Origin of the sequence: Bartonella doshiae NCTC 12862 = ATCC 700133 (genome assembly GCF_000278155.1) — a bacterium.
Classification (GTDB): Bacteria; Pseudomonadota; Alphaproteobacteria; order Rhizobiales; family Rhizobiaceae; genus Bartonella; species Bartonella doshiae.
On the sequence record NZ_JH725094.1, the window covers coordinates 1 to 41339 of the forward strand.

The following is a 41339-nucleotide window of genomic DNA, read 5'->3' on the forward strand; positions in this document are numbered from 1 at the left end:
GCATCACTTCCAGGAATAAAAGAGCCTTTTCCTAAACCTTGACCAACAAGATCACGCATTTGTTTTTCAATCAGCTGCTTTTCAAAATACGCATCCCCTAAGAAAAAAATCTCCCGATCAGGATTGTAGCCAATTCTGTTCAAATAATAAGCTGAGCCATAAAACTTGCCAACATCGAGGAATTCTGCCCGCGTTTCATAAAGAAAATTTTGTTTCGGCAGCGTGCCACCAACCCCACCCGATTGGGGTTTTGGTAAAGGCAACGAACTCCCATCCGAAACACCAGCTGTACCAGCTATAGAGATGTTTGGTGTAAATAAAGCACCAGCACCGGTTAAACCGCTTAATGCCTCCAGTGGATTACCTCCAGCCGCTTTGGCTTCAAAATGCGCATCCCCCGTAATCGAGCCTTCCGCTGCCGTGTTGTCGAGTTGATCAACCACCAAATTCAATGTGCCCGCCGCTTGGACAAGACCAGAAACGCTCTCCAAAGCTTCTGAGCGGATATGACGATCCTTGCCATTGGCTATGTCTAAAGAAACATCGCGGCTTCCATCAGCTTTATAGCCATAACAACTGTCTGTGTTTGCATGACAAACCATATAGGTGTTTTTATAAGCCGTTGCTCCTAAATTGGTTAGCACGCCGGCATGGATATCAGCGTTTCCTTCCGCTCTCATAATGCTATAGTTATTCTCAATGGTATCAGCGTTAATGATGAGATTGCCGTGAGATTGTATCATTCCCTGAACAGACGGTTTATGCGAAAATGCTTCAGTGACTGTTTTCTCTGTCATATATGCAGAATCATTCCACTGATACCCTTGTATGACAAATTCAAAACCATCTATACTCAGCCCGGAATGAATTTTTGCAGTTTTCCAAGTAAATGCCTTGTAGATTGTTCTATCTTCCAAAGTTATCTTGCCATAGGTTCCCTCTTTGTCAGGCCAAAGCTTTATTATCTCAAACATACCCCAGGATTCTTCTTTATTCTCATGTATAGCGCTCCATAAATCATCTCTTGTGTCATAATACAAAAAACCGTCTTCACCAGGATAAAAACTATGTGCAAGAGCCTCAGAGCCTTCTGGTTTTTCGAATGCGATGGCGACTTCTTCCGTTTTTTCTGTGATGACAGGCGTGCTATCAGCTTCGTTTTTCAGGGTGTTGGTTTGGATATTTAAGCTTCCACCAGCTTGAATCAAGCCTGCTTTATTAACAAGAGAAAAGCTTTTCCCGGTACCTTCTGCATTGGTAAAAGATAAATCACCCTCTGCTACAATGGCACCAAAATCATTGAGCAAAGCCCCATCGACTTTGAAGGCTCCACTCCCCCCAGCATAGATTAAACCCGTTTTGCTGTTCCTTGCATCACCCCTCACGCTAAAGGCTAAATTCTGTCCCGATGCCAATTGACCACTATTTTCAAGCTCCCCTGTTTTGATGGTAAAATCTCTGGCTGCTAAAACAGATGTAGCCTCATCCACCATAACGCCTGGAGCAACAAAAAGAATATCTCCAGTCCCCCCCTGATCTGTCACGGCTTGTAGCCTTGCATGGACAATCTCAAGAGCTTTGGTACTGTTAAAATCTAAACCGCCATAAGTCAGCGTGCTCCCCGAAACATCAATATGATCCCCCTTTAAATACAGCGTTTGCGGTGTGTAAATATGAGAACGATTATTGCTTAAATCGAGAGCGTTTGCCGTTAACCTCACATCCCCCTTAGCAGACAGCTCATTCTCAACACTGATCCCTCCTGATACCGATGTCAATGTTGCTGTGCCAGAGCCGATAACCTGACCATAATAAATGTCTTGGCCAGCAGAAAGTTCAATATTTTCACTACTAACAATCTGCCCAACCTTTACACCCCTTTGTGCCGTGAGAGAAAGGGAACCTTTGTCATGCAAAGAAAGAGCGCCTGTAGCTCTTGCACTCGATTGAGCAAAATCAACACCCGTAATAAGTGTTCCTGCATCCAGATTCTCAACCTTTAAAACAGTATCACCACCCGTCATCAGTGAAGCAAAATCGACTACCCCTCCATCAATCACTGCTTTGCCATAGGCTACAAGTTGATCAAAATGAACCGCAGCATTTGTTTCTGGTTGTGCATGAATGGCAACATTTTGATGCGACAGAATTGTTTGAGAAACTGAAAGCCCGTTATGAGAAACCAGGGTGATATCTCCTGCTCCATAAACACTTTCAGCGAAAATCGCACCTTGACTGCTCTGGAGAGCAACATCCCCTTGGGAGCCAAGAACAACAACACCAGCAGTACCCGTTGCCGCCATATCAACCCCACCAGCTAAAAGCTGCGCCTGGATATCACCTCCGGCATGTGCCTTGAGGTTCCTTTGCGCTAAAACAATCCCCTCAAGCCTCAAGTCTCCGCCCGCTTCAAGAGCCATATCAGCACCTGACCCTAGCCCTGAAACTTGGAGAAAATGGCGCGAAGATAGCTCCATATTGCCCCCCGATGTTGCTTTTCCTGCAATCAATAAAAGCCCATCCTGCGCATCTACGCTCAAATGACCATCCGCACCAACCGTCTCTAACGTGACATCCTTTTTTGCTGCAATCTCAATATGCTTTTTCGACGTAATGTGCTTTGCTAATACGCTCTGGCTTTTCGATTTGAGGACAACACCATCATGACCAAAGACATCCTTCAACGAGAGTTTCCCATCCGCAGAAAGATGTAACTGCCCCGCATTGGCCGCCATATCATGACGCATGCGAACCCCAACACCTTTTTCTGTCGCCACAAGTTTTATTCTGTCCGCCTGTAGAGCCCCTAACGCAGAACCATCTATCGCATATTCCGGTTTGCCGGTAATATCGGTCAGTTCCTTCATCTGCCGAGATGCGTAATCAAAGTGACCCGTGCCTGCTGTCACTCCAATCTCCCTCCCCGCAACAGCTCCTTCAAAATGCACTGTGCGTGAGACAATATCGACAATATCAACAGCACCTTGACCAGAGAAAAAATTCGCTCCCTTTGCTCCAAAGGTGATATCCCCACCTCGCACCTCAAAGCCTTTCAGAAAACCGCTCCCATCAATTTCTGGTACACCTGTGGTTAAGGTCGCATGGGGCGTATTGATAAAACCACAACCATCACAACTTATCCCATTGGGATTGGCTATAATCACATCTGCTTGATGCCCAAAAACCTCCGCTGGACCTTTCAACGCACTGCGCTTGCCACTGGTTACTTCATTTAAAATCACTTTTGCTGAACCCGTAACACGCAAATGCGGATTGCCCGGCATAATGCCACCCAACTGCGATTGTCCCACTTCTTGCGCATGATTGTTTAAAATGACACCTGGATTTCCAATATTGAAATCGTAATATTTATTGTGTGATAAGCCTTTGCCATTGGGTGTAACAATATCAATCGAGGAAACCCCATTGGGTGCTGCCACAATATCAGGACGATGAGCGGCACCTGCGTTAGGATCAACAACAATTTGCGCCTGTAACATTGCTGGCTGTAAAAGAAAAGGGAAACCAATCCCACCTACCAAAACCTTTTTAAGCATAGTACTCGATACTAAAACTTCAAACAAAATTGCCATTTTCGCTTTCATATCATATGACACTTCTTCCCCTCCTATCTATGCTTAAAGACTCATTGTTAATGTCATAAAAAATGTTCCTGGCTTCTTGTGCTTAAATGTGCTCCAAAAAATATATGATGAATTGCAAGCTGTACCTTTCCCTCCCAAAATGGTCTCTAATTTTCTTCAAAAGAGAGAGAAACTTTGCCAAGCGTTAAAGCACGTAAATGCTCACGCACAAAATCATCTATTGGTATTTTTGGATATAAAAGTGCTGAAGAGTGCGCATAAACAGTTATGCCAGAAAACATGCCAAACAACACTAAAATGGCTAGAAAAATTCTCAAAAGAGAACTTCGGCGTAAAAATACAGAAAACAATACAGATTGCCCCCCACTTTGCATCATTCAAAAAGCATTATTTAAAAACGCTTCATGAACCTCTGATAACACCGCTCAAAACAGCCCCTATCCTATGACGCTTTTAACAAAAGCACATGCCTCTGTAACCAAAGAAAAGTAACACCCAAAAACTGCTTTATTTTAGTTGCTGAAGATCTCTCTCACCCATATTTATACCATCAAAGCTGTAACCAAAATTGTTTGGAAAGTCAATGCTTAATGCCTCAACATCCCAACAATAAACTCACTCTCTAGCCCCTCTAAACCCTCAAAACGACACAAATATAAACGAGACATCACGCTATCCAAGCGCATCCTTTGATAAAATCATAGTAGCAAACAATAAAGCAATCTCTCTTAAAAACTTTCTACTCAAATACACAAAACTCTTTTTAATGGCATTCTCATAAAGCAACTTTTCTCCAAAGAAAATGATCTGAATTGCTTCAGAAAAAGAGTCTTGTCAGTTCTTTTAAAACAAAATTATATTTTAGAAAGTGACAAAACGCTTCAAAATAATTATTCTGATATTTTAAAACACGTATCAAATTTGTCTTGATTGACACGTGAAATCAATAGCAAATTCCACTATTTTGCTGATCTGACCTCATGTCATGAGCTGCTGATAAGCAGCTTTTATAAAATTTATTTTTAAGCACTTTATGGGTCTTAGCATCCTTTTCTTATTTTACTATTGCTATTTATTTTAAATAGATCTAGCAGATTTTATTTAAAGTTTTTTGACACCGATAGATCAACGCTTATAAAGCGGTGGGGTTTTATTATAAATGCTTCAATCTCATAACAAACCACTGACATTACGCTCTCTGTTACAATCCTACCGTGATCATACAGAAGGTGCGCGCGATAGAGGAACTTCTTTTGAAAAGTTTGTAATTGCTTATTTGACGCAAGACCCTCTGCAATGCCAAGAATATGAAAAGGTTCAGACCTATAGAGATTGGGCACGGGAACACGGTTGGGATGGTACTGATATCGGCATTGATCTGGTTGCTAAAATCCGTGATGAAGAAGGATATGCCGCTATTCAATGTAAGTTTTATAGTGCAAATCATCAGATCAAGAAAGAAGATATTGATAGCTTTATTGCCGCCTCGGGAAAAAAGATCTTCACACGCCGTATTCTGGTTGATAGCACCGAAGGTAATTGGAGTAACAATGCCGATCTCACCTGTGAAGGACAAGGAGTCCGCATTCAACGGATTAATCTTTTTGATCTGGAAAACAGTCAAATAGATTGGGCAACCTTTGAAAGCAAAGGGGAAGCTACTCTTAAGAAAAAAGAACCGAAAAAGCTTTTAGATCATCAACAAGAAGCGCTTAAAGCTGTTTGTGACGGTTTACAAGAAGCAGACCGCGGCAAGCTGATTATGGCGTGTGGAACGGGAAAGACCTTTACCAGTCTGAAGATAGCAGAAGCTCTTGCTGGTCAAGGTAAACGTGTTTTATTTCTTGTCCCCTCTCTTTCTCTCATGTCACAAACAATAAGAGAATGGACAGCAGATACAGAGATACCCTTGCGTTCCTTTGCGGTGTGTTCTGATACACAAGTTGGCAAGCGTCGTAAAGCCCAAGATGATGCTGCCGAACTCGATGTCTCGGATCTCGCTCTACCAGCAACAACAGATACTCAAAAGCTTGGAGAAAAAGCCAATAAGACTTCTCCTGATGCAATGACAGTGGTTTTTGCTACTTACCATTCGATCCAAGTGATTTCGGATGCGCAAAAGAAATATGCTTTACCAGAATTTGATCTGATCATTTGTGATGAAGCACACCGTACCACTGGAGCTGTGTTAGGAACAGACAAGAGTGAATCGGAGTTTATCAAGGTTCATGATAACAGCCTTATTCGGGGCAAGAAACGTCTGTATATGACAGCAACGCCTCGTATCTTTAGTGACAATGCTAAAAAACAAGCTAATGAGATTGATGCTGTTCTGGCTTCTATGGATGATGAAGAGCTTTATGGCAAAATCCTTTATTCTTATAGTTTCTCCCATGCTGTAAAGAATGGACTTTTAACGCCTTACAAGATTATCGTTTTAGGTGTTGATGAAGGAGAAGTGAGTAAATCTATCCAGCATCTGCAGCACCAAGAGATAAAATTGAGAAAACACACGATTTAGCAGAGCAATATTGCTACTCTTCAAAACATGCAAATATTTTCCTTTCCTCAAAAGCTAATAGGCATATTCTAAAAATAGAGGTTCCACAGTTCCACCCCAAATAGAGTAATAAAAAGACAAAAATTTATCAGCATCTGTTTGACCCATGGCGATCACTTCTTCTAGAGAATCCAGAAAATTTGTCTCATCAAAACCATCCGCAGCACATTGTCGGCGATTTTGTAAGCCCTTGCGTGAAATAGCAACAGCCTGACGGGCTATTTCTAAAATTATAGTTTGACGAAAAGGTGTTCTTAATCCTTCTTTTGGAACACGTCTGCGCATATCCAAAACCTCTTCAAAACACCAATCTTTTGTCAAAGCCTCTGCTTCATTAAGCGCTTCGCTATCATAAAGAAGCCCAACCCAAAAAGCCGACAACGCACATATACGCTTCCAAGAACCACAATCAGCACCTCTCATTTCTAAAAATCGTTTTAAGCGTACTTCGGGAAACAACGTCGATAGATGATTAATCCAATCTCCCATATTGGGCATTGCATTTGTAATCTGCTCTTTTAATGCTCCATTCATAAACTGACGAAAAGTTATATGTGTACAATCATAATAACGACCGTCACGCACAACGAAATACATTGGTACATCAAGTGCCCATTCAACATAATCGGCAAAACCAAAATGCTCAGAAAATACAAAGGGAAGAACTCCAGACCTCTGATTATCAGTGTCACACCAAATTTCAGAGCGCCAAGATAAAAAGCCATTCGGACTGCCTTCCGTGAAAGGTGAACTGGCAAATAATGCTGTTGCAATAGATTGTAACTTCATTGATACTTGCATTTTGCGCCGCATATCAGTTTCAGATGAAAAATCAAGATTAACCTGAATGGTCGATGTGCGATACATCATATCAAGACCACTATGACCAACTTTTGGCATATAATCGGCCATAATCTGATAACGTGATTTAGGCATTCGGGGAGTTTCCTCCAAAGTCCACTTTGGACTAGCTCCCATCCCGAGAAAACTAATCCCCAATGGCCCTGAAATCTTCTTGAGAAGTTCTAAATGTTCTATCAGCTCATAATAAGTATGGCAAATTGTTTTCAGCGGTGCACCAGACAATTCAAATTGTCCTCCAGGCTCCAAAGAAATAGCTCCTTGACCAACTGCTCCAACGAGCCCGATAATATTCCCTTCATCTAGAATAGGCTTCCATCCTAAAGCTTCTTGCATTCCTTCTAGAAGTGCACGAATTCCCCTTGTTCCTTCATAGGGAACGGGACGAAAGCCATCTCTATAAAACGGAAATTTTTCATGTTCTGTACCAATACGCCAATCATTCTTCGCCTTACACCCCCCTTGGAAATAGCTAACCAAAGAATCTAAGTTAGGAATTTCACTTTCATCAGTTATATCAAGCGCCATAACTTATTGTACCCCATCATCAGTTCCATTATTTCAAATGAATCATTTAGAATGATTTCACAAACTTCTCAATCAGTTGACCAATAATCCCCCACGGTAGCATTAATAAGAGCCAAAGCAGCAACAGCTGCAGTGTCAGCGCGCAAAACACGCGGTCCTAACGATATCGGAATTACCATAGGATGTTTTTTTAAAAAGCTCCGCTCCTCTTCACTAAACCCACCCTCTGGTCCAATAAGAACACCCACCCCTGTCATTTCGTGCTTTTTTAAAAGATGTAATGGATTATGCAATTTATGCGCTTCATCACAAAAAAACAAAGGTCGCATCTCATCCCAACGTGCTAAAAGTTCTGCTAACGAAACAGCTGGTATACATTCAGGCAAAGATAAAATGCCACACTGTTCAGAAGCTTCAATAACATTAGCCTCCATACGCGCCATATTGATACGCGTAACCTGTGTGTGATGCGTTATAACAGGCTGCAAAATTGATGCCCCCATCTCAACAGCTTTTTGCACCATATAATCCAAACGAGCATTTTTGAGTGGAGCAAAACAGTAAATGAGATTTGAATGCGTTGTTTGCAATCTTTCTTGATGGGTAAGTTGAACCACAACAAATCTCTTCCCAACAAAGATAAGTTTCCCAAGCCACTCACCATCCTGTCCATTAAAAAGTAAAATTTCATCTCCCTCCCGCATACGCAAAACGCGTATAAGATAAGAAGCTTGCGCCTTCTCTATCTTTATCTCCTTATTCATAGCAAATGGCTGTTTAATAAAAAGTCTTTTAAGTTTATAATTTATGCGCATAAAAAATTGTGCCAAAGCTTACGATAATAAAAAAATATATAACAAAAAGCTAAAATCATATCTATAGAACTATAGAATTTTTTGAGCTTTATAAAATAATAATGGGAACAAATGGAACATTAAGTGATTCTGTTTATCTACAAGTTTATAATAACACAACTATTCACCATTGCATTCAGTAACTGATCGCATAATTGGAGAAAAATATGTCTGCTAAAAAAGCCACAGTGATTACAATTACTACTCTCTTAGCCTTTATTCTGATCACTATAGGAATCGGTTCTGTTGTAGCAGATGGAAAGAACGTAACCGTGAAAGACGGCTATGGCATCTCTTCTGAGATACAATAAGCACAATACCAGAATATTCTTAAAGCTTTATACTAAAACAATATTTTTCAATAACTTTCTAAAAGCCCTGCGAGTAATAAAGGGGAAAGATCAATTTGCACCACCGCTCTCTTTTTACCCAAAAATTGCCATAATCTTGGCCTGATGAGCTAAGAGAGAAGATAAAAGGCTGAGCAAGGCTATTTGCAAGACATTGGATATCTCTGCATAAAGTTTCTGAATTGTTACTTTTCCGTAATTGCCCCTGCAATGTAAATTCGTTCTACCAATCTTGAATATTAGCAGATGAAATTGCACCCCAAAGAGATACATTCCAATCCGCCACACACATCAATGATTGTACCACTGTCATGATATTATCTGAAAATTTTGTTTGGATATCCCAACGCTCAAATGTTGTTGAAAGAGTATTGTCATTTACTAAATGGAATTGTTCATTTTTTAAAAGCAATGCATGCAATTTACTCACATCATACCCTAACAATCGACCAGAAGACATGTTCAATGCTACTTCCTCCTGCATTTTCTTAAAGATTTCTGACCAAGAACTAGCAAGCGTTTGTACTGTCATGGTAAAGTCTACCTTGCTCTGTACAAATGGAATGATTTTTAAAGCTTCTAAGGCTACTTTTGTATCAATGGAGGTCCCTGAAATTTGCCCTTCAATACACATTTTATGACCAACTTGTGCAATTTGAATATTACTTTGAAGCGATCCATCAAAAACGTGCGCATGTCCAAGATCAAAAATGCCATGCCCATCTCTTATTTGTATTGCAGCAGCCAAATCTTTGAGCTCAAGATTCCCTATTTTTGCTTGTGGTACAGAAAGCTGTACATCAACTCCAATGTAATCAAAAATTGTCCTATCAAAGAATATTTTTTTCTCCTTAGCAGAAAAGAATACTGCTCTTAAAAAATTTATCTAGATCATCAAAAGCTAAAGATCCCATTATAGCTGGCACATGATTCTGAAAATCAACTTCTAAAGCGCCACGCGCTTTTGCTATACCCATCGTAAATGCCACATTATTCATCTCGATATGCATTGGTTTTGCTAAAAAACGAGACTCCCATACAATAGGTGTTTGTAATCCATGCCCCCACAATTGCTTGCCACAAATTCAAGCTAACGTTTGAGTCCAGCTAGGGGAATGAACTGATACTTTTCCGTCAAAAATGTAATATTCAGATAGCCATGCCTTCCCTACGAAGGTTACAGCACCACGCACCGAATTGACATTTGCCTTAACTTGGCTTTTTCCTCCCGCTAAAAGCAGCAATGCTTGATCAGCATCAATTGATAATTTTGTTAACTCCCCACGCCAACGCGCATCTGCACGAAACTGTGCTGCCTGTGTTGCTTTTGGCCAATCTAAAGTTGCATTTAATCCCGTTATTTTTTCTGGCATACCAGAAATACTATCATGATACACAAGTATGCCATTTTTGATCTCAATTCTCCCGAAGGGTTGCTCCAAAAAGCACTCTATATCTAGCTGATCAGGGTTACGTTTAATTATTTCACGAGCATTGCGTATTGCTAATCCTAATGCACCTTGTAGCCGTGAAAATTTATTAAAAAAATCTGCTACTGTTTTAATGGGCTTTTCCATAACAAATTGCGGATGCACAATTCGCGTCTCTAAAAAAGAGACGTGGCCCCAAAAAAGATCCATAAAAGAAAGACTAACTTCTATTGATTCAGCTTTCATCAACGGTACAGCATTATTCATTTTTGATGTTAAAGTAACACCGGAAAGATATGCTTTAGGGTAAGGAAAAAGATTTAACCGCGGAGGATCACGCAATTGTACATTATAACCTGTCCACGCACTCAAATCCCGTGCTAAACGAATACGTATTGTATTTGTAGATACAAGATAAGGTAAAACGAAAATACCAACTCCAAACAAAAAACAATTGTAATGAAAATTCCGCTCAAAAATTTTGTTATTCTGGCGCGCGCAATATTCCTCTACACTTTTGCCTCTACAACAGATTAAAAGCAAACCTAAATAAATGTTAAAAAGTTTCTGATAATCCTCAAATCCGTCAGATCTCATTTGAGAACTTCATTATTCTTGTTCTTATCCAAAATTTATTGGAACAACAATGTTGCTGCTTCTTTATAAAGCCATTATTTAAAAGTCTTCTGAAAACTATAAAATACTTAGCATTATCGAATCATTCTTAATGTTCTCATATGAATATTGCTATAAAGTTCTATTGTATCTTCAGCAAATGCTTTACAACAAATAAATAGCCCTACCGAAAGGATTGCTCTCATGAATAATATTATCGACGGAAAAAAACTCGCTGAAGAAATTATTATGAAAGTTAAAGCTGAAACAACCAAACTCCGCGATAATTATAAGATACAACCCGGTATTGCTGTTATTATTGTTGGAGATGACCCCGCTAGTCAGGTATATGTTACATCAAAAAGCAAAAAAGCTGAAGAATGTGGTTTTCTTTCCATAAAACATATGCTTTCCAAAGAAGTAGAAGAACAAGAACTCCTTCAACTTATTGCAACATTAAATCATGATCCCAAAATCCATGGTATTTTAGTACAGCTTCCCCTCCCCGCTCATATTAATGCAAACCGCATAACACAAGCTATAGCTTTCCAAAAAGATGTTGATGGTTTCCATTATATCAATGTAGGAAAACTCGCAGCACATGCCCTTGACGATGCTATCATTCCTTGTACACCAGCCGGTGCTATGATGATGATTGAACAACAATGCGGACGTGATTTATCTGGTCTTGATGCTGTTGTTGTTGGTCGCTCTAATATTGTTGGAAAACCTATGGCTGCTCTCTTAACAGCAGCAAATGCTACTGTAACAATTGCTCACAGTCGCACCCGCGACCTCGATGACGTATGTCGTAGCGCAGATATTTTAGTAGCAGCTGTAGGTCGTCCACAAATGATTAAAAAAGATTGGGTCAAAAAAGGTGCTATTGTTATTGATATTGGCATTAACCGTATTGCTGCACCAGAAAAAGGAGTTGGAAAAACACGTCTTGTCGGTGATGTTGATTTCGAAGAAATAAAAGGAAAAACCGCTGCAATAACCCCTGTTCCAGGGGGCGTAGGGCCAATGACAATTGCCATGCTTATGGTTAATACGCTCAAAGCCACAGCTCGATTACATAATTTACCGGTCCCCAAATTATAAGGATTTTATACACATGATTGGTATAACACAACATCTGTTTACACCAGTATCTTTACATCTATGCAAATGTAAACCAATACCATTATGAGATTTGTCATATCCCGATGTTGCGTCTCTTGCATTGAAACCACTCATGAAAAGCATCTTTCCTCCTTTCTTAAATGATTTTATCCATATGCCAATCTCATTTGTAACATGCAAAAAATAGCCTTTATTGCCTCATTATAAAGAGAGTTTGAAATGAAAGAACTTCAGTATTTGAGGTTCTCTTTCAAGATATAAAACGATAAATTACCAACAAAAATAAATGTATTGTAATATTTATTATATACTTCTTTCTTTTCTCCTTTTCGCGCTAGGCTTTTAACTCATGCTATTATAACAGATGCCCCTTGATCTGCACGGTTAACAGTTTGACGAAAAAGCTCACGTCCAACGCCATATTCATTCTTTGACAGATCAGGAGACCTAATGGTTCACGCGTTAAATTGTGCTAAATCTCCCAAAATAGTCAACTTACATACATGTGCATCAAGACAAATGATGTCACCATCCTGTAAACGTGCAATGGAACCATTATCTAAAGCTTCTGGTGTCACATGAATTGCAGCAGGTATTTTTCCTGACGCTCCTGACATACGACCGTCCGTTATCAATGCTACCTGTTATCCCCGATCTTGTAAAATGCTCAAAATTGTCGTCAACTTATGAAGCTCTAGCATACCATTTGCTTTTGGTCCTTGGTAACGAATAACAGCTATAAAGAGTCTTTATTATTCAATGCTCCAGCTTTAAAAGCCTCTTGTAATTCTTCTTGATCATTAAAGACAAGAACTGGTGCTTCAATCCGCCAACACTCAAATTTAACGGCTGAAAGTTTAATAATGGCTGCCCCTAAATTCCCCGACAAAACACGTATACCACCATCAGGCTGAAAGGGCTTTTTCCATCCTGTTAACACTTTATGATCGCCACTTTCCTTTAAAGCATGATGACGCACCACACTACCATCAGTATAAAGCTTTTCCTCAATTGCATAAGCATTGAGATCTTTTCCAAACACTGTACGAACATTTTCATGGACCAAACCTGCCTCTATCAATTCTCGAATAATAATCCCATACCTCCAGCAACACAAAAATGATTTATATCCGCCAAACCATGAGGGTAAATCCGTGCTAAAAGAGGAACAACTGACGAAATTTCTGCAATATCACACCATGTCAAGCAAATAAATGAATGGCATGATTGGTAGAACCTCCTGTTGCATTTAATCCTACAATGACATTCACAAAAGAACGCTCATCGATGACCTTACCAATAGGCGTATAATTATCACCAAGAGCTGTAATTTTAAAAACACGCTTGGTAGCTTCCTGTGTCAATGCATTACGTAATGGTGTATTCGGCATTGATAAAAGAAGCTCCAGGTATATGAAGCCCCATCATATCAAGTATGACCTAATTTGTGTTCGCTGTCCCATAAAATATACATGTTCCTGGCTCATGATAAGAACGCGCTTCTGATTCCAACAATGTTTGGTGATCTATCTTATTTTCCGCATAAAGTTGGCATACCTTTGCTTTTTCATCATTACCTTGACCACTCGTCTAGGACCCGCAGGAACAAAAATTCCTGGCAAATGACCAAATGTTATTGCTCCAATCACCAAACCAGGTACAATTTTGTCACAGACTCCAAGGTACAACACCACATAAAATGTATCATGTGATAGGCTATAGCTGTCGCCATTGCAATCACTTCACGCGAAAAAAGAAGAAAGCTCCATCCCTACATTTCCTTGCATCACACCATCACACATCGCAGGAACACCACCTGCGACTTGTGCCACACCACTAATCATACAGGCAGTCTCTTTAATTAAGTGAGGAAAAGTCTCAAAAGGTTGATGTGCTGAAAGTATATCATTATACGCAGTGATAATACCAATATTCCCAACAATATTACACTTCAAACGCTCTTTATCTATTGGACCACAAGCCGCAAAACCATGAACCTGATTGGCGCATCCCAAAAAACTCCGTTTGGGACGATTTTCTTGTGCTTTTCTAATACGGTCTAGATAAATTTCTCGTTTTGGTAAAGAGCGCTCATAAATTCTTCGCGTGACTGTAGCAATTGTTTTGAAAGGGCCATGTTTATTCCTTTTTATATGTGCGTCTCATTACCAAAGAAAATTACGTATTAACTGTATCCGTACGTTTTGCTGCACTTATTTCATCTTCTGTAGGCGACCAATAAACCTGAACAAGATGATGGGCATTGCGTAAAACCGCGCGAACAGGCATTTCTATCTCAGATCCATCCTGACAAACTTCTTCAAAACAATCGCGTTTCTGAAAACCTTCAAAATGAAGAATAATACAACGAGATTGTATAATAACTGGTAATGTCAGCGAGAGCCTAGACTCGAGAGTACTCTTGGCATGAAGTGGTAAAACAAGTGCCTGAGTCTGAAGATCAAGTGCTTGCTTTAAACGATCAGCATCAGGAAAAAAGGAAGCAGTATGCCCATCAACACCCATTCCCAAAACAATGACATCAAATGGTCTAGGCAAAGTATTTATCCGATTAGCTGCTGTAAAAGCAGCGAGCTCAACAGTGATTGCCTTCTGATAAAGTCCTACAAAACGTGCTTTAGCTGCAAAATTTTGTAATAAATAACGCCGCACCATATGTTCATTTGAACGCTCATGATGCGCAGGAACAAAACGTTCATCAACCAAAGTGATGATGATATTTTGCCAATCAATATCAGCTTTTGACAAATAATGAAAAAACAATTCCGGTGTTCTTCCACCAGAAACAGCTAAAATTGCGCGCTTACGCTCAAGCACAGAAACACTCAGCTCTGCTGCAACACGATCAGCCAATGCCGAAGCTAAAGTAGTAGGTGTTTCAAAATCTAAACGGTCAATATTTATTTCATGCATATTTTATCGCTCTAAACTAAATTGTTCCATACACGTCCATCACGTTCCATCAAAACAGTCGAAGCAGATGGTCCCCATGAACCAGCACTATAACCATGAATAGGCTGCTCTATTGCTCTCCACCCTTCAAGAATTGGATCAATCCAACGCCAAGCAGCCTCAACTTCATCACGCCGCATAAATAATGTTTGATTTCCGCGAATAACATCCATCAATAAGCGTTCATAAGCATCGGGATTACGCTCAGAAAATGCAGACGCAAAACTCATGTCCAATGGAATATGACGAAACCGCATACCACCTGGACCTGGATCCTTGATCATCAACCATTGTTTTACACCCTCATCAGGCTGAAGACGAATAACAAGCCTATTAGAAAAAATTTCATCTGAAGCTGTATCAAAAATATTATGGGGAATAGATTTGAAAACCACGACAATTTCAGACATACGTGTGAACATGCGTTTACCTGTTCGTAAATAAAAAGGCGTATTCGCCCAACGCCAATTGTTAATTTTAACCTTAAGTGCCACAAATGTTTCGCTTTTGCTAACATTTTTTCCCAAATCATCAAGATAAGATCTTACAGAAACACCATCCAATAAACCAGCAAGATATTGCCCACGAACAGTATATCGCTCTACATTATGAATACCAAGTGGCATTAAAGAATGCAAAACTTTAAGTTTTTCATCACGCACAGTATTTGCACTATTGACAAATGGTATTTCCATGGCAACCAAACAAAGCAATTGTAACATATGGTTCTGGACCATATCGCGTAGTGCACCAGTATTCTCATAATACTCTGCACGCCCTTCCAACCCTAAAGATTCAGCAACTGTTATCTGAACATGATCAATATAATTAGAATTCCATAATGGCTCATACAGCGTATTCACAAACCGCAATGCCATTAAATTTTGAACAGTCTCCTTGCCAAGATAATGATCAATACGAAAGATTTGATCTTCGCCAAAAATTCCTACCAATGTATCGTTGAGTTCAACTGCTGTTTTTATATCGTAACCTATTGGTTTTTCAACGATAATACGTGTTTTTTGCGTTACCAAATCGTTTTGCTTCAACCTTCTTGCAATATCACCAAAAAGTGGTGAGCCAACCGCCAAATAAAAAACCCGAATATCAGCTGAATCTTCTGACAGTAATAAAGAGAGATTTTCCCATCCCATATTTGATAAAGCATCAACAGAAACGTAAGTTAAACGTTCAAGAAAACGATTGAGCTCAACTTGCTTGAGATCATTTGGAGAAACATGTTTTTCTAAAGCAGCACAAACAAAATTGCGATACTCTTCGTTGCTCAACAAAGACCGTGAAATCCCAATGATACGTGTTGGCTCACTAAATTGCCCCACACACTGACAGTAATACAGAGCAGGAAAAAGTTTGCGTAATGCCAAATCACCATTGCCACCAAAAACAATACAATCAAAAGAAGAGACTGGTATAATTTTACTGACCATTGACTTGTCTATCTTCTCATTAAGTGATAAAAGCTCAAATAATTCATAGAAGCCTCAATCATTAAAGCAGATAGACACTAAATAAGCCATTAATTTTCTTCTTTTTAATGAATGTTTAATTAAAAACGATCCATCAAAGAAAACCAATGCATTGCTAAAAAGACAAGGGGGTAACGCAACACCCTTCCACCAGGAAAAGAGGAAATCTTTAAATCCTGAAAATGCCTAAAGCGCTCACGCTTTCCACTTAACCATTCAGCATATAATTTTCCTATAAAAGGAGCAAGCATCACTCCATGTCCCGAATAACCACCACAGTATGTTATATTGGGAAGAAGTTGGCGAACATAAGGCATACGTTCAGCCGTAATTGCAACCGTTGCACCCCAACGATGGGTTAAATTTATAGAATGTAAATCAGGATAAATTTCGGTAATCTGTCGTCGTATATGTGTATCTAAATTCGTTGGATGCTTATCATCATAACTTTCTACCCCACCAAATAATAAACAATTATCAATGCTTTTGCGAAAATAGCGAACCATGAAACGGGAATCATCTACTGATTCACCACCCTGAAGAATTGAATTCTGCTTTGGCAATGGTTCAGTTGCTCCAATATAAGAACGAATAGAAACAATCTTTTTTTCAATAAAACGCTGAAGACCAAGTTTATATGCATTTGTAGCTAATAAAACATGCTCTGCCAACACACTCCCTTGTTCTGTCATCACCACACAATGACCATTCTCACGTTTTACCGCAGTTACTTGTGTCTTTTCATAAAGTTGAGCACCAGCATTTTCTGCCTTTTGTGCCAACCAAATAACCAACTTTAAAGGGTTTATATGCCCAGTATTGGCATCATAAATGCCACCATAATAAAAAGATGAGCCAAGTCGTTTAGCTGTTTCGTCTCTCTCCATAAAAGTGAGACCATCATAGCCATAACGTTGCATTACCTCAATATGCCGTTGATAGGATGCTATTTTACGTTTTTTATGGATAACAGAAAAATGCCCTGCCATAAAATCACTCTGACAATCAGACATTTTACACCAAGATAAAATATTTCTTTTGGCCTCTTCAGCTAAATCAAACAATGCCTTACTTCTCTCAAAACCGTAGTTTTTCTCTAGCGTTTCTACCCATTGTCGTTGACCTGTCCCCAATTGCCCACCATTGCGCCCTGAAGCACCATCTCCAAAACGCGAAGCCTCAAACAAAACAACACTCACCCCAGCCTTCGCTAAATGATAAGCAGCCGAAAGCCCTGTAAATCCCCCCCCAATAACAACCACATCACACTGTATCTTTTCGCAAAAAAATGGATAAGAGGGGCGTTCTTCTAAAGTATCTTCATACCAAGAAATTCCTGGAGAAATCGGATTATACTCAATCATCGTGATAAAACTCAAACATTAAGCAAGAGATATTCGCGTTCCCATGGGCTAATTACTTCCATAAAAGTTTCAAACTCTTGTCGTTTGATTGCAGCATAAGTGCTTACAAATACATCTCCCAGAATAGCACGTATCTCTGTATCTTGTTCAAACAAGTTGACAGCCTCAATAAGCCCACGCGGTAATTCAATATCATCAGCATTCACATTATTTGTTGTTGGCTCATCTGGTTCAAGCTTCTTCTGTAACCCAATAAAACCACAAGCTAAAGAAGCTGCAAGAGCTAAATAAGGGTTAGCATCTGACGAAGGAAGCCTATTTTCAACACGCCGTCCATGGGGAGCAGAACGTGGTACACGGAAAGCCGTAGTACGATTATCATATCCCCATCGCAAATTAACAGGTGCTGAAATATCAGGCATGAGACGTCGATAAGAATTTACATAAGGCGCAAGCATCACCAACACCCCTGCCATATGCTTTTGTAATCCACCAATAAAATGACGAAAATAGATACTTTCCTCGCCATCTTCCTGTGTAAAAATATTCATACCTGTTTTTTTATCAATAACAGATTGGTGAATATGCATAGCAGAGCCTGGCTGTCCTTGAATAGGCTTAGCCATAAAAGTTGCATACATATTATGCTTAAGCGCCGCTTCACGAATTGTGCGTTTAAACATAAAAACTTGATCAGCGAGTTCAATCGGATCACCATGACGTAAATTAATTTCAAATTGACCAGCCCCTTCCTCATGAATCAGCGTATCAATTTCCAATCCCTGTGCCTCCGAAAAATGATAAATATCATCAATCAGATCATCAAATTCATTCACACCAGCAATTGAATACCCCTGCCCTCCACCAATCGAACGCCCAGAACGACCAACCGGAGGAACTAAAGGATAATCAGGATCAGGATTCTTTTGCACCAGATAAAATTCAATTTCTGGTGAAACAACAGGCTTTAATCCCATTTGCGTGTACAAATCAATCACTGTTCGTAAAACATTTCTTGGCGTGTAATCAACAATCTGCCCATTTTGATACACAAGATCACAAATCACTTGTGCAGTAGGAGCCTCTTCCCACGGTACAATGCTCAATGTAGAAAGATCAGGCTCAAGACGTAAATCACCATCTGTTTTTGGATATTCAAAACCACGACCATCTTCAGGATAATCTCCTGAAATTGTTGTCATAAAAACTGCTGAAGGCAATGCTAATGATGTCTCTGATGTAAATTTTTTAGAAAGCATCATTTTGCCACGAGCTACACCCGCTTGATCAGGTGTAATACATTCAATATCTTCTACATCTCGGAAAGCAAGCCACTGCGAAACCTGCTCCCAATTGTTTACACCACGTAAATTTTTGAGAAAATCAAAAACAGGCTTTGAAGCTTTACTTTTCATTTATTTACCATTCTTCACAACTCTAATGCACAAACTCAAAAAAATAATCAAGCACGACTTTGATGATACTACTCCATGCATGAATGCCATGCAAAAACTTTATCAATTTAATTTTAAAGAATACCACTACTTCCACAAAGGAAAAAGCGGGGCAAAAGATCCCATGTGTTATTGTAAATTGCTTATTATGACAACAAAATGAAAAACTGGTACTGCACGCGATACATCGGTGCTAACGTTCTCTTTAAAAACACACAGATAATTACAACCAGCTTCAAAAAACAGCCTTACCAATGAAGTCCTAGCTAGAGAGTTGCGTGCACAACGCAATAATGACACACTGATTCCCGCAAGCGTGCTTCACATATTTGTACGCGTAGCCTGTACGGAGTCTGCCGCTCCTAAATACTCAGACGTAATGCTACTGGGTCGTACAGTGACTGCAGTTGCACCCTTAAACACCGGTTCCTACCATATCATAATGCTTGACAAAAGCATCATGCCATCATAGCAACCGCTTTGCGTATGGGTTCCACAACATAGTTCTACAAACTGTTGACGCATTGCCAAGCTAAGAGTTTTCTTGCCCACCTATGCCAATGAGACCATCACTATCCTCTTTTTGAATCGTAAAACAAAATGATTTACCATTAGCGATAAACCATCTGCTCAAAGTCAAGCTAGCTTAAACTCATAGCATTCTAAACCTTTAGGCTCGCTCTGCCTCCAAGGGGGGCATAGTCAGATAATATCACTCCCGTCACGTATTCACGCGCTGGGACAAAAAAATCTGAAACTATGAGGCAACGCTGCGTTTGTATGCAGCGTTGTTGTTAGGTATAAGCTTCTATTGAGATAGTTCTGATGAGAAGCACCCACATCTAATGGTATAGGGATTAACTTGGATTCTTTCGAAATGCTATATATAAATTTAATGTGCCGCCCCAAAACACACCACCAGTGAACCCACTTAAAAGTCCCAAAAGAAGGTTAAAATCAAATGCATATTTCAAATCAGGTTCAACCTTGAGAAAAACAATCAATGTGAATTTTATGACAAAAGCGATAAGAATAAATGTCAGCGTCAACCGCGTACCAGGCAGAATAATGAAATCCGTTCCCTCTTTGATTTTTAAACGCGGAGTAGCACGCCAGAGCAACCAGCCAACGCCAACGCCGATCATCAGCCCCGCCAACATTGAGATTGCTCCCCAGCGTGGGAAGGCCAGCTCTTTAATCACATCGCTTGCGCCCAAAAAAAGAAAGACTAACGGCAAAAGAAAAAGGCGGTAAACCTTCATTTCCCTATCTTTCAATGCGATTATTCCCCTCGCGATGAGAAAAATAAGCAAAATCCAGGCCCATAAAGGGGTTCCAGTCAGAATGTTAAACAATGACATATTATGCTCCATGATGTTTGATGCGATAAAATAGGATATGTTTGCGTTTTTCTTCAGAAACACCAGCACTGGCATAAAAATGATAAAGGGTTTCTTTACCAGCAAGCTCATCAATGAAACCAGAGCAAATGACAGATAGCAAAAAACTGTGGGGTAGTTCAGTAAAAGTGTAGACCATCCAGCGAGATAATTAACAAACAGGACAATAACTGTCAGAATGTTCGTAATCATCACGGGTTCTCCCTGTCAAACAATTTTAATATTCACAGCAATAATGGACAATAAAATCACAGTTAAGATGAGAGAGCGTTCGACCAGAGTTAAAACGTTTCTATTGATAACCCAGGAGTAAATACTCCACGGAATAAAAGAGATTATTATGTTAAACATGGCGCATCCTCCTTTTTATATTTGATAGAAAACTTACCGCAAGTGCTTCGTTTTTTAGTTTCCGTATGAATATAAAAAACGCCACCCGGTTCACACTCTGTATCCTGTTTAATGGTCAACTGATAGGTATCTCCCGGATAAACTGCCTCAATGAACTTTACTTTTTTCAGCGCAACAGATGCGATATTTTTCGCCCTACCCTGCGTGGCCAAAGCCAGAACCATCTCAATCAATAGTGAACCAGGACATACGGCGCGGGAGGGGAAATGTTCCTCAAAAAGCGGGTGATGCGCATTAAAGGAAAAGTATAAGAATCTCCGGTTACGAAGGAAATCTTACATAAATCGCCTAGTAATGGAAGAGCGACTTTCTCAGAACACGAGTCAGGAAAGCAGATCTTACTGACAATGATGATTGCCTGCGCAATAACGGCCATGCCATTGTCGTACGGGCTGGCCTTACAGTGAATACGGTATGCCTCATTAATGCGTTTGTCCTTCAACGCGTAACCGATCGCTATTAAAATGGGTGGTAGAGAAAAACTGTTCAACCATAACAGGGAGATAGCGATAAGTGAGATCCGAGTTTTTAGCCACCACGGTAGCGAATTGAACTGGAAACTGATGCAAGACTTCGAGTAACAAGCCCTGTTTCAAATAGTTATGGGCTAAATCCCAGTGAGAAATATCGATTTGCCCGCAAGCACGCATCGGTGCAGTTAAAGTAATACTCTGACATATACCCAAGAAATTTGGCTCGGTACGATGCTTTATAGCCATGATTGGGGGACCTTTTTATATTTTTCTCTTAAATCCTTTGATGATAAACCAAAGGAATGAGAGTTAAACCGCGCTTGATAGTGCGCGAGAAGTATCGGCATACGAGACAAACGAAAAAAGCCAACAATCCCAGCTCAGGAGCAGCCCGATGTTTGCCCATGGTGCTTGCAATTAGAAAATAGACATTGGGTTGCAGTCCTGTATTGTCCGAAATAGATCGCGCAAGCGAACTGAAGGGGCGCATAGGCGCCTAAAAGCGTGAAAAAAAATCAACCCGGACATCTCGTTGCATAATCGGATGACCAACCCCTGGCCAGGGGTTGTCTTTGCAACAATGCGTTACCGCCGCCTCAAGATTTCCGGCTTCAATCTCATGGAGGACACTAGAAAGTCACATGACAGCATATTTTCAGGCTCCCATATGCGCTGGGCCAGTGGCACAAAACCACCGATTAGTGCAGAAATGACGTCGCTCTTGGTACGGTTGGTGGGATTCGAACCTACGACCTCTGGTGCCACAAACCAGCGCTCTAACCAACTGAGCTACAACCGCATAAACAATGCCAACGTTTAATAACTCTTTACTTCTTGTGTAAACAATTACTCTTTGTCTGTGTGACATAAGGAAGATCAGAAGAGTTTGCAAGCCCCTTTAAAAAAATCACACATTTTTTATCAAGAAAAAGAGTTTCTACAAAGGAAGCGTGCGATTTGCCCAATGCTCAACACGATTATCACGATATGTCTTTATAGTATCAACACCCTCTTTCTGCATAAGCTGCAAAATTTCTCTCAGAATTGTGATGGCAAGATCTGGTCCTTCATAGACCATTCCACTATACAATTGAATTAAATCTGCACCAGCTTTGACTTTTTCTAAAGCTGTTTGTCCATCATTTACGCCACCAACACCAATAATTGCAATCTCTTTCCCTAATTTTTGTCGCATTTTTGCAAGTACAATAGTAGAACGCTCAAAAAGTGGCCGTCCAGAAAGCCCGCCTTTCTCATCACACAATACCCTATCCGTAAGTCCTTGACGCGAAAGAGTGGTATTGGAAATAATGAGTCCATCAAAATCTGAATGTTTCACTTCTTCAGCCACATCATCTAATTCTTTTTCTGATAAATCGGGTGCAATTTTTAAAAAAAGTGGAATGGAAAAGCCATGTTTTTTCTTTTGTTCATTCCGCGCTTGTGAAAGCGCATTTATCAAAAGATGTAAACTGTCACGTGCCTGTAAATCACGTAAACCCGGTGTATTAGGCGAAGAAATATTAACTGTAAAATAATCAGCAACATCGTAAAAACAAGCAATGCCAGCAATATAATCGTCAATTTTATTGACTGTATCCTTATTAGCACCAATGTTAACCCCTACAATGCCAAGCGGTTTACACGCGTGAAGCCTACTGTAAACGATGTGATGTCCATCATTATTAAAACCCATTCTATTAATAATTGCTTCATCTTCTCTTAAGCGAAAAAGCCGTGGCTTGGGATTTCCAATTTGAGGTTTTGGCGTAACTGTACCAATCTCAGTAAAACCAAATCCTAAACGAAAAACAGCGTCAACAACCTCTGCATTCTTATCAAATCCAGCAGCAAGACCAACAAAATTTTCAAATTCAAGACCCGCAACAGTCATAGACAAACGCCTATCAAAGACTCTTTGGCAACTGTTCAATCCACTTTTCAAACCAACAATCGCTAAACGGTGAGCACGCTCTGGGTCTAACATGAAAAAAGCCGAACGCCCAATACAACGAAAAAAACTCATCAATCTTTCTCCACGATATAAAACAATCCTTCGCCTCTCACATAAATTCTTTAACACAAAAGACCGAAAATAAAGATGGTATAGCATAATAAATAAGAATGTTTCTCTTCCTGCAAGAAAGTTTATAATATCATCAATAACCAATCATGCTTATGTTTATAAACCCTAATAAAAAAAACCTTCTGTTTTTAATTTTTTTGCAATTGTTTAAACATCGAAAATTGAAACAATCTGTCAACATAATCAATAAATAAGCTATAAAATAGATTCTTTACTTTGAACATATTCTCATAAAAAAATTTTGAAATCATTTTATAATTCAAACACAATTTCACTCTTTTCGTTGAAAAAATACTGACAGATTTTATAAAAAGTATTTCTATGAAATGCTTTTATATATAAAGAGTACAAAGCTCCTTTTAAGTTTCTGAATAGGTTATATACTTTAGAAAGGAATTTTAATATTTATAAATAACGCTAAAAGAAAATAAAAACTGCTCTTTCTTTTTTCATGAGAAGCCATAGTTAAAATTACTATGCTTACACACAAAGGGGAAAATGCAATGTTTAAAGAATTCAAAGAATTTGCTCTAAAAGGCAATATGATTGATCTCGCTATCGGTGTCATTATAGGAGGGGCTTTTGGTGGTTTAGTCAATTCGATTGTCAACGATATTTTTATGCCAATCATTGGTCTCATTACGGGTGGTATTGACTTTTCTAACATGTTTATTCAACTTGCTGGTGAAAAACAAGCTACATTAAGCGCCGCTAAAGCAGCCGGTGCAACTGTTAGTTATGGAAATTTTATCACTTTACTTATTAATTTTATTATTATTGCTTGGGTCCTTTTTCTATTTATGAAAGGCATGAATAAAATACGTCGCAAACAAGAAGAAGAGAAACAAACCAAAGAAATGTCTCTGGAGGAACAACTTTTATCAGAAATTAGAGATTTGTTAGCGAAGAAAAAATAGGTTTATGCGTGGTCATCTCTATGGAGCACAGGAAAAAACATCTCTACAGTTGTTCCATGTTTGGGCTTTGAGAATAACAAAAATTGTCCACCATTCTCTTCTACCATAGTCTTACACATTGGTAACCCTAAACCCGTTCCGACAAAAACACTGTCACCAGATCGCCCATCTTTGCGCTCCACCTGACCATAAGGTTTTAGTGCTTGCACAATTTCTTGGTCACTCATCCCTACACCATTATCACTTACTGAAATCTTCACACTTTCTTTTTTTCTATAAGAAACGTGAACAATAATTTGTCCACCCGATGGTGTAAAACGAATGGCATTGGAAAGAAGATTCCATATAATCTGCCTAAATGTTTGTTGCGATATACAAATAAAAGGTACATGAACCGGTGCAACGATGCGCATAATAATGCCATTATGATTCGCTTGCGTTTCAAGAAAAGCCATACTCGCACGCAAACAAGATATAACATCAAATGATTCAGCTATAAAGGATGTATTGCTTTGGCTATTGGAACTAAAATAATTGGCTTTTGAACACTCAAGCAATTGGTTAACAAGAGATAATATATGTTTTCCAGATGAGATAATATCACGTAAATACCCGCGATAACGCTCATTTTCTATTGAACCAAAACGGCCATCCCTCATAATTTCTGCAAAACCAATAAGAGCATTTAAAGGTGTTCGCATTTCATGAACAACCCCAGCCATTTTATTTTCTTCTGCTTTATCCAAAGGGAAAATAGCCCTTGTCATATCCTGCAACATAACAGCATAACTGTCTTGTTGTGCTAAAAGTAAAATCATCATAGAAACCTTTATATTCTTATGATTTTTTGTCATTAAATTAGCTGTCTCTCCACGATTAAAAACCTGATTTTTCCCCTTCACACGGATCAACTCAAAATATTTTTCTACCAAAAATCGGCTTTGCAAAGTAAATAAGGATGATAATGGCTGCCCAAACAATTCATTAATCTCATAGCCTGTTAATACCAAAGCAGCCCGGCTAGCCGATTGGATGAAACCCTGTTTATTTAACCATAAAATGCCATCAGTGGCTGTATCCAACAATGATAAAACCACCGCTGGTTCTTTTATGAAAGCTTGTTCTATAATATCTTCCGGCAATGTTTGTGCATAGGGCACATGAACTTCCGTTTCCTCAACCAAATGTTCACACTCTACCGATAAATCCAATTCGCTACGCAATCGTTCTGCAATCTCACGAAAAGCTGAACGTTCTATCTCCGAAAGATTTGACATCTTTGTTTCCGATTTTTCATCTCTTCTTTTCTGTATTTTTTCTTGCATCTTCAAAATGCCAAAACCACGAAAACCTTTAAAACGCTGTTTGGCATCAAAAATCGGCAAAGCAGATAATTCAACATTAAGCCGCTCTGGAGAATCATCAACCGGCCATTGAACTATCTGCTCACGCCAAGGCATAACTTCTTCAATAAAACCACCAAGAACTTGATATTGCTCATCATGAAATCGACGAGCAAGTTCATAAAAATGAGAACCTAAAATAGAGGAAGATACAGGTCCAACAATTTCAGCTAATTCTTTTGAAACTTCAAAAAATCGGCCATTTTCATCTATTTTCCAAGTAAAACGTCGTGGCAAAAGCTCTGGCGTAAAACGAAAATGTTTTTGCATACTCTCCAACTCATTTGCGTTTTAATGGCACGCATAAAATCAAAAACGCGCAGGTTCTACCGCTAAGCAAACAATATCATCTTGTGTATAAACAGCTGCTATAGACAAAATAATTCTGACTGACATTTGACTATCATTTGTCTGTAGCAGAATTTTGGCTGTTTTTTTTGAACAAAACAAAAATTAGAAATGGCCTCCAGCATAGTTGCCTATTTATCTATAACTGTAACCAACATTGTTGCATCACACAAATCAGCAATAGAAAAATATTTTTTCTGACGAATCTTCCAACAAAAATATCTCATCTAAACAAAAAATATCGATAGAAACTACATAAAATCAGTGTAGCATTTTAAACCATCCTACGTAATAAAATCCCATATTACGCACTTTTTAATCTCTTACAATTCTCTACTTTCCTAAACACAGTCAGCTATTTGAACATATATTCTATAGCAGAAAAACCCAAAATATGCTACAATACCAATTTGACCAAAGAATATTTTTATAATATAAGGAGAGAACAAAAGTCATTTTTCCTCTCATAATTTATGATATTCTAGCTAATATAACAATACCGAAGAATCTCCAATATTTCCTTGTATTATTCTGAACTATCACCCATAGAAATCTATGCAAAATCTTACTTCTACTCTGTTTTCTCCATTTTAAAATTTTTGAATTGCGCAGTAAAAACGAATATGAAGAAATACCTGTTTTCATAAAATAATCAAGCAACTTCTTTTGAAATAACTACCTTTACACTTCATTATCTTTATATTCCTTCAGTAAAATTTCACGTTTCCCAACATGGTTAGCAGCTCCCACAACGCCTTTTTCTTCCATGCGTTCAACAAGAGAAGCTGCTTTATTATAACCAATTGCAAGACGGCGCTGGATATAAGACGTCGAACATTTTTTATCACGCATAACTATTTTAACAGCTTGCATATAAAGTTCTTCATTATCCTCATTAATACTTTCTACCGGCACAATTCCGGCTACTGAAACACCAGAGTCCTCATCTTCTTTATCCTCTTCACTATCCGTTACCTTTGCTAAATAATCAGGTTTTCCTTGTACTTTAAGATGCGCAACTATAGACTCAACTTCCTCATCAGAAACAAAAGGACCATGAACGCGTACGATACGCCCACCACCAACCATATGAAGCATATCACCCTGACCTAAAAGTGTTTCTGCACCTTGTTCTCCCAAAATTGTACGACTGTCAATTTTTGATGTTACCTGAAAAGAAACACGTGTAGGAAAATTCGCCTTAATCGTACCTGTAATGACATCAACAGAAGGACGCTGCGTTGCCATGATAAGATGAATACCTGCAGCTCGTGCCATTTGCGCTAAGCGCTGGATGGCATTTTCAATTTCTTTACCAGCCACCATCATAAGATCGGCCATTTCATCAACAATCACAACGATATAGGGGAGCTGCGTTAAATCCATCGCCTCTTCATGATAAAGAATTTCCCCGCTTTCTTTATCAAAACCGGACTGTACAGTACACATGATTGTTTCGCCTCTTTCTGCTGCAAGCGCGACTCGTGCATTAAAACCATCAATATTACGCACACCTAATTTAGCCATTTTGCGGTAGCGTTCTTCCATTTCACGAACCGCCCATTTTAAAGCTGTTACAGCTTTTTTAGGATCTGTTACAACAGGTGTTAAAAGATGTGGTATGCCATCATAGACAGAAAGCTCCAACATTTTAGGATCAACCATAATCAAACGACACTGCTTTGGTGTCATGCGATAAAGAATTGACAAGATCATGGTATTAATAGCAACAGATTTACCCGACCCTGTTGTTCCTGCAACTAATAAATGAGGCATTTTTGCTAATTCTACAATAATAGGCTCACCATTAATTCCCTTCCCCAACGCAAGAGCTAATTTAAATTGGCTTTCACGAAAAGAATTTGATTGAATCAGTTCACGCAAATAAACTCTTTCACGAACCGCATTTGGCAGCTCAATCCCTATAACATTACGTCCAGGAATCACCGCAACACGTGTGGAAATCGCAGACATCGAACGGGCAATATCATCAGAAAGACTAATGACCCGCGATGATTTCACTCCAGCAGCAGGCTTAAATTCGTACATTGTCACCACTGGTCCCGGATGAACGTGAATAATTTCACCCTTAATTCCAAAATCTCCCAAAACGCTCTCTAAAAGTCTAGCACCACATTCCAATGTTTCTTGGGGGATCACTGCTCCTTCATGAAAAACAGGCCGCTGCAATAAATCGATCGGAGGAAATTCATAACTGTTATAGTCAAAAGATTGAAAGTTTTGGATAAGATCAGAATTGCGGCTTCCTAACAGTTTATTTGAAGCCTGTAATATTTTTCCTGCTGGCTTCATCACAGATGAATTTTCTACACTCTTTGCGGTATCTTTTATTATACAATTAACACTATTACTGACATTTTTTTCTGCTATAGTAGCTGGTTCATTAGATAACGAATGAGCAGTATCTTCTATAGGAAATACAGAATGATGCACTTGCATCGCTTTATCAGAATCATTTTTTACATGCTTGAAATCAGAAACTTGTGCAGTTTCCTGAATATCTTCTGGAGATTTTGATAGTATGGAATTATAAAATTGTGGAAAGCGACATTCAAGAACACGGTAAAGAGCAGTAATTGTCTCATCAAAAGTAGAGGCATCTTCTGGCACAATCTGATCACTCGTACTATGAATTGCTGTTATATCTTCTTCTGAAACTTGGAAACTGATCTGTTCAAACATAAAAGGCTCACACTCAAAAAATGCATCATCGGAAAGATGCCACATAGGTTTTGTTTTTTGCGCTACACTTTTTTCCTGTGACTCAGGTTTTTTTGTATCTTCCTGTATTGAAGTACAAACAGTTTGCCGTGACAACTGCTCCAAAACTGTTGAATGACAAATCGATGCTTTATTCTCAACCGATTGAGGATGAATAATACTTTTGGTCAACGAAGAATTCTTTTTTCCTTTGTAATAGTGTATAATATCTGTTGGATTTTTTCGTTCTTTCTTCATAAAAATTTTGAGTTGTTTCGCGAAAACTGGATCTTCTTCTATGCGACGACGTAAAATCTCAACTTCTGGCGTTCGCGTAAAACGTACGTTCTGACCAAGAGTAAAAGCTTTTTTCCAAACTTCCGGATAAGGAAATATCTCAGAAATTCTGATAGATGTTTTTTCTGATTCACCTCCCAATTCCTCATCAGAAAAAGAAGATGTAAAAATAGACTTTGTTTTCGAATTATGCATGACACCCAACAAACCTTATAGCAATGAAAATAATTGCCTCTTTAAAAAGATATGTAGAGACTATAATATGAAGGTTAATAACCTTTTGCTAGCTGCCATTTTTTAACAAAAAAATAACGCTATAATCCCTATTAATGATGCTCTCTCTTTACCCTTATTGAATAAAGTGCAGAATGCATTGTGTCATCCAACTGAATTTCACTTAGTTAAAAAACTTCATCATAGAAATTAAAAGAAAGCTGCCAATACTTCTCTTTCCTTCCCTTTACATACAAACTAATGGACTAAAATAATACAAAAGCTTGTCACAGCTAAGCTCTTTTAATTTTCCATTTTTATTGCCATAAAATTGTTCAATTTTTTACCTTTGAAAAGATTATTCTTTGTTATCCTTGTTATAAAGAGCTCAAATAGTATACAATTTAGCAATACTAAAATAAAAGAAATGGGAGTGTGTCATGTTAAATAAGCGCAAATTTTACATCAATGGTCGATGGGATGACCCAAGCACTCCTCATGATTTTCATATTATAGATCCATCAACAGAAGAAGCTTGTGCCGTTATTAGTATTGCTAGCATAAAAGATACAGAGAAAGCTATTAGCGCTGCTAAAGAGGCTTTCCAAAATTGGAAAACAACCTTACCAAGTGAACGGCTTATCTTCATTGAAAAAATTTTAAAAATCTATGAAAAACGCTCAGAAGATATGGCAAAAACTATTTCAATGGAAATGGGAGCGCCTATTGACATGGCGCGCAATGCACAAACGGCAACCGGTAGTTACCATATTCGTAATTTTATCAAAGCTTACAAAGAGTTTTTGTTCCGAGACTTTTTAATAAAAGGAAATGAACATGCTCTTCTCCAGTATGACCCTATTGGCGTTGTAGGATTAATTACTCCATGGAATTGGCCCATGAATCAAGTCACTCTTAAAGTTATTCCTGCTCTTCTGGCTGGTTGCACTATGATCTTAAAACCTTCTGAAATAGCTCCTCTTTCTGCCATGCTCTTCGCTGAAATTATAGATGAAGCTGCCCTTCCTGCCGGCGTTTTTAATTTAATTAATGGTGAAGGTGCTAATGTGGGCTCCTACCTCTCTTCTCATCCAAGCCTGGAAATGATTAGCTTTACCGGATCCACCAGAGCAGGAAAAGATATTTCTAAAAATGCCAGTAACACTTTAAAACGGGTCTGTTTAGAACTTGGAGGTAAAGGAGCGAATATTATCTTTGCCGACGCTGATACAGATGCTATTGAACGTGGTGTACAACACTGTTTTTATAATAGTGGACAAAGCTGTAATGCGCCAACACGCATGCTTGTGGAACAAACCATCTATGACAAAGCCATCAAAACAGCTAAAAATATCACTGAACAAACAAAAGTAGGGCCGAACTACCAAGCAGGAAATCATATTGGCCCCGTAGTTTCAAAACAACAATATGACAAAATTCAAGAGCTTATCCAATCTGGAATTGACGAAGGAGCAACTCTTATCTCAGGTGGAACTGGTTTACCAATAGGAATGAAACGCGGTTATTACGTACGTCCAACAGTTTTTGCCGATGTAAAACCTCATATGCGTATTTTTCGAGAAGAAATATTTGGTCCAGTTCTCTCGATTCTTCCTTTTAACACAGAAAATGAAGCTGTAACCTTAGCTAATGACACTGATTATGGTCTCACTAACTATATACAATCACAAGATCGTAATAAATGTCGTCGTATTGCTGCACAACTACGATCTGGTATGGTAGAAGTTAATGGACACGGTTTACCCAGCGGAAGTTACTTTGGAGGCGTGAAATTTTCTGGACGCGCCCGTGAAGGTGGACGGTGGGGAATTGAAGAGTTTTTAGATACTAAAGCAATTTCATATTGGTAAAAGAATCTTATTAAGAACCTAATAGGAATCGTATATCGTGACACAACAAATAACGGATGAGGATGCTATTGGACAACGGCTGGATCAATGGCTAGCCAAACAATATAACAATATGCTCTCACGTTCACGTCTGCAAATCCTCATCCGTGAAGGTTTCTTGAAAATTGATAATCGCATCATAAAAGAACCGAAAACCAAACTAAAACAAAACCAAATCATCGAATTGACAATGCCTGTCCTTCGTGAGGCAAAACCTAGCGGTGAAGCCATTGCATTGGACATTCTCTTTGAAGATGATCATGTCATTGTCATCAATAAGCCAGCTGGTCTCGTTGTTCACCCTGGCAATGGAAATTGGACTGGCACATTAGTTAATGCCCTTATTTACCACTGTGGCAATAGTTTATCTGGTATTGGCGGTATTAAACGTCCTGGCATTGTCCATCGTCTCGATAAAAATACAAGTGGAGTCATGGTTGTTGCTAAAAATGATCTTGCTCATAAAAGTCTCAGTGCCCAATTTTCTGACCATGGACGTACCAGCGCATTAGATCGACGTTATCGTGCCTTGATTTGGGGAGCACCTAGTCGTAATGTTTTGACAATTGATGCATTCCTTGGACGTTCTCCTCATAATCGAACAAAGCAAGCGGTTGTTTATAGCCAAAATCCTCATGCACGCCATGCCGTTACACATCTTTTTCTATTGGAAAAATATGGAGCCTGCACAGATGCAACGTCTTTTGCAAGCCTACTGGAATGTCGTTTGGAAACCGGTCGTACACATCAGATCCGTGTTCATATGGCCCACATCGGACACCCTCTTATCGGTGATGCTGTTTATGGAAATGCTTTTAAAACAAAATCAAATATGCTCAATCCCATCATTAAAAATGTAATTGATCAATTCAACCGACAAGCACTTCATGCGGCTAGCCTTACCTTTGAACATCCCGCGACAGGTGAAGTTATGTCTTTTTCCTCACCTCTCCCCCAAGATATGACCGAGCTTATTAATCATTTTAAAAAAATTAATTGAAACTTTTCGCCCTCTCATGATTTCACAATAAAATATCTCTTTTTGAACAAAATTAAAAATTATGGTAGGATAAGGTTATAGAGATGTTTATGTAATGTCTAAAAACAGAATTTGCCTTATCAGGGAATTCACACAAAAAGGAGGGTGCTATATGGCCCAAATGAATCTGCTATCAGTAACCATAGGTGACGGAGGATTGAGTCGTTACCTAGAAGAAGTTCATCGCTTTCCAGTACTTGAACCAAAAGAAGAGTATATGTTGGCTCAGCGTTATCGTCAGCACAATGATCTCAAAGCTGCGCATAGATTGGTAACCAGTCACTTGCGTCTTGTAGCCAAAATTGCCATGGGATACCGCGGTTATGGATTGCCCATTGGAGAAGTCATCTCTGAAGGTAATATTGGACTTATGCAAGCTGTTAAGCGTTTCGAACCAGAACGTGGTTTTCGGCTTGCAACCTATGCAATCTGGTGGATCAAAGCTTCAATCCAAGAATATGTATTGCGATCTTGGAGTTTAGTAAAAATGGGGACAACAGCCAATCAAAAGCGCTTATTTTTCAACTTGCGTAGATTAAAAAGCAAACTTCAAGCCTTTGACAGTGGTGATCTTAATGCAGAACAAATTAAGGAAATTGCAACCCGATTGAATGTCACAGAAAACGAAGTTGTATCTATGAATCGCCGGCTTGGTGGTGATACTTCCCTCAATGCGCCTCTTCGTACCAATGAAGGTGAAAATAGCGAGTGGCTAGATTGGTTAATAGATGACACCGATAATCAAGAACAAATTTTGATCGAACAAGATGAATTAGAAAATCGTCGTTCCATGCTAACACGTGCCATGGATAATTTAAATGAACGCGAAAAGCATATATTCAAAGCGCGTCGTTTAAGAGATGAACCGTTGACACTGGAAGAACTCTCAAGTGAGTTTAACATCAGTCGAGAACGTGTAAGGCAAATTGAAATGCGTGCGTTTGAGAAAGTACAACATTCCGTTAAAGCTTCTGCTTTATCTCAAGGGCAGATATAAAATCCCCAAAGAGATTATAAAGCCAATGTGTTGCGCATTTTTGAAACAAAAGATCTATACGCATTGGCTTTTTATTCTTGAATGGAAACTACTTAACCCTTTTTACGGTGAACTACTGTCTATAGCACTGTACCTTACTCATATAAGTACTCTATTTTTTCTGACCAAGAATTGTTTGCTGGTTTGATTGCACAAGCCATTGTCCAATAACGTCATTAAAGATAGACTCGCCTATCGGTCCTTTTGCAAAGGTGAGCTCGTTTACACGTCCCTTTTTATCAATCAATACCAAACGCAGCCAATCTAATTCTCGTATCAATTGTAAATTTCTGTCAAGGAATGGATGATTGTCGCTCAATGCAACAAGAAAAAAATTATCGTCAATCTTTGCGGCAACAGTTCTTGTTAAAGCTTGCCCAATAGATTGTTCAGTCGCCTTAAAAGTTAATGTTTGAACATTACTTATAGCCCGACCTAAAAATTTATCAGAAGGAATAAAAATAAGATCCATAATATATGCAGCAGGGAAAGATAAATCGGTATTACGGCGTAAAATTAACCTTAATGTTAACCCCTCATCTGGAATTGTTATATCACCCTGTATAGCCGATTCTTCTGGAGCACCCTTTATGCGAGACTTCTTTATAAGAGTCCAATGTGCACTACCCATTGCTACTTTTTCTGCTTCATAATCCGTACGTGCTTTATACAATATAGCTTCACCTTGTTGTTCCATTGACCGCAAATTAGTTGTAACAACTGTTGAGGATCCTTCCTCATTGGAAAAACCTGATTCTTGATCTAAACCGACATCAACTTCGCTCCCATCTTCTAATAAGCGTTGTGTTAACTTTCTATTAATAGAAAATTCCTTGGGCAAGTTATGAGAAGCTTTAACATGTTCGTTCAATAACTGGTGATCATTTAATACAAACACACGTCCAGCAACAAAACAAAAGCAAACCACACAAATGATAAAACAAACAAAAGCAGCAACACTTATTATAATACGCCTTTGCATCGATGATTTATTCGCACGACGCACAGCTTGAGAAAAAATATGTGAAACGATGTGCGTATTATCTGTTTGCACAGAAGGAGCTAAAGGTGAAACCTTTAATATGCTTTTTTTAACATGCTGAGCAGTCAAGTGAGTATCCATATTCACAGGCTCTGCATCTGGTGTAGCTGATACAGAAAACGCATCAAATTCCTTGTTGTTCTTTAAACTTGAGAGAGAGAGCTGGCTTTCTTTTGTCGCTGCCATTAAAATATCATTACCTTGCGACAACATAGAATCTTGTATGCATTTATTACTTTTTACTATGCCTGCAGTCTTCCACCCAATGACTGAAGAAAGCAATGCTTTTTCAACCGCTAAATATTCTTCTTCAACAGCTGCAATAGCACTTTGCAAAATCTTTCTTTGCTCATCTACCACTGCTTGCGGTATTGTTGCTGCTGCAAATTGCTGTTCTAATGTTTCGATAGCTCGTTTATAAATCCGCTCACGCACATATGGTGTAACATTACTTTGCGCATTAATTGCCTTTTTTAAGATTCCAACGAAATCTATCATATCCTCTATAATCTTTCTCAAACTGAGGAGAGAAATCTCAACCAAAAGGCAAAAAACGCTCCTATTTTAGCCTTCTCAATTCATCGTCATTTATATATTGATACAACCATCGCCGCAGCTTAATTTAAGGTGAATATGGAAAATAAACAATACTCTTTTTTCTCACTTGTCCTTAAATCTCTCTCATATGAAAAAACAAAACGAAAACCTATACAAAAATCTAAAAATAATGGTTAACCTGAAAAAGGATCAGTAACAAGGATAGTATCTTCACGCTCAGGACTCGTAGACAATAAAGCCACCCGTGTATTAATTAGCTTTTCAATATAGCGTATATATTTGACAGCCTTTGCTGGTAAATTTTTCCAACACAATGTACCTGCTGTCGCTTCCTTCCAACCCTCCAATGTTTCATATACTGGTTTTACACGCGCTTGAGCTCCCATAGAAGAGGGTAAATAATCAATTTTTTTACCATCCAGTTCATAACCAACACAAATTTTAATTTCATCCAAACCATCCAAAACATCAAGCTTTGTCAATGCTATACCCTGAACACCGCAAATCGTTACCATCTGACGTACCAAAACAGCATCAAACCAACCACATCGACGTTTTCGGCCAGTTACAACGCCAAATTCTTTCCCACGCATTCCAATAAGTTCACCAATATCATTCATCTGCTCTGTTGGAAAAGGCCCTTCTCCTACACGCGTTGTATAAGCCTTTGCAATACCCAAAACATAATGAATTGAACTTGGCCCTAAACCTGAACCAGTACATGCCTGTCCCGCAACCGTATTGGATGATGTCACATAAGGATAAGTCCCAAAATCATTATCTAATAAAGCACCTTGCGCACCTTCAAAAAGAATGCGCTTTCCCATACGATCACTTTCATCTAAAAGACGCCACGTACAATCCATAAAAGGTAAAATTTCACCTGCAACTTGCGTTAGTTCATCATAAAGTGATTGAGAATCAATCTCTGCAACACCCATCCCACGACGTAACGCATTATGATGTCCTAAAAGACGTTCTATCTTCGGCATAAGTGTATCAGTTTCAGCCAAATCCATCACTCGGATAGCACGACGCCCTACTTTATCTTCATAAGCCGGACCAATACCACGCTTTGTTGTACCAATTTTTAAACCCGACAGACTACTTTCTCGGATTGCATCAAGATCGCGATGTACAGAGAGAATCAATGGAGCATTTTCAGCTATACGTAAAATTTCTGGTGTAATCGTTACACCCTGATCACGAAGTTTTTTTAATTCTGCAACAAAATGATGAGGATCAACTACAACACCATTACCAATAATTGATAACTTCCCACGAACTAAACCAGACGGTAAAAGTGATAATTTATAGCTCACTCCATCAACAACCAATGTGTGTCCTGCATTGTGCCCTCCCTGATATCTCACTACAATATCAGCCTGCTCAGATAACCAATCTACAATCTTACCTTTGCCTTCATCTCCCCATTGTGTACCGACAACTACTACATTGGCCATAACTTTCTCCGTCGTGTTTGGTCAAATAAAACCAGTATTTAAAAACAAACGTTCCCTTATAACGAAACCTTGGAGCAAGTGCGACTCTTCATTTCAGCTTTTTCCCAATCTTCATGTTATTGAATCCTAAGCTTCACGATAATATTGGCAAAAATATTAAAATATAAAATGTCTTTTCATTTTTTATCCGTCATTTTTGACATAAATCAATTAGAAAAATTTAAAACTTTTTGATGCTATTTTTTACAAAATTTGACAAATCATTTATACTTACCCCACAATCTTTTTTCAATCTCTGCAGTATTTGAAAGCTATCTGCTCACTGCAAAAATACGAGAATTCATCATAACTTCCCGTACTTTTTCTGAAAAATACGTTCTAAAAATCGTCAAGACTTCCTTAAAGTTGCGCCTTTTCAACCTGAAATGCCCATTCAAGCCATTGTGTTAAAATTTCAAGATCAGAAGCTTCAATTGTTATGCCTGTCCAAACCCGAAGTCCTGGAGGTGCATCACGATACGAACCAATATCATAAGCAACCCCTTCTTCATCAAGACGATTCACTATTGCTTTTATAAAAGACACTCGCCTTTCAGTATCCAAAGCAGTAATAGCTGGATCCACAATATTTAAACAAACAGATGTGTTAGAACGGACTTTAGGATCTTTGGCCAAATATTCCAACCACGGTGTTTTGCTAACAAAAGCATCAAATACAGCAAAGTTTTTCTCAACCCGTTCCCTTAATGCCGGCCCCCCACCCAAAGATTTTGCCCACCTCAATCCATCAAGAAAATCTTCAACACAAAGCATAGAAGGTGTATTAATTATTTTCCCCTTAAAAATATCTTCATTCAACTTTCCGTTTTTCGTCATATAGAAAAGTTGAGGCATAGGCCAAGTTGGAACATGGTTTTCAAGCCGCTTAACAGCACGAGGACTTAAAATCACCATACCATGAGCTGCTTCACCTCCCAAAACTTTTTGCCATGAAAAAGTAACAACATCTAATTTTAAAAAGTCAAGATATTGCCCAAAAGCTGCGGATGTTGCATCACAAATTGTTAGTCCGGCTCGCTTATCTGGAATGAAATCTGCATTAGGAATACGCACACCAGAAGTTGTCCCATTCCACGTAAAAACCACATCACGATCAAAGTCAATTTGTGTTAAATCTGGTAACTCACCATAAGGTGCTTCAAAGCGCCGCACATCAGAAAGCTTTAATCGCTCAACAACATCTGTGTTCCACCCAAAACCAAAGCTTTCCCATGCAGCCATATCAACGCCGCGCTCACCTAATAAAGACCATAGAGACGCCTCAACAGCACCGGTATCTGAACCAGGAATGATCCCTATACGATAATCAGAAGGAACTTCAAGAACCTCACGGGTTAAATCAATAATTTCTGCAAGCCTTGCTTCTGCCTCTCTCGATCGATGTGAGCGCCCAGCTAACGCATTTTTAAGAACTTCAATAGTCCACCCAGGTCGCTTACTACAAGGACCTGAAGAAAAATTAGGATTATTTGGACGATAGCTTGGTTTTTTTAACATTATCATTATTCTCCCCTTTTAGATGACTTGCCTTCTTTAAAAAAAACAAGTTATTATAAAGACTCTGCCAATAGTCTCTTGAAACAAAAATCAAAAATGTTTTCTATTTATTTCGTAAGCTTAAAATGCACGGAACCCTTGTGGAAAGTATCCCAACGAACATCCCTCCCGATTGATTCTTTGAAAGAATTTTTCCGCACCATCGCCACGATAAGACAGCATCTTGATGATCAATACACTAACGCATCACAATATACCTAGCAAGTCGATTCTATAAAAATAAGCCACTATAACGTTTGGAATACAAGAATAAATTTATAAAAAATCAATTATTTTTCTTTTGATGACTGGACAGAGAAAATTTTAATGTTATAACCGCACACGTTTCACGTGTTTTGTGAAACGTGCCCAGATAGCTCAGTTGGTAGAGCAGCGGACTGAAAATCCGCGTGTCCGTGGTTCGAATCCGCGTCTGGGCACCATTTTATTTCTTCAGCATATTGAAATATATAGATTTTTTCTTTAAACAGCCATTTTTAGACCACCTTTTAGACCACCTTCTACAGTTTATATAATTTTATCTAATTTGTTCTTATTTGCTCCTTATTTTTCTTTGGAGTGAAAACTAAGATCTCTTTTTTTCTCCACCTCACTGCTCTCCCTATCTTATATGGCTCTGGAAACAACCCCTGAAGCACCCAATTGCGAATCGTTGTTGTGGATACACTAAAAAGCTGTGCACACTCACGTGTCGTTACATATCTATCTCCATCATCAAATATCATCTCATTACCTTTCTCTTTTTTATATTAACTAAATGGGTGGGGGTGCTGGGAGGAGAGAGCACCCCCATAGGTTTAAGCAGCTCTTGCCAAGATCTGCTTCATGTCTTGATCTATTTCCGCTAAGAAGGTTTCGACAGCTTTATTGATCTCTTCAATGTGTTTCTCATCACGGAGTATGCGTTTGATTTTCATTCTCAAACGAGTAGATCTCCCTACAAATTGTGGATTATAACTTACGAAATGACACCATTTACGTCCAGTGCACGCCATTTGGAATTGTATCTGCGCAATATATTCAGGCTTGATATTGCCATCCATAAAAAATCGTAAATGGTTGGCTGATTGTGGGCATTTGATTTCAACTAAACCGTCTTCACCAACGAACCCATCAGGGCTTGCACCAGCCATTTCCATTGTGGGATGTTGGATAAATCCGCACCTTGTGACCTCTGTGTCATAAATGAAGGCATATTCTTTCAAGGCATCATCCTCATGTTCAATGCCCCATTGCATAGCTGATGTTGTATAGGATTGGCTTGTTTCTCCTGTTAAGCGCTCTGTCATGAGTTTCATTTTGTAGTCTTCATATTTGCTTGTCGGCAATCCTTTTGCTGTCTTACTGATAATGTTGTAAACATTAGATGCGGTGACTTTACCCAAGCGCGCTTGAAACCATTCTGCTGTTCTTTGTTCCATCTTACACCGCCGTTCTTTGTTCTTGTGGTGCATATTCTATATCTTGGACGTGAATATACTCGGCATCTTGTATAGGAACGTATGTTTGCTTTTGTGCTGGGAGGGATTGTAAAGCTTTTTCTTTTTGAAAATTTTTCCTTTTTTCCAAAAGTCCCAAAACCTCTTCTGCTTTTTCAAGAGACATATCTGTTAGCTTTTCTACTCCTGCATAGGAGAGAAGACTACTTTCATCTGTCCCCGTTTCTTTAACTAATTCTTCGATTTGCGTAAGCACATCATAAGAAACTAACTTCGTTTGTACGTTATGGTTTGCTTCATTGATACGTTTTGCTTCATCTTCTTCATAAATACCGGAAAACCCGAAAGCATAGCGAGCACATTGTATAGTGGCTTTATGGCGCAACATACGTGCTGGATATTTTTTCCAAGGGTCACTGTTGTCTTGTGCGCATTCTTTGAGATATTCGGTGACTTCGATAGGGTCTTTAATTCCTTTGAGACGAATAGCACATTTAATAGCAATGAGCTTCCCATCCTTATCGAGTTGATCTTGAAAGGTCATGCCATCAAAATTAGGATTTGATTTGATGATCTTTATCCAACCGTCGATAGAAACAACAGGGATCATGCCGCCGCCTTTTTTAGGAAATACATAAATTTCTTTAGTTAAAGGATTAAGTCCATAAGTTTTGGCAACAAAAAGAAAAGTAGCAAATTCTGCATCCTTGATGATACTAGCATTTTTATCTCCAATACAAGTTTTCATGATTGTGGTTCGAAATTCTTCAGCATCAAATCCATATTTTTCTGCTATTTCTTTTAAAAAAGTAGAATTTGTCATCTTGATTTCCTCCATTGCGCGCAATTCCCCCGTGGCGTGAATCACGCATGTTTTAAAATGCTGGTTGGTTGTTAAATTTTTATGTCTTGAGGAATTCTCGTGTTTCCGCGAATATTAGCTAATCCACGAATTTCGGCATTTCTAAAAATCTTGACTGCGTCATAAATGCGAGCACTATCATAAACTTTTGCATCTCCAAAAATCTCAACATTTCCATAATTAACTTCATCCTCATACGTGAAATTGGAGCATGATATAATGACATCACCATAAACTTTAGCATTGTTATAAATGAGAGCAGGACCACAAATTATTGCGTTCCCATATACACGAGCATTGTCGTAAACCTTGGCTCTATTCTTTATTCGTGCATTCTCAAAAACTTCTGCGTCACCATAAATGCGTGCGTCATTGTAAACTTCTGCATCACCGTAAACATGAGATTTGCCGCGAACAACAGCATCACCAAAAACATGTGCACTACCAGAAACCTTGGCATTACCGAAAACAACAGCACGCCTGTAAACTTGTGCATCAGAATAAACTGAAGCATTTCCACTAATACAGGCGCCATCAAATATCTTGGCATTATGCAAAATGATAGCACTTTCATACACCTTGGCATCATCATAGACCCAGCAATTGCCATCATGCGATAAGTTGCTTTCATTTTCAATAAAGCCACCAAGATCTCCTTTTTTGACATCATCAAAATCTCTTAATGCTTTAATTCGGTGAAGAGTTTTGCCATCAAACTTAATTGTTTCATCTGTTAGTTCGTATTTTTTTTCCATGATTTATTTCTCTTAATGCATGCTTTGTTTTTTAATCTCTTGAGACAACACACCAATTCCTTTTGCTGTGATTTTTGCGCAAGGAATGACTTTTTCTATTCCACTTGCGGTTTGAAGTGTGATGGTTGGACAATCCATAAGTT

The 41339-nt window shown here is 38.8% G+C and carries 26 protein-coding genes, 2 tRNA genes and 4 pseudogenes; 8 read left to right on the forward strand and 24 right to left on the reverse strand.

The features are described from left to right. Together MCS_RS00005 and MCS_RS00010 are read right to left on the reverse strand one after the other, a co-directional pair. A partial coding sequence (locus tag MCS_RS00005) for a filamentous hemagglutinin N-terminal domain-containing protein (protein ID WP_154645798.1) occupies positions 1 to 3605 on the reverse strand: 3605 nt, incomplete at its 3' end. A gap of 146 nt (positions 3606 to 3751) precedes the next feature. Further along, positions 3752 to 3982 (reverse strand): hypothetical protein, encoded by a 231-nt coding sequence (locus MCS_RS00010; RefSeq protein ID WP_004854158.1) that lies wholly within the window; start codon positions 3980 to 3982, stop codon positions 3752 to 3754. A 782-nt stretch (positions 3983 to 4764) separates the two neighbouring features. Here MCS_RS00010 and MCS_RS00015 point away from each other — a divergent pair. Beyond that, positions 4765 to 6099: pseudogene (locus tag MCS_RS00015) on the forward strand (restriction endonuclease); the annotation flags it as partial. An 81-nt stretch (positions 6100 to 6180) separates the two neighbouring features. On the opposite strand, the gene MCS_RS00020 reads toward MCS_RS00015, so the two are convergent. Beyond that, positions 6181 to 7554, reverse strand: coding sequence for a glutamate--cysteine ligase (locus MCS_RS00020; RefSeq protein ID WP_004854162.1), 1374 nt, complete (start codon positions 7552 to 7554; stop codon positions 6181 to 6183). A gap of 68 nt (positions 7555 to 7622) precedes the next feature. After that, the gene (locus MCS_RS00025) at positions 7623 to 8369 is read right to left on the reverse strand and encodes a 16S rRNA (uracil(1498)-N(3))-methyltransferase (protein ID WP_004854164.1); all 747 of its coding nucleotides are present in this window, start codon (positions 8367 to 8369) and stop codon (positions 7623 to 7625) included. 206 nt (positions 8370 to 8575) lie between these two features. Between MCS_RS00025 and MCS_RS08430 the strand changes: the two genes are divergently transcribed. Next, a complete protein-coding gene (locus MCS_RS08430) occupies positions 8576 to 8719 on the forward strand; it encodes a hypothetical protein (protein ID WP_004854166.1) in 144 nt (47 codons plus the stop codon). A gap of 58 nt (positions 8720 to 8777) precedes the next feature. On the opposite strand, the pseudogene MCS_RS00030 reads toward MCS_RS08430, so the two are convergent. Beyond that, positions 8778 to 10691, reverse strand: a pseudogene (locus MCS_RS00030) (AsmA family protein). A 316-nt stretch (positions 10692 to 11007) separates the two neighbouring features. On the opposite strand from MCS_RS00030, the gene folD reads away from it, so the two are divergent. Then, the gene (gene folD / locus MCS_RS00035) at positions 11008 to 11907 is read left to right on the forward strand and encodes a bifunctional methylenetetrahydrofolate dehydrogenase/methenyltetrahydrofolate cyclohydrolase FolD (RefSeq protein ID WP_004854171.1); all 900 of its coding nucleotides are present in this window, start codon (positions 11008 to 11010) and stop codon (positions 11905 to 11907) included. A gap of 368 nt (positions 11908 to 12275) precedes the next feature. Here the strand turns inward: folD and edd are convergent. From edd to MCS_RS00095, 10 genes and pseudogenes are all read right to left on the reverse strand, one after another. Then, positions 12276 to 14081: pseudogene (gene edd, locus MCS_RS07940) on the reverse strand (phosphogluconate dehydratase). Between the two features lie 25 nt (positions 14082 to 14106). Then, a complete protein-coding gene (pgl, locus tag MCS_RS00050) occupies positions 14107 to 14862 on the reverse strand; it encodes a 6-phosphogluconolactonase (RefSeq protein ID WP_004854181.1) in 756 nt (251 codons plus the stop codon). An 11-nt stretch (positions 14863 to 14873) separates the two neighbouring features. Beyond that, the gene (zwf, locus tag MCS_RS00055) at positions 14874 to 16349 is read right to left on the reverse strand and encodes a glucose-6-phosphate dehydrogenase (protein ID WP_004854183.1); all 1476 of its coding nucleotides are present in this window, start codon (positions 16347 to 16349) and stop codon (positions 14874 to 14876) included. A gap of 119 nt (positions 16350 to 16468) precedes the next feature. Beyond that, the gene (locus MCS_RS00060; RefSeq protein WP_004854185.1) at positions 16469 to 17752 is read right to left on the reverse strand and encodes an NAD(P)/FAD-dependent oxidoreductase; all 1284 of its coding nucleotides are present in this window, start codon (positions 17750 to 17752) and stop codon (positions 16469 to 16471) included. An 11-nt stretch (positions 17753 to 17763) separates the two neighbouring features. Then, a complete protein-coding gene (locus MCS_RS00065) occupies positions 17764 to 19167 on the reverse strand; it encodes a glutamine synthetase family protein (RefSeq protein WP_004854186.1) in 1404 nt (467 codons plus the stop codon). Between the two features lie 896 nt (positions 19168 to 20063). After that, positions 20064 to 20801 (reverse strand): DUF6622 family protein, encoded by a 738-nt coding sequence (locus tag MCS_RS00070; RefSeq protein ID WP_244595989.1) that lies wholly within the window; start codon positions 20799 to 20801, stop codon positions 20064 to 20066. 143 nt (positions 20802 to 20944) lie between these two features. Continuing rightward, positions 20945 to 21208: pseudogene (locus MCS_RS08550) on the reverse strand (hypothetical protein); the annotation flags it as partial. A gap of 231 nt (positions 21209 to 21439) precedes the next feature. Beyond that, positions 21440 to 21736, reverse strand: a complete 297-nt coding sequence (locus MCS_RS08555) for a hypothetical protein (RefSeq protein WP_004854195.1) — start codon at positions 21734 to 21736, stop codon at positions 21440 to 21442. 476 nt (positions 21737 to 22212) lie between these two features. Next, a tRNA-His gene (locus tag MCS_RS00090) sits at positions 22213 to 22289 on the reverse strand. 138 nt (positions 22290 to 22427) lie between these two features. Next, on the reverse strand, positions 22428 to 23516 hold the full coding sequence (locus MCS_RS00095; RefSeq protein ID WP_004854197.1) for a quinone-dependent dihydroorotate dehydrogenase: 1089 nt from the start codon (positions 23514 to 23516) through the stop codon (positions 22428 to 22430). 563 nt (positions 23517 to 24079) lie between these two features. Between MCS_RS00095 and mscL the strand changes: the two genes are divergently transcribed. Next, positions 24080 to 24493, forward strand: a complete 414-nt coding sequence (gene mscL / locus MCS_RS00100; protein WP_004854199.1) for a large conductance mechanosensitive channel protein MscL — start codon at positions 24080 to 24082, stop codon at positions 24491 to 24493. Between the two features lie 2 nt (positions 24494 to 24495). Here mscL and MCS_RS00105 read toward each other — a convergent pair whose 3' ends face one another. Both MCS_RS00105 and MCS_RS00110 read right to left on the reverse strand, forming a co-directional pair. Next, positions 24496 to 26166, reverse strand: coding sequence for a PAS domain-containing sensor histidine kinase (locus tag MCS_RS00105; protein ID WP_004854201.1), 1671 nt, complete (start codon positions 26164 to 26166; stop codon positions 24496 to 24498). A gap of 759 nt (positions 26167 to 26925) precedes the next feature. Continuing rightward, complete coding sequence (locus MCS_RS00110; protein ID WP_004854203.1) at positions 26926 to 29457, reverse strand: DNA translocase FtsK; 2532 nt, start codon at positions 29455 to 29457, stop codon at positions 26926 to 26928. 458 nt (positions 29458 to 29915) lie between these two features. Here MCS_RS00110 and MCS_RS00115 point away from each other — a divergent pair, with 458 nt between their 5' ends. From MCS_RS00115 to rpoH, 3 genes are all read left to right on the forward strand, one after another. After that, entirely contained in the window at positions 29916 to 31346 is a 1431-nt protein-coding gene (locus MCS_RS00115) for an aldehyde dehydrogenase family protein (protein ID WP_004854205.1), read from the forward strand. 34 nt (positions 31347 to 31380) lie between these two features. After that, a complete protein-coding gene (locus MCS_RS00120; RefSeq protein WP_024864282.1) occupies positions 31381 to 32385 on the forward strand; it encodes an RluA family pseudouridine synthase in 1005 nt (334 codons plus the stop codon). A gap of 151 nt (positions 32386 to 32536) precedes the next feature. Continuing rightward, the gene (gene rpoH / locus MCS_RS00125) at positions 32537 to 33421 is read left to right on the forward strand and encodes an RNA polymerase sigma factor RpoH (RefSeq protein ID WP_004854208.1); all 885 of its coding nucleotides are present in this window, start codon (positions 32537 to 32539) and stop codon (positions 33419 to 33421) included. 151 nt (positions 33422 to 33572) lie between these two features. Here the strand turns inward: rpoH and MCS_RS00130 are convergent, their stop codons facing one another. From MCS_RS00130 to MCS_RS00140, 3 genes are all read right to left on the reverse strand, one after another. Continuing rightward, positions 33573 to 35000: a hypothetical protein gene (locus MCS_RS00130; protein WP_024864283.1), complete on the reverse strand. Its 1428-nt coding sequence runs from the start codon at positions 34998 to 35000 to the stop codon at positions 33573 to 33575. A 233-nt stretch (positions 35001 to 35233) separates the two neighbouring features. After that, positions 35234 to 36523, reverse strand: coding sequence for an adenylosuccinate synthase (locus MCS_RS00135; RefSeq protein ID WP_004854211.1), 1290 nt, complete (start codon positions 36521 to 36523; stop codon positions 35234 to 35236). Between the two features lie 399 nt (positions 36524 to 36922). Next, positions 36923 to 38086, reverse strand: a complete 1164-nt coding sequence (locus MCS_RS00140) for a phosphoserine transaminase (protein WP_024864284.1) — start codon at positions 38084 to 38086, stop codon at positions 36923 to 36925. Positions 38087 to 38486: 400 nt separating this feature from the next. Here MCS_RS00140 and MCS_RS00145 point away from each other — a divergent pair. Further along, positions 38487 to 38562: transfer RNA gene (locus MCS_RS00145), tRNA-Phe, on the forward strand. A 99-nt stretch (positions 38563 to 38661) separates the two neighbouring features. Here the strand turns inward: MCS_RS00145 and MCS_RS00150 are convergent. The 4 genes from MCS_RS00150 to MCS_RS00165 all read right to left on the reverse strand — a co-directional run bounded on the left by MCS_RS00150 (position 38662) and on the right by MCS_RS00165 (position 41196). Beyond that, positions 38662 to 38865: a helix-turn-helix transcriptional regulator gene (locus MCS_RS00150; RefSeq protein ID WP_004854214.1), complete on the reverse strand. Its 204-nt coding sequence runs from the start codon at positions 38863 to 38865 to the stop codon at positions 38662 to 38664. Between the two features lie 72 nt (positions 38866 to 38937). Continuing rightward, complete coding sequence (locus MCS_RS00155; protein ID WP_004854216.1) at positions 38938 to 39561, reverse strand: lambda exonuclease family protein; 624 nt, start codon at positions 39559 to 39561, stop codon at positions 38938 to 38940. A 1-nt stretch (position 39562) separates the two neighbouring features. Next, the gene (locus tag MCS_RS00160; RefSeq protein ID WP_004854217.1) at positions 39563 to 40402 is read right to left on the reverse strand and encodes a RecT family recombinase; all 840 of its coding nucleotides are present in this window, start codon (positions 40400 to 40402) and stop codon (positions 39563 to 39565) included. A 71-nt stretch (positions 40403 to 40473) separates the two neighbouring features. Beyond that, entirely contained in the window at positions 40474 to 41196 is a 723-nt protein-coding gene (locus MCS_RS00165) for an LbetaH domain-containing protein (RefSeq protein WP_004854219.1), read from the reverse strand. Positions 41197 to 41339 lie beyond the last annotated feature (143 nt).

Excerpts from the sequence above, each read along its gene's own strand:
- MCS_RS00010 (WP_004854158.1), bottom strand. The coding sequence starts at position 3,982 with ATGATGCAAAGTGGGGGGCAATCTGTATTGTTTTCTGTATTTTTACGC.
- MCS_RS00020 (WP_004854162.1), bottom strand. The coding sequence starts at position 7,554 with ATGGCGCTTGATATAACTGATGAAAGTGAAATTCCTAACTTAGATTCT.
- MCS_RS00025 (WP_004854164.1), bottom strand. The coding sequence starts at position 8,369 with ATGCGCATAAATTATAAACTTAAAAGACTTTTTATTAAACAGCCATTT.
- MCS_RS08430 (WP_004854166.1), top strand. The coding sequence starts at position 8,576 with ATGTCTGCTAAAAAAGCCACAGTGATTACAATTACTACTCTCTTAGCC.
- folD (WP_004854171.1), top strand. The coding sequence starts at position 11,008 with ATGAATAATATTATCGACGGAAAAAAACTCGCTGAAGAAATTATTATG.
- pgl (WP_004854181.1), bottom strand. The coding sequence starts at position 14,862 with ATGCATGAAATAAATATTGACCGTTTAGATTTTGAAACACCTACTACT.
- zwf (WP_004854183.1), bottom strand. The coding sequence starts at position 16,349 with ATGGTCAGTAAAATTATACCAGTCTCTTCTTTTGATTGTATTGTTTTT.
- MCS_RS00060 (WP_004854185.1), bottom strand. The coding sequence starts at position 17,752 with ATGATTGAGTATAATCCGATTTCTCCAGGAATTTCTTGGTATGAAGAT.
- MCS_RS00065 (WP_004854186.1), bottom strand. The coding sequence starts at position 19,167 with ATGAAAAGTAAAGCTTCAAAGCCTGTTTTTGATTTTCTCAAAAATTTA.
- MCS_RS08555 (WP_004854195.1), bottom strand. The coding sequence starts at position 21,736 with ATGGCTATAAAGCATCGTACCGAGCCAAATTTCTTGGGTATATGTCAG.
- MCS_RS00095 (WP_004854197.1), bottom strand. The coding sequence starts at position 23,516 with ATGAGTTTTTTTCGTTGTATTGGGCGTTCGGCTTTTTTCATGTTAGAC.
- mscL (WP_004854199.1), top strand. The coding sequence starts at position 24,080 with ATGTTTAAAGAATTCAAAGAATTTGCTCTAAAAGGCAATATGATTGAT.
- MCS_RS00105 (WP_004854201.1), bottom strand. The coding sequence starts at position 26,166 with ATGCAAAAACATTTTCGTTTTACGCCAGAGCTTTTGCCACGACGTTTT.
- MCS_RS00110 (WP_004854203.1), bottom strand. The coding sequence starts at position 29,457 with ATGCATAATTCGAAAACAAAGTCTATTTTTACATCTTCTTTTTCTGAT.
- MCS_RS00115 (WP_004854205.1), top strand. The coding sequence starts at position 29,916 with ATGTTAAATAAGCGCAAATTTTACATCAATGGTCGATGGGATGACCCA.
- rpoH (WP_004854208.1), top strand. The coding sequence starts at position 32,537 with ATGGCCCAAATGAATCTGCTATCAGTAACCATAGGTGACGGAGGATTG.
- MCS_RS00130 (WP_024864283.1), bottom strand. The coding sequence starts at position 35,000 with ATGATAGATTTCGTTGGAATCTTAAAAAAGGCAATTAATGCGCAAAGT.
- MCS_RS00135 (WP_004854211.1), bottom strand. The coding sequence starts at position 36,523 with ATGGCCAATGTAGTAGTTGTCGGTACACAATGGGGAGATGAAGGCAAA.
- MCS_RS00140 (WP_024864284.1), bottom strand. The coding sequence starts at position 38,086 with ATGATAATGTTAAAAAAACCAAGCTATCGTCCAAATAATCCTAATTTT.
- MCS_RS00150 (WP_004854214.1), bottom strand. The coding sequence starts at position 38,865 with ATGATATTTGATGATGGAGATAGATATGTAACGACACGTGAGTGTGCA.
- MCS_RS00155 (WP_004854216.1), bottom strand. The coding sequence starts at position 39,561 with ATGGAACAAAGAACAGCAGAATGGTTTCAAGCGCGCTTGGGTAAAGTC.
- MCS_RS00160 (WP_004854217.1), bottom strand. The coding sequence starts at position 40,402 with ATGACAAATTCTACTTTTTTAAAAGAAATAGCAGAAAAATATGGATTT.
- MCS_RS00165 (WP_004854219.1), bottom strand. The coding sequence starts at position 41,196 with ATGGAAAAAAAATACGAACTAACAGATGAAACAATTAAGTTTGATGGC.